At 63.6% G+C, this 57,671-nt stretch carries 45 protein-coding genes (2 of these 45 only partly in view); 25 read left to right on the forward strand and 20 right to left on the reverse strand.

Translation table 11 applies throughout. The annotated features are described in order from the left end of the window. Positions 1–508, reverse strand: the 5' portion of a protein-coding gene (gene gap, locus PSEMO_RS30960; protein WP_075806661.1) for a type I glyceraldehyde-3-phosphate dehydrogenase. The gene continues 494 nt to the left of window position 1, outside the view; only the first 508 of its 1,002 coding nucleotides appear in the window; its start codon is at positions 506–508; its stop codon lies beyond the left edge, outside the window. A gap of 221 nt (positions 509–729) precedes the next feature. Between gap and edd the strand changes: the two genes are divergently transcribed. The 9 genes from edd (at position 730) to PSEMO_RS31005 (ending at position 11,482) form a co-directional block, all read left to right on the forward strand. Beyond that, complete coding sequence (gene edd, locus PSEMO_RS30965) at positions 730–2,556, forward strand: phosphogluconate dehydratase (protein WP_075806662.1); 1,827 nt, start codon at positions 730–732, stop codon at positions 2,554–2,556. Beyond that, positions 2,553–3,524 (forward strand): glucokinase, encoded by a 972-nt coding sequence (locus PSEMO_RS30970; RefSeq protein WP_075806663.1) that lies wholly within the window; start codon positions 2,553–2,555, stop codon positions 3,522–3,524. Before edd ends, PSEMO_RS30970 begins: the two co-directional genes overlap by 4 nt. Before the next feature lie 27 nt (positions 3,525–3,551). Continuing rightward, on the forward strand, positions 3,552–4,262 hold the full coding sequence (locus PSEMO_RS30975; RefSeq protein WP_075806664.1) for a response regulator: 711 nt from the start codon (positions 3,552–3,554) through the stop codon (positions 4,260–4,262). Between the two features lie 19 nt (positions 4,263–4,281). Then, positions 4,282–5,697: an ATP-binding protein gene (locus PSEMO_RS30980; RefSeq protein WP_178392089.1), complete on the forward strand. Its 1,416-nt coding sequence runs from the start codon at positions 4,282–4,284 to the stop codon at positions 5,695–5,697. A gap of 222 nt (positions 5,698–5,919) precedes the next feature. After that, positions 5,920–7,185 (forward strand): ABC transporter substrate-binding protein, encoded by a 1,266-nt coding sequence (locus PSEMO_RS30985; RefSeq protein WP_075806666.1) that lies wholly within the window; start codon positions 5,920–5,922, stop codon positions 7,183–7,185. A gap of 100 nt (positions 7,186–7,285) precedes the next feature. Further along, entirely contained in the window at positions 7,286–8,194 is a 909-nt protein-coding gene (locus tag PSEMO_RS30990; protein ID WP_075806667.1) for a carbohydrate ABC transporter permease, read from the forward strand. Beyond that, positions 8,187–9,008, forward strand: a complete 822-nt coding sequence (locus PSEMO_RS30995; protein WP_075806668.1) for a carbohydrate ABC transporter permease — start codon at positions 8,187–8,189, stop codon at positions 9,006–9,008. Before PSEMO_RS30990 ends, PSEMO_RS30995 begins: the two co-directional genes overlap by 8 nt. 3 nt (positions 9,009–9,011) lie before the next feature. Continuing rightward, the gene (locus tag PSEMO_RS31000; RefSeq protein WP_075806669.1) at positions 9,012–10,205 is read left to right on the forward strand and encodes an ABC transporter ATP-binding protein; all 1,194 of its coding nucleotides are present in this window, start codon (positions 9,012–9,014) and stop codon (positions 10,203–10,205) included. Next, a complete protein-coding gene (locus PSEMO_RS31005; protein ID WP_075806670.1) occupies positions 10,175–11,482 on the forward strand; it encodes a carbohydrate porin in 1,308 nt (435 codons plus the stop codon). Before PSEMO_RS31000 ends, PSEMO_RS31005 begins: the two co-directional genes overlap by 31 nt. Positions 11,483–11,621: 139 nt before the next feature. Here the strand turns inward: PSEMO_RS31005 and PSEMO_RS31010 are convergent, their stop codons facing one another. Next, positions 11,622–12,482 carry a MurR/RpiR family transcriptional regulator gene (locus PSEMO_RS31010; RefSeq protein WP_178392090.1) on the reverse strand — a complete coding sequence of 287 codons (861 nt, stop codon included), beginning with the start codon at positions 12,480–12,482 and terminating at the stop codon, positions 11,622–11,624. Between the two features lie 210 nt (positions 12,483–12,692). On the opposite strand from PSEMO_RS31010, the gene zwf reads away from it, so the two are divergent. From zwf to PSEMO_RS31025, 3 genes are read left to right on the forward strand one after another with little or no spacing between them, the layout of a single operon-like run. Continuing rightward, positions 12,693–14,165, forward strand: a complete 1,473-nt coding sequence (gene zwf / locus PSEMO_RS31015; RefSeq protein WP_075806672.1) for a glucose-6-phosphate dehydrogenase — start codon at positions 12,693–12,695, stop codon at positions 14,163–14,165. After that, the gene (gene pgl, locus PSEMO_RS31020; RefSeq protein WP_075806673.1) at positions 14,152–14,865 is read left to right on the forward strand and encodes a 6-phosphogluconolactonase; all 714 of its coding nucleotides are present in this window, start codon (positions 14,152–14,154) and stop codon (positions 14,863–14,865) included. The genes zwf and pgl overlap by 14 nt, the downstream gene beginning before the upstream one ends. Before the next feature lie 16 nt (positions 14,866–14,881). Further along, complete coding sequence (locus tag PSEMO_RS31025; protein ID WP_075806674.1) at positions 14,882–15,559, forward strand: bifunctional 4-hydroxy-2-oxoglutarate aldolase/2-dehydro-3-deoxy-phosphogluconate aldolase; 678 nt, start codon at positions 14,882–14,884, stop codon at positions 15,557–15,559. 145 nt (positions 15,560–15,704) lie between these two features. Here the strand turns inward: PSEMO_RS31025 and PSEMO_RS31030 are convergent, their stop codons facing one another. From PSEMO_RS31030 to PSEMO_RS31065, 8 genes are all read right to left on the reverse strand, one after another. Continuing rightward, entirely contained in the window at positions 15,705–16,733 is a 1,029-nt protein-coding gene (locus PSEMO_RS31030; protein ID WP_144443655.1) for a DUF6384 family protein, read from the reverse strand. Then, the gene (locus tag PSEMO_RS31035; protein ID WP_075806676.1) at positions 16,730–17,872 is read right to left on the reverse strand and encodes a merozoite surface protein 3b; all 1,143 of its coding nucleotides are present in this window, start codon (positions 17,870–17,872) and stop codon (positions 16,730–16,732) included. Before PSEMO_RS31035 ends, PSEMO_RS31030 begins: the two co-directional genes overlap by 4 nt. 8 nt (positions 17,873–17,880) lie before the next feature. Further along, positions 17,881–19,275 carry a hypothetical protein gene (locus PSEMO_RS31040; protein ID WP_144443656.1) on the reverse strand — a complete coding sequence of 465 codons (1,395 nt, stop codon included), beginning with the start codon at positions 19,273–19,275 and terminating at the stop codon, positions 17,881–17,883. A 144-nt stretch (positions 19,276–19,419) separates the two neighbouring features. Then, positions 19,420–21,372 carry a methyl-accepting chemotaxis protein gene (locus PSEMO_RS34505; protein WP_075806678.1) on the reverse strand — a complete coding sequence of 651 codons (1,953 nt, stop codon included), beginning with the start codon at positions 21,370–21,372 and terminating at the stop codon, positions 19,420–19,422. Positions 21,373–21,629: 257 nt separating this feature from the next. Continuing rightward, positions 21,630–23,306, reverse strand: coding sequence for a 2-isopropylmalate synthase (gene leuA, locus PSEMO_RS31050; RefSeq protein WP_075806679.1), 1,677 nt, complete (start codon positions 23,304–23,306; stop codon positions 21,630–21,632). A gap of 323 nt (positions 23,307–23,629) precedes the next feature. Beyond that, positions 23,630–24,454 (reverse strand): peptidoglycan DD-metalloendopeptidase family protein, encoded by an 825-nt coding sequence (locus tag PSEMO_RS31055; RefSeq protein ID WP_075806680.1) that lies wholly within the window; start codon positions 24,452–24,454, stop codon positions 23,630–23,632. Between the two features lie 4 nt (positions 24,455–24,458). Beyond that, positions 24,459–25,838 (reverse strand): exodeoxyribonuclease VII large subunit, encoded by a 1,380-nt coding sequence (xseA, locus tag PSEMO_RS31060; RefSeq protein ID WP_075806681.1) that lies wholly within the window; start codon positions 25,836–25,838, stop codon positions 24,459–24,461. A 540-nt stretch (positions 25,839–26,378) separates the two neighbouring features. After that, positions 26,379–27,263, reverse strand: a complete 885-nt coding sequence (locus PSEMO_RS31065) for a LysR family transcriptional regulator (protein WP_075806682.1) — start codon at positions 27,261–27,263, stop codon at positions 26,379–26,381. 115 nt (positions 27,264–27,378) lie between these two features. Here PSEMO_RS31065 and PSEMO_RS31070 point away from each other — a divergent pair, with 115 nt between their 5' ends. From PSEMO_RS31070 to guaA, 4 genes are all read left to right on the forward strand, one after another. Continuing rightward, on the forward strand, positions 27,379–28,143 hold the full coding sequence (locus PSEMO_RS31070) for a sulfite exporter TauE/SafE family protein (RefSeq protein ID WP_075806724.1): 765 nt from the start codon (positions 27,379–27,381) through the stop codon (positions 28,141–28,143). 24 nt (positions 28,144–28,167) lie between these two features. Then, entirely contained in the window at positions 28,168–28,725 is a 558-nt protein-coding gene (locus PSEMO_RS31075; RefSeq protein ID WP_075806683.1) for a sugar ABC transporter ATPase, read from the forward strand. Between the two features lie 85 nt (positions 28,726–28,810). Beyond that, positions 28,811–30,280: an IMP dehydrogenase gene (gene guaB / locus PSEMO_RS31080; protein WP_075806684.1), complete on the forward strand. Its 1,470-nt coding sequence runs from the start codon at positions 28,811–28,813 to the stop codon at positions 30,278–30,280. 80 nt (positions 30,281–30,360) lie between these two features. After that, positions 30,361–31,938 carry a glutamine-hydrolyzing GMP synthase gene (gene guaA, locus PSEMO_RS31085; protein ID WP_075806685.1) on the forward strand — a complete coding sequence of 526 codons (1,578 nt, stop codon included), beginning with the start codon at positions 30,361–30,363 and terminating at the stop codon, positions 31,936–31,938. Positions 31,939–31,998: 60 nt separating this feature from the next. On the opposite strand, the gene PSEMO_RS31090 is transcribed toward guaA, so the two are convergent. From PSEMO_RS31090 to PSEMO_RS31105, 4 genes are read right to left on the reverse strand one after another with little or no spacing between them, the layout of a single operon-like run. Continuing rightward, on the reverse strand, positions 31,999–33,459 hold the full coding sequence (locus PSEMO_RS31090) for a hypothetical protein (protein WP_144443657.1): 1,461 nt from the start codon (positions 33,457–33,459) through the stop codon (positions 31,999–32,001). Between the two features lie 45 nt (positions 33,460–33,504). After that, positions 33,505–34,548 carry a peptidoglycan-binding domain-containing protein gene (locus PSEMO_RS31095; RefSeq protein WP_075806687.1) on the reverse strand — a complete coding sequence of 348 codons (1,044 nt, stop codon included), beginning with the start codon at positions 34,546–34,548 and terminating at the stop codon, positions 33,505–33,507. Further along, entirely contained in the window at positions 34,538–35,113 is a 576-nt protein-coding gene (locus PSEMO_RS33655) for a hypothetical protein (protein WP_075806688.1), read from the reverse strand. The genes PSEMO_RS31095 and PSEMO_RS33655 overlap by 11 nt, the downstream gene beginning before the upstream one ends. A 1-nt stretch (position 35,114) precedes the next feature. Continuing rightward, positions 35,115–37,334 (reverse strand): GNAT family N-acetyltransferase, encoded by a 2,220-nt coding sequence (locus PSEMO_RS31105; protein WP_075806689.1) that lies wholly within the window; start codon positions 37,332–37,334, stop codon positions 35,115–35,117. Between the two features lie 216 nt (positions 37,335–37,550). Between PSEMO_RS31105 and PSEMO_RS31110 the strand changes: the two genes are divergently transcribed. After that, positions 37,551–39,401, forward strand: a complete 1,851-nt coding sequence (locus tag PSEMO_RS31110; protein ID WP_075806690.1) for an amidohydrolase — start codon at positions 37,551–37,553, stop codon at positions 39,399–39,401. Positions 39,402–39,638: 237 nt separating this feature from the next. Here PSEMO_RS31110 and PSEMO_RS31115 read toward each other — a convergent pair whose 3' ends face one another. From PSEMO_RS31115 to PSEMO_RS31130, 4 genes are all read right to left on the reverse strand, one after another. Beyond that, positions 39,639–40,529, reverse strand: coding sequence for a LysR family transcriptional regulator (locus PSEMO_RS31115; RefSeq protein ID WP_075806691.1), 891 nt, complete (start codon positions 40,527–40,529; stop codon positions 39,639–39,641). Positions 40,530–40,633: 104 nt separating this feature from the next. Continuing rightward, positions 40,634–41,098 carry a nuclear transport factor 2 family protein gene (locus PSEMO_RS31120; protein ID WP_075806692.1) on the reverse strand — a complete coding sequence of 155 codons (465 nt, stop codon included), beginning with the start codon at positions 41,096–41,098 and terminating at the stop codon, positions 40,634–40,636. 15 nt (positions 41,099–41,113) lie between these two features. Next, positions 41,114–43,147 (reverse strand): 2Fe-2S iron-sulfur cluster-binding protein, encoded by a 2,034-nt coding sequence (locus PSEMO_RS31125; RefSeq protein WP_075806693.1) that lies wholly within the window; start codon positions 43,145–43,147, stop codon positions 41,114–41,116. Positions 43,148–43,180: 33 nt separating this feature from the next. Next, a complete protein-coding gene (locus tag PSEMO_RS31130) occupies positions 43,181–43,792 on the reverse strand; it encodes a glutathione S-transferase family protein (RefSeq protein WP_075806694.1) in 612 nt (203 codons plus the stop codon). 481 nt (positions 43,793–44,273) lie between these two features. On the opposite strand from PSEMO_RS31130, the gene PSEMO_RS31135 reads away from it, so the two are divergent. The 6 genes from PSEMO_RS31135 to tadA all read left to right on the forward strand — a co-directional run bounded on the left by PSEMO_RS31135 (position 44,274) and on the right by tadA (position 51,591). Then, positions 44,274–44,957, forward strand: coding sequence for a response regulator transcription factor (locus PSEMO_RS31135; RefSeq protein WP_075806725.1), 684 nt, complete (start codon positions 44,274–44,276; stop codon positions 44,955–44,957). Continuing rightward, complete coding sequence (locus PSEMO_RS31140) at positions 44,957–46,303, forward strand: HAMP domain-containing sensor histidine kinase (protein WP_075806695.1); 1,347 nt, start codon at positions 44,957–44,959, stop codon at positions 46,301–46,303. Before PSEMO_RS31135 ends, PSEMO_RS31140 begins: the two co-directional genes overlap by 1 nt. A 74-nt stretch (positions 46,304–46,377) precedes the next feature. Then, complete coding sequence (locus PSEMO_RS31145) at positions 46,378–48,606, forward strand: TonB-dependent siderophore receptor (protein ID WP_075806696.1); 2,229 nt, start codon at positions 46,378–46,380, stop codon at positions 48,604–48,606. Then, positions 48,606–49,493: an alpha/beta hydrolase gene (locus PSEMO_RS31150; protein WP_075806697.1), complete on the forward strand. Its 888-nt coding sequence runs from the start codon at positions 48,606–48,608 to the stop codon at positions 49,491–49,493. Before PSEMO_RS31145 ends, PSEMO_RS31150 begins: the two co-directional genes overlap by 1 nt. A gap of 236 nt (positions 49,494–49,729) precedes the next feature. Then, entirely contained in the window at positions 49,730–51,112 is a 1,383-nt protein-coding gene (locus PSEMO_RS31155) for a multicopper oxidase family protein (RefSeq protein WP_075806698.1), read from the forward strand. Next, positions 51,112–51,591 carry a tRNA adenosine(34) deaminase TadA gene (gene tadA / locus PSEMO_RS31160; protein ID WP_075806699.1) on the forward strand — a complete coding sequence of 160 codons (480 nt, stop codon included), beginning with the start codon at positions 51,112–51,114 and terminating at the stop codon, positions 51,589–51,591. Before PSEMO_RS31155 ends, tadA begins: the two co-directional genes overlap by 1 nt. On the opposite strand, the gene mltF is transcribed toward tadA, so the two are convergent. Then, positions 51,592–53,049, reverse strand: a complete 1,458-nt coding sequence (mltF, locus tag PSEMO_RS31165; protein ID WP_075806700.1) for a membrane-bound lytic murein transglycosylase MltF — start codon at positions 53,047–53,049, stop codon at positions 51,592–51,594. It abuts the gene before it with no gap. 247 nt (positions 53,050–53,296) lie between these two features. On the opposite strand from mltF, the gene purL reads away from it, so the two are divergent. Together purL and PSEMO_RS31175 are read left to right on the forward strand one after the other, a co-directional pair. Then, a complete protein-coding gene (purL, locus tag PSEMO_RS31170) occupies positions 53,297–57,193 on the forward strand; it encodes a phosphoribosylformylglycinamidine synthase (RefSeq protein ID WP_075806701.1) in 3,897 nt (1,298 codons plus the stop codon). 2 nt (positions 57,194–57,195) lie between these two features. Continuing rightward, entirely contained in the window at positions 57,196–57,507 is a 312-nt protein-coding gene (locus PSEMO_RS31175; protein WP_075806702.1) for a Nif3-like dinuclear metal center hexameric protein, read from the forward strand. A 93-nt stretch (positions 57,508–57,600) separates the two neighbouring features. Here PSEMO_RS31175 and PSEMO_RS31180 read toward each other — a convergent pair whose 3' ends face one another. Next, positions 57,601–57,671, reverse strand: partial view of a hemagglutinin repeat-containing protein gene (locus tag PSEMO_RS31180; protein ID WP_075806703.1) — the 3' end only. 4,474 nt of this gene lie beyond the right edge of the window; the window shows 71 of its 4,545 coding nt (coding positions 4,475–4,545); its start codon lies beyond the right edge, outside the window — the gene reads right to left on this strand; the stop codon is at positions 57,601–57,603.

The raw sequence follows: 57,671 nt of genomic DNA on the forward strand, positions 1-57,671 counted from the left end.
GTTCGCGGTGCAGCACCTGGGCCACCGGGGCCAGGCAGTTGGTGGTGCAGGAAGCGTTGGAAATGATCTGGTGCGAAGCACGCAGGATGTCGTGATTGACGCCATGCACTACAGTGGCATCCGCGCCCTTGGCCGGTGCCGAGATGATCACCTTGCGTGCCCCGGCCGCCAGATGCGCCGCCGCCTTGGAACGATCGGTAAACAGCCCGGTGCATTCGAACACCACGTCGACACCTTCGGCCTGCCAGGGCAGGTCAGCCGGATTGCGGATGGCGCTGACGGCAATGCGGTCACCGTTGACGGTCAGGCTCTCCTGGTCGAAGGACACCTCTGCCGCAAAATGGCCGTGGACGCTGTCGAATTGCAGCAGATGGGCGTTGATCGCGCTGTCGCCCAGGTCATTGATCGCGACGACCTGCAGGTCTTGCCGGTAGCCTTGGGTATAGAGTGCGCGCAGCAGGTTGCGGCCGATGCGGCCGAAGCCGTTGATTGCGATACGGATAGTCATGGAGCCACCTCGCGTACTGTCCTGACTTTTGTTGTTTTAATGACAAGATTAATCGGAAATACATAGAAAACAAGCTTCTCTGCTGGCAGTATTTTGTTCGAATTACCACGTAGAGCGATCGAGACCTTTCTGCCATTGCCTGTCCTTCAGCCTAGGCGCAATCGTTTGGAAGGGGAAACCGCCAGAGAGTCGCAACCACCGTTTAGCCTGGAGTCGAGTTCATGCATCCGCGTATTGTCGAGGTCACCGAACGGTTGATCGCCCGCAGCCGTCCCACCCGTGAACGCTACCTGCAACTGATCCGCGGCGCTGCCAGCGACGGCCCGATGCGCGCCCGCCTGCAATGCGCCAACTTCGCCCACGCCGTGGCCGGATGCGGCGCCGACGACAAGCAGACCCTGCGCCTGAGCAACTCGGCCAACGTCGCCATCGTCTCCGCCTACAACGACCTGCTTTCGGCGCACCAGCCCTACGAGCACTACCCCGAGCAGATCAAGCAGGCCCTGCGCGAGATCGGCTCGGTCGGCCAGTTCGCCGGCGGTGTGCCGGCCATGTGCGACGGCGTGACCCAGGGCGAGCCGGGCATGGAGATCGGCATCGCCAGCCGCGAGGTGATCGCCATGTCCACCGCCGTGGCGCTGTCGCACAACCTGTTCGATGCGGCGCTGATGCTCGGCATCTGCGACAAGATCGTCCCCGGCCTGATGATGGGCGCGCTGCGCTTCGGTCATCTACCGATGCTGTTCGTCCCTGGGGGGCCGATGCCCTCGGGGATTTCCAACAAGGAAAAGGCCGAGGTACGCCAGCTCTACGCCGAGGGCAAGGCCACGCGCGAACAACTGCTGGAGTCGGAGATGAAGTCCTACCACAGCCCCGGCACCTGCACCTTCTACGGCACCGCCAACACCAACCAGTTGCTGATGGAAGTGATGGGCCTGCACCTGCCGGGCGCCTCCTTCGTCAATCCGTACACGCCGCTGCGTGATGCCCTGACCGTGGCGGCGGCGCAGCAGGTCACCCGCCTGACCAAGGCCAATGGCGCGTTCATGCCGATCGGCGAAATCGTCGACGAGAAGGTCATCGTCAACTCGGTGGTGGCCCTGCATGCCACCGGCGGCTCCACCAACCACACCCTGCATATCCCGGCCATCGCCCAGGCCGCCGGCATCCAGCTGACCTGGCAGGACATGGCCGAGCTGTCCGAGGTGGTGCCGACCCTGTGCCACGTCTATCCGAACGGCAAGGCCGATATCAACCACTTCCAGGCGGCGGGGGGCATGGCCTTCCTGATTCGCGAACTGCTGGATGCCGGGTTGCTGCATGAGGATGTGAATACCGTCGCCGGCCATGGCCTGCGCCGCTATGTCGAGGAGCCGTTCCTCGATGGCGACAGGCTGGTCTGGCGTGACGGTCCGCAACAGAGCCTCGATGAATCCATCCTGCGTCCCGTGGCCCGGCCATTCTCGCCGGAAGGCGGGCTGCGGGTGATGGAAGGCAATCTCGGCCGTGGTGTGATGAAGGTCTCCGCCGTCGCGCCCGAACATCAGGTGGTGGAGGCCCCGGCTCGGGTCTTCCACGACCAGCAGGCCCTGGCCGATGCGTTCAAGGCCGGCGAGCTGGAGTGCGACTTCGTCGCCGTGATGCGCTTCCAGGGCCCGCGCTGCAACGGCATGCCCGAGCTGCACAAGATGACCCCGTTCCTCGGCGTGCTGCAGGACCGTGGCTTCAAGGTCGCGCTGGTTACCGACGGGCGCATGTCCGGCGCCTCGGGCAAGATCCCGGCGGCCATCCATGTCTGCCCGGAAGCCTATGACGGCGGACCGCTGGCGCGGGTGCGCGATGGCGATATCGTGCGTGTCGATGGCGTCACCGGCAGCCTGCTGGTGCGGGTTTCGGACGAAGAGCTGGCCTCCCGCGAGATCCCGCCCGCCCCCCTGGGCAACGACCTCGGCTGTGGTCGCGAACTCTTCGGTTTCATGCGTCAGGCCTTCAGCCCGGCGGAGAAGGGCGCGAGCGCCTTCACCCAGGCACTGGAGGGCCTGAAATGAAGGTTGCGCTGGTCGGTGATCTCGGTGGTACCAACGCCCGTTTCGCCCTCTGGCGCGACGATGCCCTGCATGATGTGCAGGTTTTTCCGACGGCGGACTACAGCAGCCCGGAACAGGCCATCGGTGTGTATCTGCAGGCCCATGGCATAGCCAAGGGGGAACTGGAAGCGGTGTGCCTGGCGGTGGCCGGGCCGGTCTCCGGTGACGAGTTTCGTTTCACCAACAGCCACTGGCGGATCAACCGCACGACTTTCTGCGCCAACCTGCAGATCGAGCACCTGCTGCTGATCAACGACTTCTCGGCCATGGCCCTGGGCATGACCCGGCTGCGTCCGGAGGAGCGGGTCAGCGTGTGTGCCGGCGAGGCCGACCTGACCCGCCCGGCATTGATCATCGGGCCAGGCACCGGCCTGGGTGTCGCCAGTCTGCTGCGTCTGGAAGAGGGCCGCTGGCTGGCCATGCCGGGGGAGGGCGGGCATGTCGATCTGCCGGTGAACGATGCTCGGGAGGCGGCGATCCGCCAGGCCATTTCCGAACATACCGGGCATGTCAGTGCCGAGACCGTATTGAGTGGTGGCGGCCTGCTGCGCCTGTATCAGGCGATCTGCACCCTCGACGCCCATGCGCCGACCCTGACGACCCCCGCCGCCATCACCGACGCCGCGCTGTCCGGCGATCCCCTGGCGCTGGCAGTGATCGAGCAGTTCTGTCGCTTCCTCGGCCGGGTCGCCGGCAACGATGTGCTGACCCTCGGCGGCCGTGGCGGCGTGTATATCGTCGGCGGCGTGGTACCGCGTTTCAGCCGCCTGTTCCTGCGCAGCGGCTTTGCCGAAAGCTTCGCCGAAAAGGGCTGCATGAGCGGCTATTTCAAGGACATCCCGGTGTGGCTGGTGACCGCCGAATTCTCCGGTCTGCTCGGCGCCGGCGTGGCCTTGCAGCAGGCGCTGGCGGGAACGTCTAAGGTGTGACCCACGGGCAAGACAAGGACCGCTGTAGTGAGCAAGTCGATTCTGCTGGTGGATGACGACCAGGACATCCGTGAACTGCTGGACGCCTACCTGAGCCGTTGCGGTTTTCAGGTGCGCGCCGTGGCCGACGGCCAGGCCTTTCGCCAGGCGCTGGATGCCGAGGGCAGCGACCTGGTGATCCTCGATGTGATGCTACCCGACGAGGACGGTTTCAGCCTGTGCCGCTGGGTGCGCCAGCACCCGCGCCAGGCGCAGGTGCCGATCATCATGCTGACGGCCAGCTCGGACGAAGCCGACCGGGTGATCGGCCTGGAGCTGGGCGCCGACGACTACCTCGGCAAGCCCTTCAGCCCCCGCGAGCTGCAGGCGCGGATCAAGGCGCTGCTGCGCCGGGCCGGGTTCCAGGCCCCGGGCGGCGAGGTGCTGGCGTTCGATGACTGGCGCCTGGATACCATCAGCCATCGCCTGTTCCACCGCGATGGCGAGGAAGTGATTCTCTCCGGGGCCGACTTCGCCCTGCTCAAGCTGTTTCTCGATCATCCGCAACAGATCCTCGATCGCGACACCATCGGCAATGCCACCCGTGGTCGCGAGCCGATGCCGCTGGACCGCATCGTCGACATGGCGGTCAGCCGCCTGCGCCAGCGCCTGCGCGACACCGACAAGCCGCCGCGGCTGATCCGTACCGTGCGTGGCAGTGGTTACCTGCTGGCGGCCAGTGTTGCTGCGTCGCACTGAGCGCCGCTGGCGCCTGCCGCTGCCGCGTTCGCTGCTGGGGCGGATGCTGCTGCTGACCTTGCTGGTGGTGCTGCTCGCCCAGGGCCTGTCGAGCCTGATATGGCTCTCGCAACTGCGCGCCAGCCAGCGCGAGGGCCTGGTGGCCAGCGCCCGCAGCCTGGCCCATTCGATGAGCGCCAGCGTCAGCTATTTCCGCTCGCTGCCCCTGGCCTACCGGCCGCTGGTGCTGGACCAGTTGCGCAGCATGGGCGGCACGCGCTTCTTCGTGTCATTGAACGATCGCCCGCTGGACATGCAGGTGCTGCCCAGCACGCCGCGCAAGGAGGCGGTGATTGCGGCGGTGGACGAGGTGTTGCGCCAGCGCCTGGGCGAAATGCGCATCTCGGTGGAGTTCGTCAGTCCGCAGGACCTGCGGATCTTCAACAGCGGCCTCAAGCTCGATGAATTGCCGCGCTCCTGGGCCCACTACGCGTTGACCCTGGAGCCGGTGGAGCCGCCGGTGCTGGTGACCCAGATCCGCCTGGCCGAAGGTGAATGGCTGTATATCGCCTCGCTGCTGCCGGAGCCCTACACCACCCTCGAAGACGAAGGCTTGCCGCGCCAGCAGATCCTCTTCATCGGCCTGACCAGTTTCTTCCTGCTGCTGTTCATCGGCCTGCTGGTGCACTGGCAGAGCCGGCCGCTCAAGCGCCTGGCCCTGGCGGCGCGGGAGATGTCCCTCGGCGCGGATGTGGCGCCGGTGGTGGAGGGCGGCGGCAGTGAGGTGGAGGAAGTGGGGCGGGCGTTCAATGCCATGCATGAGCGCATCAGCCGTTATCTCACCGAGCGCAGCCAATTGTTCAGCGCGATTTCCCATGACCTGCGTACGCCCATCACCCGTTTGCGCCTGCGGGTCGAGCTGCTGGAGGACGAGCAGGTCCAGGCGAAATTCGGGCGGGATCTGGATGAGCTGGAGATGCTGGTGAAGGGCGCGCTGCAATGCGTGAAGGACACGGATATCCACGAGAACATCGAAGCCATCGATCTGAACCAGGTGCTGGAATGCCTGGTCGAGCCGTACCTTGCCAGTGGCCGGGTGACCGTCCGCGGGCGTGCCGAGACGGCCTATCCGGGCAAGCCGCTGGCGTTGCGCCGTTGTATCGGCAACCTGATCGACAACGCCCTGAAGTACGGTGAGCGTGCGCACTTGCGGATCATCGATGGCGAGGACAGCTTCGTGCTGCACGTCGATGACGAAGGGCCGGGGGTGCCGGCGCAGCAACTGGAGCAGGTGTTCGAGCCGCATTTCCGCCTGGCCGGGAAACAGCAGGGGTATGGGCTGGGGTTGGGGATTGCCAGGAATATTGCCCATAGCCATGGCGGAGAGGTGAGCCTGAGGAATCTGCGGGAGGGTGGGTTGAGAGTGAGCCTGAGCCTGCCTAGATATCTTGATTGATCTTCCGGGCCCTATCGCTGGCAAGCCAGCTCCCACAGGGTTCTGGGCCAGCCAGAAAATTTGTGAGCGACGCGGAACCTGTGGGAGCTGGCTTGCCAGCGATGAGGCCTGAAGGATCACAGCCAATGTCACTGCCTGGTGACATTCCCGCATCCCTTCGTTACCTCCACCCTCAGATCCCCTGTTTAGACTCCAGGCAAAACAACAAAAAGGCTTTTCCCGATGAATGCGATCACCCGTCTCGCCGCCGTCGTTTCCCTCGCCTCGCTGTTCCCCCTTTCTGCCCTGGCCGCCGACAATCCCGGCACCGTGGACGTTCTCCACTGGTGGACCTCCGGCGGCGAAGCCAAGGCCGTCGAGACCCTCAAGCAGCAGATCCAGAAAGATGGTTTCATCTGGAAGGACAACGCCGTCGCCGGTGGCGGCGGTGCCGCGGCCATGACCGTGCTGAAGACCCGCGCCATCTCCGGCAACCCGCCTTCCGCCGCCCAGATCAAGGGCCCGGATATCCAGGAATGGGGCGCCCTCGGCCTGCTCACCGAACTGGACGACGTGGCCGCCGCCAACCAGTGGGACGACCTGCTGCCGAAGCAGGTCGCCGACATCATGAAGTACGACGGCCACTACGTCGCCGTGCCGGTGAACATCCACCGGGTCAACTGGCTGTGGATCAACCCGCAGGTGTTCGACAAGGCCGGGGCCAAGGTGCCCACTACCCTCGATGAACTCTTCGCCGCTGCCGACAAGCTCAAGGCCGCCGGCTTCATTCCCCTGGCCCATGGCGGCCAGCCGTGGCAGGACAGCACGGTGTTCGAGGACCTGGTCCTGAGCATCCTCGGGCCCAAGGGCTATCACGCCGCCTTCGTCGAGCTGGACGAGAAGACCCTGACCGGGCCACAGATGACCGAGGCCTTCGCCACCCTCAAGCGCCTCGGCACCTACATGGACCCCAACCGCGCCGGGCGTGACTGGAACATCGCCGCTGCCGAGGTGATCAACGGCAAGGCCGGCATGCAGATCATGGGCGACTGGGCCAAGAGCGAATGGAGCGCCGCCGGCAAGGTGGCGGGCAAGGACTACCAGTGCGTGGCCTTCCCCGGCACCCAGGGCAGCTTCGCCTACAACATCGATTCGCTGGCGATGTTCAAGCTCAAGGATGCCAACGACATCAAGGCGCAGAACGACCTGGCCAAGGTCGCCCTGGAGCCGCAGTTCCAGACCGTGTTCAACCAGAACAAGGGCTCGCTGCCGGTGCGCCAGGACATGGACATGAGCCCGTTCGACGCCTGCACCCGGAAGTCGGCGGCGGACTTCAAGGAAGCAGCCAAGGGCGACGGCCTGCAACCGAGCATGGCGCACAACATGGCCACGACCCTGGCGGTGCAGGGGGCGATCTTCGATGTAGTGACCAACTTCCTCAACGATCCCCAGGCCGAGCCGGCGACGGCGGTGAAGCAGCTTAACGCGGCGATCAAGGCGGCCAGGTAGCCCCAATCGCTGGCAAGCCAGCTCCCACAATGTACCGCTGAACCTGTGGGAGCTGGCTTGCCAGCGATGAGGCCCTCCCAAACACCGGAGATCCCCGATCATGACCACTGCAATCGCCCAGCGGCGAGCCTCCCCCCTGGACGCTCTCCAGCGCTGGCTACCGAAACTGGTCCTGGCCCCGAGCATGCTCATCGTGCTGGTGGGCTTCTACGGCTATATCCTCTGGACCTTCATCCTGTCCTTCACCAACTCCAGCTTCATGCCCAGCTACAAGTGGGTCGGCCTGGCCCAGTACGCACGGCTGATGGACAACGACCGCTGGTGGGTGGCAAGCAAGAACCTGCTGGTGTTCGGCGGCCTGTTCATCGCCATCAGCCTGGTGGTCGGAGTGCTTCTGGCCGTGCTGCTGGACCAGCGCATCCGCCGCGAAGGCTTTATCCGCACGATCTACCTGTACCCCATGGCGCTGTCGATGATCGTCACCGGCACTGCCTGGAAATGGCTGCTCAACCCCGGCCTGGGCCTGGACAAGCTGCTGCGCGACTGGGGCTGGGAGGGTTTTCGCTTCGACTGGCTGGTGGACCCGGACCGGGCCGTCTACTGCCTGGTGATCGCCGCCGTGTGGCAGGCCTCGGGCTTCGTCATGGCGCTGTTCCTCGCCGGCCTGCGTGGCGTTGATTCGTCCGTCGTGCGCGCCGCCCAGGTCGATGGCGCAAGCCTGCCGGTGATCTACCTGCGCATCGTCCTGCCGAGCCTGCGCCCGGTGTTCTTCAGCGCGCTGATGATCCTCGCCCATATCGCGATCAAGAGCTTCGACCTGGTGGCGGCCATGACCGCCGGCGGCCCGGGCTACTCCTCCGACCTGCCGGCGATGTTCATGTATTCCTTCACCTTCAGCCGTGGCCAGATGGGCATGGGCTCGGCCAGCGCGATCCTGATGCTGGGGGCGATCCTGTCGATCCTGGTGCCGTACCTGTACTCGGAGCTGCGAGGCAAGCGCCATGACTAGAGCTTCCCGCATTGCCATCTACGCGACCTTGCTGGCGGCCTGCGCGGTGTACCTGATCCCGCTGCTGGTGATGCTCCTGACCAGCTTCAAGAGCCCCGAGGACATCCGCACCGGCAACCTGCTCAGTTGGCCCGAAGTGGTCACCGGGATCGGCTGGATCAAGGCCTGGGACACCGTGGGCGGCTACTTCTGGAACTCGGTGAAGATCACCGTGCCGGCCGTGCTGATCTCGACCCTGCTCGGCGCGCTCAACGGCTACGTCCTGTCGATGTGGCGCTTCCGCGGTTCGCAGCTGTTCTTCGGCCTGCTCCTGTTCGGCTGCTTCCTGCCGTTCCAGACCGTACTGCTGCCGGCCTCCTTCACCCTCGGCAAGCTCGGCCTGGCCAGCACCACCACCGGCCTGGTGCTGGTGCATATCGTCTATGGCCTGGCCTTCACCACGCTGTTCTTCCGCAACTACTACTGCAGTGTGCCGGAGGCCCTGGTGCGCGCGGCGCGGCTGGACGGGGCGGGGTTCTTCATGATCTTCGGGCGGATCCTTTTGCCCATGTCGGTGCCGATCATCATGGTCTGCCTGATCTGGCAGTTCACCCAGATCTGGAACGACTTCCTCTTCGGCGTGGTGTTCGCCAGCGGCGACGCCCAACCGATCACCGTGGCCCTGAACAACCTGGTCAACACCAGCACCGGGGTCAAGGAATACAACGTCGACATGGCCGCGGCGATGATCGCCGGCCTGCCGACCCTGCTGGTCTATGTCCTTGCGGGCAAATACTTCCTGCGCGGGCTCACGGCCGGCGCGGTCAAGGGGTGAAGCATGGCAACGCTGGAACTGCGCAACGTCAACAAGAGCTACGGCAGCGGGCTGCCGGACACCTTGAAAAACATCGAGCTGAAGATCGATTCCGGGGAGTTCCTGATCCTCGTCGGCCCGTCCGGCTGCGGTAAATCCACGCTGATGAACTGCATCGCCGGGCTGGAGCAGATCAGCGGCGGGGCGATCCTGGTGGACGACGCCGATATCAGCGGCATGAGCCCCAAGGACCGGGACATCGCCATGGTCTTCCAGTCCTACGCGCTGTACCCGACCATGAACGTACGCGACAACATCGCCTTCGGCCTGAAGATCCGCAAGATGCCGGCGGCGGCCATCGACGAGGAAGTGGCGCGGGTCTCGCGGCTGCTGCAGATCGAGCATCTGCTGTCGCGAAAACCCGGCCAGCTTTCCGGCGGCCAGCAGCAGCGCGTGGCCATGGGCCGGGCGCTGGCGCGGCGGCCGAAGATCTACCTGTTCGACGAGCCACTGTCGAACCTCGACGCCAAGCTGCGGGTGGAGATGCGCACCGAGATCAAGCTGATGCACCAGCGCCTGAAAACCACCACGGTGTACGTCACCCACGACCAGATCGAGGCCATGACCCTGGGCGACAAGGTAGCGGTGATGAAGGACGGGCTGATCCAGCAATTCGGCACGCCGCAGCAGATCTACAACGATCCGGCCAACCTGTTCGTCGCCAGCTTCATCGGCTCGCCACCGATGAACTTCATTCCGCTGCGCCTGCAACGCCGCGAAGGGCGCCTGCAGGCGCTGCTCGACAGCGGCCAGGCGCGCTGCGAGCTGCCGTTGGGACTGAGCGAGGCGGGGCTGGAGGATCGTGACGTGATCCTGGGTATCCGCCCGGAGCAGATCAGCCTGGCGCCCGGCGAAGGCAACGGCCTGCCGAGCATCCGTGCCGAAGTGCAGATCACCGAGCCCACCGGCCCGGACCTGCTGGTGTTCGTCACCCTCAACCAGACCAAGGTCTGCTGCCGCCTGCCGCCGGATGTCCCGGCACGGGTCGGCGACAGCCTGACCCTGCAATTCGATCCCGCCCGGGTGCTGCTGTTCGACGCTGCCAGCGGCGAACGCCTGGGCGCGATCGGTGCTTCGCCCGCTGTACACGAATCCCCATCGATAACAAGAAACCGAGGAAATAACGGATGGAGTACTTCAAGCGCACTTCAGGAGTGATCCCGCTGGCCGTGCTGGTGGCGGTGGCGAGCAACCCGGCGCTGGCCGCCGGGGCCTTCGAGTCGTCGTCGAAATGGATGACCGGCGACTGGGGCGGGACCCGTACCGAATTGCTGGAAAAGGGCTACGACTTTACCCTCGACTATGTCGGCGAGGCGGCCACCAACCTGCACGGCGGCTACAACGACGACCGTACCGCGCGCTACAGCGACCAGTTCGCCCTGGGCATGAAGCTCGACCTGCAGAAGATCCTTGGCTGGCAGGACGCCGAGTTCAAGCTGGCGATCACCGAGCGCAGCGGGCGCAACCTGTCCAACGACCGCATCAGCGACCCGCGTGCCGGGCAGTTCAGCTCGGTGCAGGAGGTCTGGGGCCGCGGCCAGACCTGGCGGCTGACGCAGATGTGGGTCAAGCAGAAGTACTTTGATGGCGCCCTCGATGTGAAGGTCGGGCGCTTTGGCGAGGGCGAGGATTTCAACAGCTTCCCCTGCGACTTCCAGAACCTGGCGTTCTGTGGCTCCCAGGTCGGCAACTGGGTCGGCGGCATCTGGTACAACTGGCCGGTCAGCCAGTGGGCGATGCGGGTCAAGTACAACCTCACCCCGGAGTTCTTCGCCCAGGTCGGGGTGTTCGAGCAGAATCCGTCGAATCTGGAAACCGGCAACGGCTTCAAGCTCAGCGGCAGCGGGACCAAGGGCATGATCCTGCCGGTGGAGCTGGTCTGGTCGCCCCGGGTCGGCGGGCTGCCGGGTGAGTACCGGCTGGGGTACTACTACAGCACGGCCAAGGCTGACGACATTCGCGACCCGTCGCAAAGCCATTCGAGCAAGCACGGCTGGTGGGTGGTGGCGCAGCAGCAGGTTACCGCGCACGAGGGCGACGCCAATCGCGGGTTGAGCCTGTTCGCCAACTTTACCGTGCACGACAAGGACACCAACGTGGTGGACAACTACCAGCAGGTGGGGATGGTGTACAAAGGCGCGTTCGACGGGCGGCCCAAGGACGATATCGGCGTCGGCGTGGCGCGGATCCACGTCAACGATGACGTGAAGAAACGGGCGGAGCTGATCAATGCCGGCAATGGCATCGACGACTACGACAACCCGGCCTTCGTGCCGATCCAGCGCAGCGAGTACAACGCCGAGCTGTACTACGGCTTCCACGTCACCGGCTGGCTGACCGTGCGGCCGAACCTGCAGTACATCAAGAGCCCGGGCGGGGTGGACGAGGTGGACAATGCACTGGTGGCGGGGATCAAGGTGCAGAGCTCGTTCTGAGGCAACCTTGTAGTAAGTTTACAAACCTTCAGGGCCTCATCGCTGGCAAGCCAGCTCCCACAGGGTTCGCGGTGCACACGGAACCTGTGGGAGCTGGCTTGCCAGCGATAGGGCCCTCAAGAACACTGCAAATTCCGGATCAGCCCAACTCATCATCCAGCGGATACCGACTGGCATTCAGGCTTTCCTTGATCTTCCTCAGATGCGGCTGGAAATCCGCTCCGCGGCGCAAGGTCATGCCCGTCGCCAGCACATCCAGCACCGTCAGCTGGATGATCCGCGAAGTCATCGGCATATAGATATCGGTATCTTCCGGCAACGGGATATTCAGGCTCAGGCTGCTGGCCCGGGCCAGTGGCGAGTTGGCGGCGGTCAGGGCCAGCACCGAGGCGCCGTTGTCCCGGGCCAGTTGCGCCACTTCCACCAGCTCACGGGTACGCCCGGTGTAGGAAATGATCACGAACAGATCCCCGGTATGCGCCACCGACGCCAGCATGCGCTGCATCAGCACATCGGCATGCGCCGACACCGCGAGGTTGAAGCGGAAGAACTTGTGCTGGGCATCCAGCGCCACCGGCGCCGAGGCCCCGAGGCCAAAGAAATGAATCTGCCGGGCCTGGATCAGCATGTCCACGGCGCGGCTGATCAGCACCGGGTCGAGCTGCTGCCAGGCACTGTCGAGGGACGCGATGGTGCTGCCGAAGATCTTTTGCGTGAACGCCGCCGGATCATCGTTGGGCTCCACCGCCCGACTGACGTAGGCTGCACCGCTGGCCAGGCTCTGTGCCAGTTGCAGCTTGAGTTCCGGGTAGCCACTGACGCCGAAGGAGCGGCAGAAGCGGTTGACCGTCGGTTCGCTGACCTTGGCCGCCTGGGCCAGTGCGGCGATGCTGAAGCGGGTGGCCTGTTGAGGGGCGGCGAGGATGACTTCGGCGACTTTGCGTTCAGCCTTGTTCAGCTCGTCGAGACGGCCCTGAATCTGCTCCAGGAGGTTGCGCACGCGGTCCATTCGGGTTCCTTCGGTCGGGGAGTCGGCCAATTCGTGCAAGCACGGGCCGGGTTCACAAGGTCGTATCCTACTAATGGCAGGGTAGACCCACCACTGGTATCTGTACTGCAGGTCAAATGTTGTTGTTCTTACTACATTTAACCTTGCTAACTGTGATGGAAAGCGGTATTTCTACAACCACTTGGTAAAAGAACCTACATCATGTCTTCGATCAGTGTTGAGCCCTGCACCTTTGCCCTGTTCGGCGCCCTTGGCGACCTGGCCTTGCGCAAGCTGTTCCCGGCGCTCTACCAGCTCGACCGCGCCGGGCTGCTGCATGAGCGCACGCGCCTGCTGGCCCTGGCCCGCGAGGCCGGCAGCGTGCAGGAGCACCTGGCGTCGATCGAAGCGCACCTGCATGAGTTCGTCGCTTCCGAGGCCATCGAAGTCACGGCTCTCCAGCGTTTTCTCGCGCGCCTGAGCTACCTGCACATGGATTTCCTCGATGCCGGGGCCTATCCGCTGCTGGCCGAACAGGTCGCGCCCGACGCGCCACTGATCGCGTATTTCGCCACGCCGGCGGCAGTCTATGGCGGAATCTGCGAGAACCTGGCGAAAATCGGCCTGGTCGAGCGCACCCGGGTGGTACTGGAAAAGCCCATCGGCCATGACCTGGAGTCGTCGCGCCGGGTCAACGACGCGGTGGCGCAGTTCTTCCCGGAAAACCGCATCTATCGCATCGACCATTACCTGGGCAAGGAAACGGTGCAGAACCTGATCGCCCTGCGCTTTGCCAACAGCCTGTTCGAGACCCAGTGGAACCAGACCTCCATTTCCCATGTGGAAATCAGCGTCGCCGAGAAGGTCGGCATCGAGGGGCGCTGGGGCTATTTCGACAAGGCCGGGCAACTGCGCGACATGATCCAGAACCACCTGCTGCAACTGCTCTGCCTGATCGCCATGGACCCGCCCAGCGACCTCTCCGCCGACAGCATCCGCGACGAGAAGGTCAAGGTGCTCAAGGCCCTGGCGCCGATCACCGGCGAGGGCCTCGGCACCCGGGTGGTGCGCGGCCAGTACATTGCCGGGCACAGTGACGGCCGGGCGCTGCCGGGCTACCTCGACGAAGACAATGCCAACACCCACAGCGACACCGAAACCTTCGTCGCCCTGCGCGCCGATATCCGCAACTGGCGCTGGGCCGGGGTGCCGTTCTACCTGCGCACCGGCAAGCGCATGCCGCAGAAGCTGTCGCAGATCGTCATCCACTTCAAGGAACCGCAGCACTATATCTTCGCGGCGGAACAGCGTTTGCAGATCGGCAACAAGCTGATCATCCGCCTGCAGCCCGACGAGGGCATCTCGCTGCGGGTGATGACCAAGGAGCAGGGCCTGGACAAGGGCATGCAACTGCGCAGCAGCCCGCTGCAACTGAATTTCTCCGACGGCACCTTTCGCAGCGCACGGATCCCCGATGCCTATGAGCGGCTGCTGCTGGAGGTGATGCGCGGCAATCAGAACCTGTTTGTGCGCAAGGATGAAATCGAATACGCGTGGAAATGGTGCGACCAGCTGATCGCCGGCTGGAAACAATCCGGCGAACCGCCCCGACCCTATGCTGCGGGAACCTGGGGGCCGGTGGCGGCGGTGGCACTGATTACCCGCGATGGGAGGTCCTGGTATGGCGATATCTGAAGTGCAGTGGCCGGCAACGGTCACGCTCCATGAATTGAAGAGTGCCGAGCAACTTGCTTGGCAGTTGGCCACGGACGTTGCCGGGCGCCTGCGCACGGCGATTGCCGGGCAGGGCAGGGCGACCCTGGTGGTCTCCGGCGGACGCAGCCCGGTGGCGTTCTTCCAGGCCCTCGCGCAAGAGGCGCTGGACTGGTCGAAAGTCACCGTCAGCCTTGCCGACGAGCGCTGGGTGCCGGTGGAACATGCCGACAGCAACGAGGGTCTGCTGCGCCGTCATCTGCTGACGGGCAATGCGGCCAAGGCGCGCTTCGTTGGCCTCTATCGCAGTGCGGCGAGCCTCGACGCCGCCGCCGAGGCCGCCGAACAGGCCCTGGCCGAGCTGCCGCCGATCGATGTGCTGGTGCTGGGCATGGGGGATGACGGCCATACCGCCTCGCTGTTCCCCGCGAGCCCCAATCTTGCTGACGGCCTGAGTCTGCTGAGCAAGCGTCGCTGCCTGCCGATGCTGGCGCCGAGTGTGCCGCACCAGCGCATCAGCTTGACCCGGCGGCTATTGGCCACGGCCGGCTTCACCGTCTTGTCCGTGCAAGGTGCGGGCAAACTCGCTACCCTGCGCGCCGCGCTGGCGGGCAACGAGCTGGCGCAGATGCCGATTCGCGCCTTTCTTCACGACCCTTTGAGCATCTACTGGTGCCCATGAGCCAAGGACCCCTGTCATGACCACGCTCGAACGCCCAACGCCATTGCTGACCATGGCCGAAAAGATCGCCCGGATCGACGCGATCTGCGACCAGGCGCGCATCCTGCCGGTGATCACCATCGCCCGCGAGGCCGACATCCTGCCCCTGGCCGATGCCCTGGCCGCCGGCGGCATCCGCACCCTGGAAGTGACCCTGCGCTCCGAGCACGGCCTCAAGGCCATCAAGGTGTTGCGCGAGCAACGTCCTGAGCTGTGTGTCGGTGCCGGTACGGTACTGGATCGCTCGCAGTTCGATGCGGTGGAGGAGGCGGGGGCGCAGTTCGTGGTGACGCCGGGAGTGACCCGGGAAATCCTGCAAGCGGGCGTCGAGAGTGACATCCCGCTGCTGCCGGGGATCAGCACGCCGTCGGAAATCATGATGGGCTACGCCCTCGGCTACCGGCGCTTCAAGCTGTTCCCGGCGGAAATCAGCGGCGGTATTGCGGCGATCAAGGCCTATGCCGGGCCCTTTGCCGATGTGCGCTTCTGCCCGACGGGCGGGGTGCGGCCGGATAACCTGCTTAGCTACATGAACCTGCCGAACGTGATGTGCGTGGGCGGGACCTGGATGCTGGACAGTAGCTGGATCCGCAATGGCGACTGGGCTGCGGTGGAGAAGTGCAGTGCCGAGGCGATGGCGCTGCTCGCTGGATAATTTTTGCAACTGGTCGGGATTTGTGGCGATCTCTAGGGCCTCATCGCTGGCAAGCCAGCTCCCACAGGGTCCGAGTGCGCCGCAGAACCCTGTGGGAGCTGGCTTGCCAGCGATGAGGCCAGTCCAAACAGCACAAACCTGGCGGTCAGAACGAATCCAGCACCTTCACCGTCGCCAGCCGCTCCTGGGTAATGGTCCGGTACTTGTCCAGCGCCCGGTCGCCAAACTCCATCCGCGAGCTGAACGCCGGGCTGCTGCCCATGCGTTCCCGGTCGATCCGCACATTGTCGAGCTTTGCCTGCTTGATCCGCTGATACTGCGCTTCGCTGACCTCGACCCCGGCGACTACCGCTGGCGTCGGCCCGCTGTAGCGGCTGGTCGGGGTGATGAAGTCGACGCTGCGGCCCTGTGCATCGAAGGCCTTGAGGAAGATGAACCAACCCTTGCCTTCACAGGAGTTCGGTTCCGGACAGACTTCGACCCCGGTGGGCAGCCCGGGGACATTGGCCACGTACAGTTGCAGCTCGGGCTCGATGAAGGCGAGCATGGCCTGGAGCTTGGCGAAGGCCTGTTCCAGTGGCTGGCCGCCACGGGGCAGGTACATCGACTGGGTGGCGAACTCCAGTTGCCCGCGCTGCAGGTCACCCTCGGACAGGGGCATCGCCAGCATGCGGCTGCGCAGTTGCTCGAAGCGGGCTTCGTTCTTTTCCGCCTGGGCACCTGTCACCACGGCCGGGACATTGCCGCCAGCCGGCGGCGCCACTACCACCACGGGCTGCGCGGCTGGCGCGACGGCCTGGGCGAAGCCCCGCTTGAAACCGTGATAGAACGACACGCCGAATGACATCCCGAACATCACCGCGAACGCCAGCATGAACAGCATCCAGCAGCGGAACGCGGTGCTGCTGATCAGGCGCCCGAGAAAGCGCTGCCACAGGGTCATGGCTGGCGCCTCGAACACCAGGCGATGCCTGAAGAACTCGCGTACCCCTTGTGCGACCAGGGCATCGTCGCAGTCGATGCCCTGGCCTTTGTAGTACGCGCGAATCCGCTCCGCCACTTCCGCTTCGCGCCGGGGCAGGTCGAGGTGCTCCTCGACCTCCATGCGGCGGTGGCGCAGCTCGTCGACGAGCGCCATGGCGCCCATCTGTTCGGAGAGAAGTCCCTTGCTCATTCCGCGGCCTTGGTCAGCAGTGCGGCGAAGGCGCGTTTGGCGTCCTCGACGGCGATCGCGATGTCCCGCGAGGCGTTGCTGGCCTCGGTGCGGTAGTTGTCGGTGAGGGTCTTCATGTCGCTCTGGAAGGCCAGGGTGGCCTGGGCCAGGGCGCGCACCGAGTCGACCCGCAGGGTCGAGCCGTAGCTGGCCTTGAGGGCATCGTTGAGCTGCTGCTGGGAGCTGGCGCCCAGGGCTTCCAGGCCCTTGCTGATGCCTTCGGTAGTGGCGTTGAGGGTGTGGGTGGCCTCGGCCATGCCCTGGTTGGCGGTGAAGGACACGGCCAGGCTGGTCAGGACGATTTCGTTGGTGGAGAAGAACGAGACCATGCGCTGGTACTGACGCTCCTTGACCATGTGCACCTGGCTGATGCGGGCGAAGACCATTTCTGCGGTGTTGTAGCCGACCCGCAGGTCATCGGCGATGTCCTTGATGATCTGGAAACGCTTGTCTTCGTTCTGCAGTTCGCGCACCGCCAGGTCGCGCTTGAGCTCCAGCGCCGCACGTTCGGCGGCGGGGACTTCTTCCGTGGTAGCCACGGCCTGGTTGGCGGCGTCCAGTTCCTCGCTGCGCCGGGCCATGGACTGGTGGGCCACGGCCAGCACTTCCTGGGCGTTGACCTCGGCATTCTTCATCGCCAGGCGGAAGTCCATGTACGCCTCGAGGATCGCGTTCTCCCGGGCGATCTGCTGGTTGGCCGCCTTGCACGCTTCCAGGTAGTGCTTGCGGATGTCCTCGAAGCGGCTGGGGATCGAACCGCGGCGCATGTTCATCCAGGTCAGCTTGAGGCGTTCCATGGTGTCCAGGCGGCCATCCTCCATCCACGAGGCCATGGACGCGGCATCCTCGCGAATCGAGGTGAAGCTGTTGGTGATGTCCATGAAGCGGGTGGACACGTCCATGCCCTCGATCTGCTCGCGGACCATGCTGTTGAAACTGGTGGACTGCTGCAGCACCACTGCGATGCCGGTGACCTTGTCGTTGTCGTAGTGCGCGACCTTGTCCAGCAGGGCCAGGACCGGGGCGTCCTGGACCGGTTTGCCGAGGTCCACGCCGATGGTGCGCAGGCCGGTGATGGCGCGTTCGAGGTATTGGCTCATGGGTGTCCTTACGAGGTGAGGCTTTGATCGGTGATCCGCTGCGCGTCAGGCGCGGCGAGGCTGGCGGGTTGCGCCTGCTCGGTGTCGGTGAACCACTGGCGCTGCTTGTCGAAGACTTCGATCAGGTCGACGGCGCTCAGGTTGCGCTTCATGTAGCTGGCGATCAGGTCGGGATAGTCGAGGCTGGCGGGGTAGCTGTAGAAGCGCTCGGTGTTGTACAGGCAGGGGCACTGTGCTTCGAAGTCTTCGTCCTCTTCATCGTCATGCACGATGTGGTGACAAGCGCAGTTGCACGAGGCATCGCAGGTATTGTCCGTCTTGCGCAGGTCGCGCAAGGCCCATTCCAGCTCCTTGGCGTGCACGTAGTCGTCCATCGCCTGCCCGGTGCGCTCGTTGCTGTTGTCCAGCGTTTCGTTGACCGCATTCAGCGCCTCCCAGTGCCGGTCGAAAGGCTGGCGGTCATCGGGGTGGCGTTCGATGAGGATTTCCATGACCTGGTAGAGGTCTTCTGCGGCGATCTGCTCATCCACCCACTGGGTGATCTCGTTGCCCAGTTCGTCCCGTTCGTCATCGTTGAAGGCGTCGAGCTCGTCGTAGGCATCGTTGGCGCGCCGCTTGGCGGCAATGATCTGCTTGACCAGCAGGGTGAAACGCAAGCCGTCGGGGCCGCTTTTCAGCTTGTCGAGGCCGCTGAGCCAGGAGCTCGCATTGCCGTGCTCCAGGGCCTGGATGCGCTTGGCGCATTCACTGACCAGGTCATTCACGGCGTCGGGCATGGAGCGCAGGATCAGCTCGTTGCGGCGGTTCTCGCGATAGTTGACCTTGCTCGCCAGCCAGTCGTCGAACGTCCGCCACAGCCCGCTGCGGGCGTAATCGTCGGTGCCATAGCGGCGCTTGCGCAGGTAGACGTAGAAGCCGTTGCGCTCGTACGCCGGCATCTTTTCGTCCCGCTCCCTGGCGAGGCGGGCCAGAGACTCGCCAAGGCGTGCGTGTTCGGCAGACAGGTTATCGATACGTTGCTGGTAGCCGGCGAAGTCGGGATTTTCCAGGTACTGGCGCCAGAGTTGCAGTTGCTGCTGTTCGCGCTGGGCGAGCAGCAGGCGAAATTCTCCGACCAGCCGGGTGATGTCCTGTTCTATCGCCTTCAGGGCCTGGCTTGCCTTGGCCACCAGCGCCGCGCGTTGTCCGAGGGCGTGACGGACTTCGCTTTCAAGATGGGCATTGTGCAGCGGTACGTCCGGCTGCTGGCGCAGGTCGGCGATGATGTCCTGGACCGTACTTGTGTGGCGGTGCCAGGCATCGAGCTGCGCCGATTCATGCCCGCCAAGAATGACTTCGTAGTGGCGGACATTGTCTTCCACCAAGGCCAGCAAGGCCCCTGGTGTCAGGTTTTCAGTGCTCACGTCGTCCATGACCTCGATACGGTGAGGGGTAAATAGAGTGGCGGCAGTATACCCAGTGGTGGCGGCAAATTAATGGCGTTTTCCTTCGGCGGGGAAATTAAAAACCGCCGGCAAGCGGCGGTTGTAATGATCGCGCGACCTGGATCACGCCACCTTGAAGCGGCTCACCAACTGCTGCTGGTGTTCCGCCAGGCGTGCCAGTTCCTGGCTGGTCACCGCCGTCTGCTGGGCCCCGGCACTGACCTGGATGACCAGGTCGTTGATCTCGTTGACGTTGCGGTTGATGTCCTCGGACACCGCGCTCTGCTCCTCGACGGCCGAGGCGATCTGCAGGGTACGGTCGCTGATGTTGGCCACGCCTTCGGTGATCCGCTCCAGCAGCTCGCCGGCTCGGCCGATGCGCTGGGCGCCTTCCTGGGCCTTGCCGAGGGTGTCGAGCATCGAGGCGTTGGCGCGGTCGGAGCCGGCCTGCAGGTTGCTGATCATCTGCTGGATGCTGCCGGTGGATTCCTGGGTGCGCTGGGCCAGGGTGCGCACCTCGGTGGCGACCACGGCGAAGCCACGACCGTGGTCACCGGCCCGGGCCGCCTCGATGGCTGCGTTGAGCGCCAGCAGGTTGGTCTGGTCGGCGATATCGCGGATCACGTCGAGCACCGAGGTGATGGCGTCGCTTTCCTGCTTGAGGTTGTCGATGATGTCCGCCGTCTGCTCGGCCTGGCCGGAGAGTTCGCGGATCAGCTGGATGGTGCCTTCGATTTCTTCGCGGCCCTGGGTGGTGCTGGCGTGGATCTGCTTCGACAGGTCCGCCGCGTCGCTGGTGCTGTGGGCGACATCGCGCACCGTGGCGCTCATTTCGTTGATCGCGGTGGCGACCGACTCGGTGCTCATGCGCTGTTGCTCGACGCTGCGGCTGGTCTGCAGGGTGACCGCCGAGGATTCTTCGGCCGCCGTGGCAACCTGGGTGGTGGCGCTGCCGATTTCCTCGATGACGCTGGTCATCCCCCGGGCCATGCGGTCGAGGTTGTCGGCGATCTGGCCGAATTCGTCCCGGCTGCGGTAGTGGGTGCGCACGGTGAGGTCGCGGTTGGACAGGCCGTTCAGGGTGGCATTGATATCGACCACGGCGTTGCCGATGGCGCGGATGATGATCCACGACAGCAAGGCCACCACCAGCAGCGCCAACAGCGCGCCGAGGACGGTCAGCCACAGCGCCTGGCTGGCGCGGTCCAGCGCTTCCTGGGCGAGGGCACCGACATTCTGTGCAAGGCTCTTCTCCACTTCGCTCATCTGGTCGATGCGCTGGGTCGAGGTTTCGAACCAGGCTTCCGGGGTGATCGCCAGGGACTGCCCCAGCGGAACCTCGAAGGCCATGCGTTGCAGCCGGCTGACATCGCTGGCGGCACTGGTGCGCAGGCGGGCGTCATATTGGTCGAGGAGGGTGGCCGGGACCTTGAGACGGAAGCCTTCGGAATAGGCGGAATACTCGCCGAGGTTGCGACTGAAGCGCGACAGCAGGTTGGCGTCGAAATGGTCCTGGCTGAAGACCAGGCCCAATAACACCCGCTCGCGGCCGGCACGTTCCTTGAGTTCGATGAATTGATTGAGTGCGCCCAGTGCGCGAATGACGCCGGGGTCGCTTACATGGCCTTCGAGTTCATGGGTAAAACCGATCAGGCGTTGAATGAGTGCGGTATAGCGCTCACCGGAAACTGTGCTGGTGATCGCCAGCTTGTCGACGTGCGCACGTAATTGCCCCAGTTCTTCCAGACTGCCCAGCAGTTTCTTCGTCTCGCTGTTCTGCAGGGCGGAAAGTGCCCTTACGCCTGTGTCGCTGTCCTGGCGCATCTGGCTTAGGCGATCGCCCATGCTCTTGCCCGAACTGCCGATGAACACGCCGCTGGCGCCGCGCTCACGCTGCAGGGTGGTGATCAGCTGGCTGAGGGTTTGTGCCGCAGAACTGGCGTCAACCGTGGCCTGCATGTCGCTGTGGGTCTTGAAGTTGCTGGAGATGAAGAGGGTGGAAAGTATAAGGAATCCACTTAAGGGTAATATCAGGATCAATAACAATTTATAGCGAAGTGGCAGGTTGGTGAGCATGTTTCTATTCCCGAAAAAGTTCTGCAAGGGTTGGCATACACGAGCGCGCTGATATTGTTGTTTGAGTGATAGCGCATAGCCATTATGGTACGGCCGTGCAGAAAGTGATGGAAGTCAGGAAGTAGGGATAATGTGATTGGGTTTGTATTAAGTGTTGTAAATGAATAAAACAGCTGATCCAGATCATTACTTTATCGCGGGCAAAAAAAATGCCCGCCTGGATGGGCGGGCATTGGTTCGCGCGGTGACTCAGCGCATCACGCGGCCTTGTTGGCGGCCTGCTGGCTCAGGGAACGGTTCAGCGCGCTGAACAGGGCCTTGAAGCTGGCGGTGGTAATGTTTTCATCGATGCCCACGCCGTGGACCGGACGGCCACCGGCAACGCGCAGTTCAATGTACGCCGCGGCCTTGGCATTGGTGCCGGCGCCGATGGCGTGCTCGTTGTAGTCCATGATCTCCACGGCAACCGGCAGGCCGGCGACCAGGGCTTCCAGGGCGCCATTGCCCTTGCCGCGCCAGTGCAGGGTGGTTTCGCCTTCGCCGGCGACTTCCACTTCCACGGCGCTGTGGCCGTTCTCTTCCTGCAGGCGGTGGCTGACCAGTGCGTACGGCGCGTTGGCTTGCAGGTATTCGCGGTGCAGCAGGTTGTAGATCTGCTGGGCGGTCATTTCCAGGCCGAGACGGTCGGTTTCACCCTGGACCACCTGGCTGAACTCGATTTGCATGCGACGCGGCAGGCTGATGCCGTATTCCTGTTCCAGCAGGTAGGTGATACCGCCCTTGCCGGACTGGCTGTTGACGCGGATCACCGCCTCGTAGCTGCGGCCGATGTCGGCCGGGTCGATCGGCAGGTACGGCACTTCCCACAGGGTGTCTTCTTTCTGCTGGGCGAAGCCCTTGCGGATGGCATCCTGGTGCGAGCCGGAGAACGCGGTGTGGACCAGGTCGCCGACATACGGGTGACGCGGGTGCACCGGCAACTGGTTGCACTCCTCGACGACCTTGCGCACGCCGTCGATATCGGAGAAGTCCAGCTCAGGGTCGATGCCCTGGGTGTAGAGGTTCAGGGCCAGGGTCACCAGATCGACGTTGCCGGTACGCTCGCCGTTGCCGAACAGGCAGCCTTCGGCGCGGTCGGCGCCGGCCATCAGGCCCAGCTCGGTGGCGGCGATGCCGGTGCCGCGGTCGTTGTGGCAGTGCAGGCTGATCAGCACGCTGTCACGACGGTTGACGTTGCGGCAGAACCACTCGATCTGGTCGGCGTAGACGTTCGGCGTCGAGACTTCGACGGTGGCCGGCAGGTTGAGGATGATCTTGTGTTCCGGGGTCGGGTTCCACACCTCGATCACTGCGTCACAGACTTCCTTGGCGAATTCCATTTCAGTGGCGCTGAAGGTTTCCGGCGAGTACTGGAAGGTCCACTGGGTTTCCGGCTGCTGGGCAGCGTACTTGACGAACAGCTTGGCCGCGTTCACCGCGATGTCCTTCACGCCTTGCTTGTCCTGGTTGAAGACGATGCGGCGGAACGACGGGCTGGTGGCGTTGTACAGGTGGACGATGGCCTTCTTCGCCCCGCGCAGGGATTCGAAGGTGCGCGAGATCAGGTCTTCGCGGGCCTGGGTCAGCACCTGGATGGTGGTGTCGTCAGGGATGTGGCCGTCTTCGATCAGGGTGCGGACGAAGTCGAAGTCGGTCTGCGAGGCGGACGGGAACGATGCTTCGATTTCCTTCACGCCCACGCTGACCAGGGTCTTCCAGAAGCGCAGTTTCTTTTCCGAGTCCATCGGCTCGATCAGCGACTGGTTGCCGTCGCGCAGGTCGGAGCTGCACCAGATCGGCGCCTGGGTGATGGTCTTCGACGGCCAGGTACGGTCAGGCAGGTCGATGGTCGGGAAGGCGCGGTATTTCTTCGAAGGGTCTTTGAGCATGGACATGAGAGCAATCCTTTAAATGCGGCCTGGAACGGGCCTGCCGAAAATAGAAATTCTGGAATGGGCGAGGCGACGCGATTCAGCTTGGTAGTCGTGCACTGACCAGGCAAAGGCTGCGGTGTTGGCGAAGGAGGATAAGCGTTTCAAAGGTTTTCATGCCTTCAACCCTACCCAGTGAGGTGAAAGATGGCAAGCACCTCGAAAAAATTGATAGAAATGTGCGAGATCTGACTTTTATCGGCATTTAATCGCGCTCCGCAACGAAAAAGACCGCGTCGGTTGCGCGGTCTTTTTGATTGGCGCAACCGCGCCGTCGGGCTTGTTGCTCAGGGCTGGAAGGCACCGATGAAAATCGCCGGGTCAACCCGCGCATCGTTGAGGCTGATGTTCCAGTGCATGTGCGGCCCGGTGGCCCGGCCGGTGGAGCCGACTTTGCCGACCACCGCACCACGGGTCAGCACCTGGCCCGATTTCACATCGATCTTCGACAGGTGGCAGAACATGCTGATGAAGCCCTGGCCGTGATCGACGAACACCGTGTTGCCATTGAAGAAGTAGTTGCCGGTGAGGATCACCTTGCCGTTGGCCGGGGTCTTGATCGGCGTGCCGGCGGGCACGGCGAAGTCCAGGCCCGAGTGCGGGTTGCGTTCTTCGCCATTGAAGAAGCGGCGCACGCCGAAACGGCTGGACAGCGGGCCGCTGACCGGCTTGTCGAGGATCAGGTTGCTCGGGGTGCCCGGGCTGAAGCTGCGGTAGGCCTTGATCTGCTCGGCCAGTTCGGCGTCGATGCGCTTGAGGTCGGCGGGGTTCGGGTTGACCTGGCGCTGGTTCTTCAGGGTGATGTGCTGTTCCTGGTACTTCTTGCTGCCAACGGTGAAGTTCAGGGTGCGGTTGCCCTGGATGAGGCTGGCGCTGCCGGGCTTCTGGGTCAGGGGGATACCGACGATGGCCAGCCAGTTGTTCTGTTCCTTCACTACCAGCACCGGCTTGCCATCGAAGCGGGCGGTCAGTGGCTGGGCCGAGGGGCCGAGGTCGACCACCGCGACGCCGCCGGGCACCGGCTTGTTCAACTGGCGGGTGATGTAGCTGGCCTGGGCGCTGCTGGCGAAGGCCAGGCACAGCAGGAAAAATGCAGAAAGCAGTCGTGGCATGGGTTCAGTCCAGAAGGGAAAGCGTGACCGGAGTCTGGTGGTTGTCCTCGACCCGCACCAGCAGTTCGCCTTCGCCGAGGCGGGCTTTCAGGCGCTGGCCGTTCTGCGTTTGCGCGGCGCTGCGAATCGCCTGGCCGCGCTCGTCGAGGAGGATGCTGTAGCCGCGGCCGAGGGTCGCCAGCGGGCTGACCACTTCGAGCATCTGCACCTGGGCCTGGAGTTGCTGGCGGCGGTCCTTGAGGGTTTCGCGCATGGCCCGGGGCAGGCGTTCGGAAAGGTTGTCCAGGCGCTGCTTGAGCAGGGCCAGGGCGCGTCCCGGATGCTGCGCGGCGAGGCGGGTGTCGAGACGGGCCAGGCGCTCGCGGCGCTGATCGAGGTGACGCTCGAAGGCACGGCGCAGGCGCATGTCCAGGTCATCAAGGCGTTGGGCCTGCTGGCGCAGCCGCTCGCCCGGATGACGCAGGCGTCGGCTCAGGCCATCGAGGCGCAGGCGGTCGTGCATCAGGCGGTTCTGCATGCGCAGCAGCAGGCGCCGTTGCAGGCTTTCCAGGCGGCGTTGCAGATCGCTGCTGTCCGGCGCCAGCAGTTCGGCTGCGGCGGACGGGGTCGGGGCGCGGACGTCGGCGACGAAGTCACTGATCGACACATCGGTTTCATGGCCCACGGCGCTGACGATCGGCGTCACGCAGGCGGCGATGGCGCGGGCCACGGCCTCTTCGTTGAAGCACCAGAGGTCTTCCAGCGAGCCGCCGCCGCGGGCCAGGATCAGCGCGTCGAAGCCCTGGGCATCGGCCTTCTGGATGGCGCGGACGATCTGCCCGATGGCTTCGCGGCCCTGCACGGCGGTGGGCAGCAGGTTCAGTTCGACCTGTGGGGCGCGACGGCGGAACACGCTGATGATGTCGCGGATCACGGCGCCGGTGGGCGAACTGATGATGCCGATGCGCTGCGGGTGGGCGGGCAACGGGCGCTTGCGTTCGGCGGCGAACAGGCCCTCGGCGCTGAGCTTTTCCTTCAGCGCCTCGAAGGCCAGGCGCAGGGCGCCATCACCGGCGGGCTCGACGGTGTCGAGGATCAGCTGGTAGTCGCCGCGTCCTTCGAACAGCGAGACCTTGCCGCGTACCTTGACCGCCAGGCCGTCACGCAGGGCCTGGCGGACCCGCGCGGCGTTGTTGCGGAACAGCGCACAGCGCACCTGGGCACCGCTGTCCTTCAGGGTGAAATAGACATGGCCGGAAGCCGGGCGGGCGAGGTTGGATATCTCGCCCTCGACCCAGATGCTGCTGAAAACATCTTCCAGCAGCACGCGGGCGCGGCCGTTGAGTTGGCTGACGGTGAGCACTTCACGGTCGAGGCCGAGGCGTTCGAAAGGGTCTCTGATCATGGGGTGGGACTATAAAGGATCGTGGGGGGCATGTCTGTCGGGCTGTGTGTCGGGGCTGGTTGTCTGAGCGCTGAATGGCTATTTACCTATTTTCGGGATGATGATGGCCGCAAGTCGCTTGTCGAGAGACTGCATGATGGCCACCAGGCGCAAGCCGACAGATCTTCAGCGTTCTCCAGATCGAGCGCCGCCCGCGCGGCGCATCGCTGGCAAGCCAGCTCCCACATTTGTTGCAACGTGCCATGGCCTGTGTGATCTCCGTTGCCTGCCTTGGGTGTTCGGCGAACTATCGCGAGGAGGCTTTTCGACTTGGCGCGATACGGCGTCGTACAAACAAAGCGGTCAACCATGGCCTTACAGACATAGGTACGTTGCAACAAATGTGGGAGCTGGCTTGCCAGCGATGCGCCGCGCGGGCGGCGCTCGATCTCAAGGGCGCTAGAGAAGTCATGACAAACACCTGTCAGCCCTAATCCGATAGACCGACGAACCCTCTCAAGTCACAAGATGTGTAGATACCCATATCCATCGCGGGCGGCATCAATCCTCCTGCATATGGCTGAGGAATTGCCTGACCAGCAAACCGGCATCCCGGCGGTAGGCAATGGCGACCGTACTGACACAGCCCGGGTCGGCTAGCTCGATGAAGCGCAGCGTCGACGGCGCAATGTCCTGCATGCAGCGCGGCAGCAGGGCCACACCAAATCCGGCCTGGATCAACTGCAACTGGGTAGTCTTGCGCGACACCACCCGTGCTGGCCGAGGAAAGAAGCCGGCAGCCATGCACAACTCCGCCGACAGATAACTCAGGCCACCACGCTGACGATGCGGAATGGAGATGAACGGCTCCCCGGCCAACTCCGTCAGCCGAACATTCTCACGGCCTGCCAGTTCATGCTCCTCGGCCACCGCCAGCAGCAGCGGCTCCTCGAACAGCGGTTCGACACACAACCCTTCATGCTGGCGCAGCACCGGCAACCTCAGCAGCCCGATATCCAGGCGCCCGTCGGCCAGCTCCTCAAGCTGGCCTTCCGAGGAAAGCTGGGCTATTTCCATGGAGATCCCGGCATTCTCGTGCAGGTAACCGCTGACCCGCTGCAACAGGGCGCCGGTCAGCGGCACCGTGCTGGAATGGCTCAGGCGCAGGCTGCCGCGCAGGCCCTGGCCGACGGCGCGGGCCAGGTCACTGGCCTTGTCCAGATCCAGCAACAGGTTGCGCGCCCGCGGCAGGAAGGCCGCGCCGGCAGCGGTGAGACGGGGGAGGCGGGCAGTGCGTTCGAACAGCGCGGTGTCGAGTTGCTGTTCCAGTTCGCGGATCTGTCGGCTCAACGCCGACTGGGCGATATACAGGCGCTCGGCCGCAGCACTGAAGCTGCCGCTCTCGGCGATTTCAACGAAGTAGCGCAATTGGCGGGTGGAGATCATGAGCTATGCCGTTTCGAGATGGCTGATGGCGATATTGCATATTAGTCGGCATGGCTGCCCGCTGGTTAAGGTGCGCTGAAAACATATTCAAGGTGTTGCCCGGATGCTCGCTGACCTGTTTGCCCAACTGCCGTTTTCCCTGCTCGACTGGCTGCCGATCCTGTTAGGCGTGGCCGCTGCCTATGTGGTGTTCGGCATCGCCGGCTTCGGCACCGCCCTGGTGGCCGGGCCGATCCTGATCAACTTCATGCCGCTGTCGCGGATCATCCCGTTGCTGGTGCTGCTGGATTTCGTCGCTGCCTTCGGCAACTGGCTGCCGGCGCGCAAGGCGGTGAACAAGGGCGAATTGCTGCGCCTGCTGCCGTTCATGGCCCTGGGCTGCACCCTGGGCGTGGTGTTCCTGCTCAACCTGCATGCCGATGTACTGATGTTGCTGATGGGCCTGTTCATCAGCGCCTACGCGCTCTATAGCCTGGCGGTGAAGGTCAAACCGGCCAACCTGGCGGCGGGCTGGTCGGTGCCGGCGGGGACGGTGGGCGGGCTGTTCGGTGCATTGTTCGGCAGCGGCGGCTTTCTCTACGCGCTGTACCTCAATGCCCGGCTGGACTCGACCGAGCAGGCGCGGGCGACCCAGAGCGCGCTGATCAGTTGCAGCACCGTGGTGCGCCTGAGCCTGTTCCTGATCGCCGGGGTGTATGCCGACCTGCCGCTGTTGCTGCTGGCGGCGTGCCTGCTGCCGATGATGTGCCTCGGCCTATGGGTGGGCCGACGCCTGACCCTGAACATGTCCCGCGAGGCCTTCGTGCGCCTGGTGACCTGGCTGGTGCTGGCCAGTGGCGTGGCACTGATCGGTCGCTGGCTGAGTCAGGTAAACTGGTGACTTTGAACCGACCCGACCGCTGTCATGATCACCCAGAGCATCATCGTTCCGAAAATGTCCTCCATTCCCGTGCACGAAGCCCGTGCACGGGCCATCCTGCGCTGGCTGGTGCGCGAGAAGATCGTCGAGGAAGCCCTGAGCACCTGCGGCGGCACCGGCAACCGCATGGGCCATGCCATCGCCGAGGGCGCGCGCAAGGTGGTCGAACGGCCCGAGCTGCTGCCGTTCGGCAAGCGCATCAACGGCCTGGAGATCATCACCAAGCGCTGCATCTATACGCCGTCGCAGGATTTCCTCGAGGAAGCCGGCTGTCCGGAGTGCCGCCGGGAGATCGGCGAGGCGCTGTTCGAAAGCCTGGAAGAGTGGATGCCGGCGCAGACCGACAACTTCACCTGCCCCGAATGCGGCCATGAAGACGACATCAACGGCTTCCTTTTCCTCCAGCCGTGTGCCTTTTCCAACCTGGGCTTCATCTTCAATGGGTGGGCCGATGCCGGTTTCAAACCTGCCTTCCTCGACGCCTTCGCCGACTGGCTGGACCAGCCCGTGGCGGTAGTGCGCGGGACGCTTGGCGGCAACTGACCGAAGGCCCATCTTTGCATTGAGCGAAACGGCGCGCATGAGTATAATGGCGCGCTTCCATTTTTCCCGCCCGGGAGCCCCCGCGATGCTGCGTATCAGCCAAGAAGCCCTGACCTTCGACGACATTCTCCTTGTACCTGGCTATTCCGAGGTACTGCCCAACGAAGTCAGTCTCAAGACCCGTTTGACCCGTGGCATCGAGCTGAACATTCCGTTGGTCTCCGCCGCCATGGATACCGTGACCGAAGCCCGCCTGGCCATTGCCATGGCGCAGGAAGGCGGCATCGGCATCATCCACAAGAACATGACCATCGAGCAGCAGGCCGGCGAAGTCCGCAAGGTCAAGAAGTTCGAGGCCGGCGTGGTCAAGGACCCGATCACCATCGATGCCGACGCCACCGTGCGTGACCTCTTCGAGCTGACCCGCCTGAACAACATCTCCGGCGTACCGGTGCTGTACAACGGCGACCTGGTCGGCATCGTTACCTCCCGCGACGTGCGTTTCGAAACCCGCCTGGACGTCGCCGTGCGTGACGTGATGACTCCGAAAGAGCGCCTGGTCACCGTCCGCGAAGGTGCGAACAAGAACGAAGTCCGCGAGCTGCTGCACAAGCACCGCCTGGAAAAAGTCCTGATCGTCGATGCCGAGTTCAACCTCAAGGGCATGATGACCGTCAAGGACATCGAGAAGGCCAAGGCCTACCCGCTGGCCAGCAAGGACGACCAGGGTCGCCTGCGCGTCGGCGCTGCGGTCGGCACCGGCAAGGACACCGGCGAGCGCGTAGCCGCCCTGGTTGCCGCCGGCGTTGACGTGGTCGTCGTGGACACCGCTCACGGCCACTCCAAAGGCGTGATCGATCGCGTTCGCTGGGTCAAGGAAACCTACCCGCAAGTGCAGGTGATCGGCGGCAATATCGCCACCGGCGCTGCGGCCAAGGCCCTGGCTGAAGCCGGCGCCGACGCGGTCAAGGTCGGTATCGGCCCTGGCTCGATCTGCACCACCCGTATCGTTGCCGGTGTCGGCGTGCCGCAGATCAGCGCCATCGCCAACGTCGCCGCAGCCCTTGAAGGCACCGGCGTTCCGCTGATCGCCGACGGTGGCATCCGCTTCTCCGGTGACCTGTCCAAGGCCATCGTTGCCGGCGCCTCGTGCGTGATGATGGGTTCGATGTTCGCCGGTACCGAAGAAGCCCCGGGTGAAGTCGAACTGTTCCAGGGCCGTTCCTACAAGGCCTACCGCGGCATGGGTTCGCTGGGTGCAATGGCCCAGGCCCAGGGTTCCTCGGACCGTTACTTCCAGGACTCCTCGGCCGGCGCCGAGAAGCTGGTACCGGAAGGCATCGAAGGCCGCGTTCCTTACAAGGGTGCACTGGCCGCGATCATCCACCAGTTGATGGGCGGCCTGCGCTCCTCGATGGGCTACACCGGCAGCGCCACCATCGAAGAGATGCGCACCAAGCCAGAGTTCGTGCGCATCACCGGTGCCGGCATGGCCGAGTCCCACGTGCATGACGTACAGATCACCAAGGAAGCGCCAAACTACCGCGTAGGTTGATGCTCCTGGCAACACCGTTCAGCGGGGCTGTTATCGAACAGCCCCGCGTCGTTTCCGATTACCACTGACGAGATTGAGTCATGGCCCTCGACATTCACGCTCACCGCATCCTGATTCTCGACTTCGGTTCCCAGTACACCCAGCTGATCGCCCGCCGCGTGCGCGAAATCGGCGTGTACTGCGAGCTGCACCCGTTCGACATGGACGATGAAGCGATTCGTGCCTTCAACCCGCGCGGGATCATCCTCGCCGGCGGTCCTGAGTCGGTCCACGAAGCCAACAGCCCGCGTGCACCGCAGGCCGTGTTCGACCTGAACGTACCGGTCCTGGGCATCTGCTACGGCATGCAGACCATGGCCGAGCAGATGGGCGGCAAGGTCGAAGGTTCCGAGCTGCGCGAATTCGGCTACGCCCGTGTCGACGTGGTCGGCAAGAGCCGCCTGCTGGATGGCATCGAAGACCACGTCGATGACGACGGCGTCCTCGGCCTGGACGTGTGGATGAGCCACGGTGACAAGGTCACCCGCATGCCGGAAGACTTCCACGTGCTGGCCAGCACCCCGAGCTGCCCGATCGCCGGCATGTTCGACGATGCCCGCGGCTACTACGGCGTGCAGTTCCACCCGGAAGTGACCCACACCAAGCAGGGCGGTCGCATCCTGTCCCGCTTCATCCTCGACATCTGCGGCTGCGAAGCCCTGTGGACCGCCTCGAACATCGTCGAGGACGCGATTGCCCAGGTGCGCGAGCAGGTGGGTTCGGCCAACGTCCTGCTGGGCCTGTCCGGCGGCGTCGACTCCTCGGTGGTTGCCGCGCTGCTGCACCGCGCCATCGGCGACCAGCTGACCTGCGTCTTCGTCGACAACGGCCTGCTGCGCCTGCACGAAGGTGACCAGGTCATGGCCATGTTCAAGGAGAACATGGGCGTCAAGGTCATCCGTGCCGACGCCGAAGCGCAGTTCCTCGGCAACCTGGAAGGCGAAGCCGACCCGGAGAAGAAGCGCAAGATCATCGGTCGCACCTTCATCGACATCTTCGATGCTGAAGCCAGCAAGCTGGAAAACATCCAGTTCCTTGCCCAGGGCACCATCTACCCGGACGTCATCGAGTCGGCTGGCGCGAAGAGCGGCAAGGCTCACGTGATCAAGTCGCACCACAACGTCGGTGGCCTGCCTGAGGAAATGAACCTCAAGCTGGTCGAGCCGCTGCGCGAATTGTTCAAGGACGAAGTACGCAAGATCGGTCTCGAGCTGGGCCTGCCGTACGACATGGTCTACCGTCACCCGTTCCCGGGCCCGGGCCTGGGCGTGCGCATCCTCGGCGAAGTGAAGAAGGAATACGCCGACCTGCTGCGTCGTGCCGACCACATCTTCATCGAAGAACTGCGCAAGGCCGACTGGTACCACAAGACCAGCCAGGCCTTCGTGGTGTTCCAGCCGGTCAAATCGGTGGGCGTGGTCGGTGATGGCCGTCGCTACGCCTGGGTCGTCGCCCTGCGCGCCGTCGAGACCGTGGACTTCATGACCGCACGCTGGGCGCACCTGCCGTACGAGCTGCTGGAGACCGTCAGTGGGCGGATTATCAACGAGATCGAGGGGATTTCGCGGGTGACCTACGATGTGTCGAGCAAGCCGCCGGCGACGATCGAGTGGGAGTGAGGGTAGCCCACCTCCGCTGCTGAAGACCGAAAGCCCGCCTTATGGCGGGCTTTCGTTTGGCTAATCAACGATATCCTGAGCAGGGGATGTGCTGGTTGCTTCAGTTTTTACTTTTTTCGTCGTATCAGTGCCTATAAAGATGTTGTTGTCCTCCTCAGTCTCGATGTCTGTTTTATCGGGAGGCGGTACGAACCGTCTGGTTTTTCTGGGTTTGTAGACTTCTTCGGTTTCTTTTTTTTCTTTCTTACGTTTTTTTTTCAGTTGCGCCTGTAACCTTTTCATCAGCATTTTTTCATGGATGGCACAGGTGATAAGGTCATTGGAATCCTCGCTCACCGGTACCCTTTTTGCGGGTTCTCCGCACTCTATACAGCTCAGTGCATCGACTTTATGTACCACCTCTTTTCTGCCGTAGAGCCTGTCGTTTGGGCAGCCCAAGATGTTTCGGGTACTAGCGAGCAATGTGTACATTTTTTCGTCTAGTTGGGAGCTTAATGTTGCGGGTACAAATGCTTGAGCGTCGTTGTTGCTGAGTAGATGTTTTTCGATGTTGGTATTTATCAGTATTTTTTGATTCTTGAATAATGAAAATCCTATATCTCCCCATTTTGCAGCGGCACGACCTACATGAAGCCGTTTGTATTTGAGGAAATCGTCGTCGAAATGATGCTGCGTCATGAATATCCACGGGTTCTTTTCTTCGACGGACTCCAGAAGCGCATCCCCTGGATGGTCATAGCTATGCCCGGCACCCATGATGACCCAATAAAGTGCGTTTTCAAGTGCGTTGGTATTCGCGTTGGTGTGGTCCTTTGTCGAACCGTGATGGTCGAGCTTGACGATAGTTGCAGTCAACGGCCCGACTTGAGAGTCGCCGCCGGTATAGTAAGTCGTAGAGGTTCGATTCTCGCTGTCGCTGAGTATCCATTGCAAACTTGAACCGTTGTTTTCATCGCAAGCGGTAGGGGAGCGTTGAGTCGTTAAACTCATGAGTTCGAGCTGCATGCCCCCTGTGAACTCCAAGGTCTCAGGCGCTTTGAAGTGTATTTTTACATCGCTCTTTGAGGCTCTTTTGCGGAGATCATTACAGAGGCCGAATACTCTGCTTCCTTTTTCCCACTGGTTTGGAGGCGCGGGGGTTTTCGTGTTGACTATCGTGGCGTCGGCGGGCGACATCACGATGAAACTCTTAAGGCTGCTGTGATGTTCGCTAAGAGTACCTATTGCCTGGAACAGCCCGTAATAGTGGTCAAGGTCGAAGTGACTCACGATGAACGCGAGTGGCTTCAAACCCTGTTGTATCAGGAGATTCAGCAGTGAGGTCAATCGCTTTCCGGTGTTGCCCTTGCCGCCGTCGATCACCACGAATTGAGTGGCGGTGTAGAGCACCGTGCAATCGCCTCCTGTCCCACAGTCAAGATGGATGATATTGATCAGTGGCTTTTCAACATCCATGACAGTGGATTTTTCTCCCAGCGGTGCGGAAAGCTGGGGGCTGGATGAATCGCTGGCTGGCTGCATGGTTTCAGTCCGTTGTGGTTTGCCGATTGTCGCTCAATGATCGGTTCATGACAGGGCGCTGCCCAACAGCGCTGTTCGAGTCGCTTCATCCATCACGCCGGTATCGGCAAGCTGTCGGGATTGCTGGAACAGACGAATGGCCATTTCCGTTTTCTCTCCCAGTTCATTGTCTTCCTCGCCGCAGTTGTAGCCGAGGTTGTTCAATCGCGCCTGCCAGCCTGATACGGTATCGATCGGGTTGACATAGCCAATATTGAATACATGAGTCTCGGCATCCGGGCCCGGATGCAACACGATGGTGGCCTGGGTCACACTGGGAGGGACCGACTGGCTGACAAATCCCTGGTCGTCTGTGGTACTCGATATTTCATTCAGCGGATTGCCCTGTCTCGTTGCCAGACTGAGCAGATAGGGCACTCCGGCTTTCGGGGTTTCATCACTGTTCAAGAAACGAATGTGCAACGATTCGGGCACACCCTTGCGCTCTATGGTCAGTTGCTTGCCCGTTTCGACGGTTACCGTTTTCTGACGTTTTTCCGGGATCACGACCTTGTCGTTTTCCAGAAGCACGTACATGTTGTCGTGCCGACGCTCTTTCAGCGTGGCATTCGCTGAGTGATTCCACAGCGTTGCAGGGAAAAAGCCATAGTACTCGGCGATCTTTCCGATGCATTCACCTTGCGTGATCACATGGGTCTGCTCGCCGGCCACTGCAGCTTCAGGTGCGGTTCGCCAGGTCGCGGGCGTGGTGGAGTTGGCCTGGGCCAGGTCAAGGGTGGTTTTCACTTGCCAAGCCTCCTCATCCAGGTCGGGTAGGCTCAACCCATAGGTGCCTGGCGACAGCCCTTTGAAACCATGGATTCCGTCGGGGCTGGTCTTGCCGGTGAGTACCTGGCCGTCATCCCGGGTCATCACCAGGGTGATGCCATCGAGTCCTTCTCCATCCTCACCAACGACCTGCACTTCTATGACCTTGGTCGGCTCTTGCTCCGGTGCCGGACAGCTGCTGGTGGTTGCACCTACCGGCTGCGTATCGCTTTGCTCCTGGGCCGCGCTTTCCGCCTGGGCCAGTGGGGAATCAGTCGTCAAGGAGGAACTCCTCAGCGCTTGAGAGCGCATGGCTGAAACGATGGTCCGATGGGTTATCCACCAGCCTTTCGTCGGTATCCAGACGTTTGGGTGGAGTGTTGGTATAGCTGTAGAGCCCTGAGAAATCCGTGGCTTCCTGTGGCTTGAGCGCCATCGACACATCGTTGGGTATCAGGCCAAGGGCCCGACGTTGCGCCAGATTGCGTTGTTCGACGCGCTGTCGGTGCAGGCAGCTTTTCATCAGTCGATCCAGACGTTCCCCCGGTAGGGCCAGAACGGTATCGGTGAGGATGTCGCGCATCCATGATCGTTCCGGATCGCTGTCGAATGCCCAGCCGTAGGTCGCCGCCAGGTTGATGAAGCGGCAGACCTGTTGTCGGCTGGTCAACTGGTAGCTGGCTGCACGGTCGACCAGTTCGCTGATCTGGTCGCGTAGTTCATCCCGGGTCAATAACCAGGCCTGTGCAGGGAAGTGGGTGTAGAGGTGGCTCAGCATGTTCTCTATAAACCGTGCACGGGGCATCTGGGCCAGGGCCTGGAGCTGCGTGTCCCGGATCAGCAGCATCTCAACCGGGCTCCTGTTCGCTTGGAAAACGGCTGATGACCAGGAGCGCCTTGTCATCACTCTCGGCGTTCCCACGATAGTAATTGCGGTAGCCGGGAACGGTACTGGTCGGGGGCAGGGCGCGGTAGCCAAGCTTGGCGAGTACACGCGATGAGCTGGCGTTCGACCGTTCCACGCTACCGAACAGATGCTGGATGTCGAGGTCATGTGCCAGTTGGTGCAGGAGCGTCATGGCTTGAAGTCCATAACCCTGATTCTGATGATCCTGACCGATCCAGTAATAGAAACGCGCGCTACGACCACTTCCGGCGACCGGGGCTTGTGCTCGGTACTCCAACGCGGCGACACCGATCAAGCCCAACCCTGGGTGCAGGATCCCCAGCACATGACTGTGTGCGGATTGATGTCGCTGCAGCCAATCCCTGGCCTGTGCCACGCTTTGCAGGCGTTCTACGCCTGCCAGCCGGCACAGTTCCGGGTTGCGTTGCAGGCGATAAAGGGCGCGTGCCTGGTGAGGGCCGAGCAGGCTGGCGTACACGGCTTGCGAGTCAGCGGAGAAGGTGGCGGGCAGTTGCAGGGTCTGGGCGCCCAGCAGGCGTTGACAGCGGGCTTGCCATGCCGAGAGCTCAGCCAGTTGTCGACGGACATCGAAATTTTCCTGGTAATCCTCCGGCTCGTCATCGCTCGTCATTTCCAGGGCTTTTAGCAGACAGCGTTCGGCCTGGCTGTGGTTCGCCAGTTGCCAGTGGGCAATACCCAGGTTGAACCAGATGGCACTCGGATCGTGGCCCTCCCTCGGTGTCGCCTCCAGGCAGACGAGTGACTGGTTGAACCAGTCGATGCTGGCTGTCCAGCGATTGAGCTCGGGCGCCAGGCAAGCCAGATCGAAGGCCAGATCGTAATCTTCGCCAATCGGCAGATGAAAGCGCCAGACTTCAACCAGCACCTGGTACCACTCCTGTTGTGCCTCGCCCGACAGGCGGGACATGACGGCTTTCACACCGGGGAGCAGCAGATAGAAAAGCCTGGTGTCCCAGTGACCAAGGCGCAAGTACGCCAGCATCTGTTCCGGACTCAGGGAGAGCTCGTCGCTCTCCAGTGTCTGTTTGATCCGGTAGAAATCGTTGGGGTCGAAGACTTCCAGCGTGTGACGCGCCGCCAACCCCGTTTCGCGCCAGGTGCCGGCAGGAGAGGCGTGCCAAAAGGCGGCGAGGATGCTCAGGCCATTCGCGGCTTGATTGCTCCAGCATGTGCCGCTCTGGCTCTGAACGATGTCAGCCAGGACCGGATAATTGACGGGCAGGGTGAAACTGCCGTGGCAGGCGAATTCAGGCGTCTGCTGCCAACCGATCTCCTGGAGCGTCTGACTGCCCCGGTCCGCGCTGAGCAGCAGCAGGTTATCCTGCTGCAAGCGGCTCAGTCGCTCCAGCACATTCAAGGCCCTGGCAGGAAAGAGCAGGGCGCAAGGCGGCAGACGCCGGGCATAGTCCTCGATCAAGCGATTCCAGGCCTGATTGGAATACCCGGGCTCGGTGATCCTGCGTTTCTGATAATCGGGCGTCATCCCGGCGAAAGGTTGGTCGGGATCATTTTCAGCGCCCGGCTCGACCTTCATCCAGCCTTCGTACAGACGCTCCTTGTCCAGAAAGAACAAGTCCTGACGAATGCTACCGAATACATAATTGGCAATAACCACCGGCGGCAGTTTCAGGCTGCCCGCCGTCAGGGTAATGCCCTGATTCTGCAACACCACCTCGCTGTCGCTTTCCACATCGTACAAGGCAAAGTCCAGACGCCCCTCCTGAACGAACGGATCAAGCCTGCCCAGCAGCCGCTCGCGCCAGTGCTCCAGGGTCCTGGCACTGAAATCGGTCATCACATAGCAGACCCGATCATCCGGCCCGCGAATCGCATCGAATGCCTCGAAGAACTGCAGGAGGAAGTGATACGCGAAACGCCCGCAGCCGCTGCCCAGTTCGATGATGTACAGCGGCTGGTCGCCGGTCAGGCCCTGGGCCTTGAGGTCGCGCCAGAAGCCCAGGACGATCTGCGCATAGGCATTGGCCATCACCGGGTGGCTGGTCACATAGTGCGGCACCTGCGCCTCGGCCCAGGCATCCAGCCCTTTTTCGCTGTAGTACTGGCGCTGCAGATCCCAGAGCGGGGATCTGGCGAAGGCGAGATAGTCCGCCATCTGTGAGGTAAGGCCGGTGTCAGACATCGATGAGCGTCCTGCTGCGACAGTGACCAAGAGCGGATCAGTCTAACCAGAACGTGTCCTTGGGCAAGCGAAATATGGCCATTTGATATGCCTGGCTGGATTGCTAAGTTCACTGACCAAATTGTGACTACACGTACATTTTGTAGTGATACGTTTGCCTGGCGATCACGTACGGAAACATTCCACAGACCCCCTCAGACACTGAAAGGAATCACCATGTCGCAAAGTCCGCAATTCGGCTGTGCCTGCTGTACCCCCAACATGCTGCCGCGCTTCGAGCACGCTGCCGACGCCTGGAAGGCCCTGCTCGCCGAGGCCGGGACACTGGCCCCCCATGGCGGTCAGCAAGCGGTGATTTTCTTCGGCGGCACTATCTATCCTGATCCCGAGCGGCCGGGGCAGCAGGTCGAGGCCATCGGTATCGCTCAGGGTGAGGTCAAGGCGAGTGGCGCGCTGGACGATGTGCGCAAGGCGATGCAGCCATACAAACCGGTAGATCACCCGCTGAAGCCGGAAGAAACCTTGCTGCCCGGCTTGATCGATGCCCATGCGCACCTGATGTCCACCGCGCTGATCACCGGATGGACCGATCTGTCGCCCATTCAGGACCAGAGCCTGAACAGGGAGTACAGCATCGCTTACGTCAAGGCCGGGATCGTGAAGGCCGCCGAGGCGGTGAAAGGCAAGCCCGAAAAGGAGCAATGGGTGACCGGCTTCGGTGTCGATCCTTCGTTGATGACGGAGTGGCAGGACATCGACGCGACCATCCTTGATGGCCTCTACCCTGAATTGCCCGAGCTGAAGATCTTCCTGCTCAATGCGTCCGGTCATATCAGCTATGCGAACACCAAGGCCCTGGAGCTGGCCGGTCTCGACAAGGATTACAAGGATGGCGTCCTTACCGAAACCCAATCGGCCTTGATGATCCCAAAGCTGCCTAAACCGGGACCGTTCCAGTTTTTCCGCAACCTGCTGCAGGTCTTCAGTGACGCGAACAAGCGGGGAATCACCACGGTGTTCGATGCGAGCGTCGGATTGGTCGGCAAGGAATATGAAATCGGCCTGATGCGGCTGCTGGCCAAGACCCATGTCTTGACGCTGCGGGTAGGCGGAGCCTTGTATGGCAGCGACGCCGACGATCTGAAGACTTGGCTGAAGTCCTACAGTCCCGAGCTGGACAGCAAGGGCAACGAGCTGTTCACGCTGCGCGCAATGAAACTCATCGCCGACGGCTCGAACCAGGGTCTGACCGGGCTGCAGAGCGCGCCCTACAAATGCTGTCACGAACACCAGGTCCCGGGCGTGGGCGCCTATGGCCTGTTCAACTACAACCCGGTACGCGAGCTGGCCAATGTCATGGCTGATGTCTCTGCCAAGGGCTGGCCGATCCTGACCCACGCCAACGGCGACGAAGCGATCGACAACGTGCTTTCCGCCTACCAGCTGGCCCTGTCCAATCCGCCGACCGACAAGGTCCCGCTGCCGGAGCCGCCTTTCAACAGCGTGCCGGCCTGGGCCGGGCAGCGCCACCGTATCGAACACTGCTCGCTGTTGCACGACAACGCCATTGCGCTGATGAAGCGTATGGCAATTTCGCCGAGCTTCCTGATCGGTCATGTCGGCTACTGGGGCCGGGCATTCCAGCACACCATCCTCGGCAAGGACCGGGCGAACATGCTCGACCGCTGCGCCTCGGCGTTGAAAGGTGGCCTGCGCATCAGCCTGCACAGCGACCGTTTCGTCACCCCGTTCGGTCCGCTGCGCTACATGGAGCAGGCGATTGGCCGGGTGATGGAAGCCGTGGTGGATGAGCCGGATGAGGACAAGCGGATTCTCAACAAGCACGAGCGTCTTGACGTGCACCAGGCCCTGCGTGCCGTGACCATCGATTCGGCCTGGCAATGCCATCTCGACCATCAGGTCGGTTCGCTGCTGCCGGGCAAGCAGGCCGACCTAGTCATCCTGGCCAAGGACCCGTTGCAATGGACCGCTCCCGATGCCGCCGGCATGCGCGGGATCGAGGTGAAGCAGACCTGGGTGAGTGGGCGCAAGGTGTATGAGAGCTGATTGGTAACCAGACCGCTGAGAGGGTCTCTGTAGGAGCTGGCTTGCCTGCGATGGACCGCAGAGCGGTCCCAAAACCATCCCGCACGAGCTCCGTGCCATGTCCGGTTTCATATTCGGCGCGTAGGGTAGATCGTGTTAATCCAGAAGGTCGGGTGTGGCAGGTTTTGGGACCGCTCTGCGGTCCTTCGCAGGCAAGCCAGCTCCTACAGGGTTTGGGGGCGGACGCAGGAAAGAGGCTCAACCAAACACCGGATCCCCCCGCAACCGCTCCACCGCCATATCCACGAACGCCCGCACCTTCGCCGGCGCCTGCCGCCCCTCCGGATACACCAGGTGAATGGGCAACGGCGGTTCCTCGAAATCCTCCAGCACCACCTGCAACTCTCCCTCCTGCAACGCCGGCCCGATCTGGTAATGCAGCACCCGGGTCAAACCCCAGCCCGAACGCGCCGCATCGATTACCGCCTGGTTGGTATTGCACATCAACACCGGGTCGATACTGATCCGCTGTCCTCCGGCAAAGCGCCATTCCGGCGAAGCCCAGGAACTGTTGGAGGCGACGATGCGGTGGTCCTTCAAGTCGACGGGGGTTTGCGGTGTACCACGTTTCTCCAGGTAGCCCGGCGCGGCACAGATCACATGCCGTACCGCCCCGACCCGCACCGCAGTGAACCCCGAATCCGGCAGATGCCCGATGCGCACGGCCACATCGAGACCTTCCTCGACGATATTCACCTGGCGGTCGATGAACAGCGTGCGCGCGTGCATGCCCGGGTAGGCGTCGAGGTATTCGGTGATGATCGGCAGCACATGCAACTGCCCGAAAAGGATTGGCGCGGTGATCGCGAGGGTGCCGGACGGCTCGCGGTAATGCCCGGCCGCTGCCGCCTCGGCTTCGGCGATATCGCCAAGGATGCGCCGGCAATCGGCCAGATAGCGCGCCCCGGCCTCGGTGGTCTTGACCGAGCGGGTGGTGCGCACCAGCAGGCGTGCACCCACCAAGTCTTCCAGCGCGGCGATGATCCGCGTCACCGCCGGCGCGCTCATATGCACCGCCCGGGCGGTCTTGGCGAAGCTCTCGGTTTCCGCCACCTTGACGAACACCCGCATTGCCAGCCAACGATCCATTGCGCTGTGTTTCCTTCGGTTCAGTCGCGTGTCTTGAGTGTCTCCGGTGAGGCCCGGGACACCGTCGGGGTGCCCGGGATTATGTGCCATTTCCTGCTCCAGTGTCAGAAACCGAAGTGGCTCAGGCCCGGATGATCGTCCGGACGACGGCCCAGCGGCCAATGGAAGCGGCGCTCTTCTTCACGGATCGGCTGTTCGTTGATGCTCGCGTGGCGGGCGCGCATCAGGCCGTCCTCGGCGAATTCCCAGTTCTCGTTGCCATAGGCACGGAACCACTGGCCGCTGTCGTCGCGGTATTCATAGGCATAGCGCACGGCGATGCGGTTGCCGGTGAAGGCCCAGAGTTCCTTGATCAGGCGGTACTCCAGTTCGCGGTTCCATTTGCGGGTGAGGAAGGCCTCGGCGTCGGCGCGGTTGTTGACGAACTCGACTCGATTGCGCCAGCGGGTATCCAGGGTGTAGGCCAGGGCGACCTTGGCGGCATCGCGGCTGTTCCAGCCATCCTCGGCCAGGCGGACTTTCTCGATGGCGCTCTGTTCGGTGAACGGGGGCAGTGGTGGACGGGACATGGCAGATCTCCTGGGTCACAGTGAAAGTTGAATCGGGTCCTGGCCGGCGGGGACCGCGCAGCAGATCAGGACTTCGTCGTCGCCAACCCTGGCGGCGGGTTCCTTGAGGTAGCTGACCGCACCCTTGAGCAGGCGGGTCTTGCAGGTGCCGCAATGGCCTTCACGGCAGCTGAATTCGGGGTCCAGACCGCGGGCCTCGGCCAGCTCCAGCAAGGTGCCGGAGCCGGGTTCCCAGCGGGCCTCTTTCAATGAATCGATGAAGGTCACCGGTATCGACGTGGTGGCGGGCGGCGGGCCGGCCGGTGCGCTTGGCTGCTCACCACCGGAACGCTTCAGCGATGCCGGCCCGAAGGCTTCGGCATGGATCCTCTCGTCCGCCACGCCATAACTGCGCAACCCGTCGTAAAGCCCCTGGCTGAAAGACGGCGAACCGCACAGGTAGAACTCGTAATCACCGAACGGCAGGTGACGACCCAGCAGCGGCATGTCGATCCGGCCTGCCGCGTCGTAATCGGTGCTTTCCTCGGCATCGCGGGTGTCGCTGAGTACCCGCACAACCTTGATACCCAACTCGCCCAGTTCGCGGTCGAAGGCCCGCTCCTGTTTCGAACGCACAGCGTAGAACAGCGTGACCGGCCGCATCCGCTGGATACGCCGGCCCTCGAAGGCCAGGTGTCGGGCCATCGCCAGCATCGGGGTAATGCCGACACCGCCGGCCAGCAGGACCACCGGGCGACTGCTTGTAGCATCAAGGGTGAAGTCACCTGCCGGTGCACGGGCTTCCAGCGTGTCGCCCTCGCGCAGGTTTTCATGCAGCCAGGTGGACACCAACCCATCGCGCTTCACGCTGATGCGGTAATACCCATCGGAGGGTGCGGTGGACAGGGTGTAGGTGCGGATCAACGGCTTGTCCGCGCCTGCAATCCTCACGCGGATCGGCAAGTGCTGTCCGGCCAGATGAGGCAGCACGCCCGCGCCATCCTCCGGTTCCAGATGGAAGGAGTGGATGGCCGCGCTCTCGCGCACCACCCGTGCCACCTTGAAGCGCCGCCATTGCGTAGCCAGTTCGGCAGCGCGCAGGCGTTCCCCGGCCTGCTGCCAGTCGCCGGTCATCAGCGCGCTTTCTGCCTCGCCGTCCTGCTGGAACGCCCAGCGCAAGGCGAGCCCGCCGGGCCGGCGCACGATGCGCCGGGCACGGAAGGTCCACAGCCGCTCGGCACCCTGGAAGGCGGCAATTTCCGGCGAATCGAAAACCACATCGGCATCGCCGGTCATCTGCAGCACGTCGCCGCTTTGGTAGTCGACGAACAGCAGCCCGGCCTTGCCGTTGAGATGGATATTGCCCAGGGTCGAGAAGAACAGGTTGCCGTTGAAATCCGGGATGGTCAGCAGACCGTCTTCGCCCACGCGGACGAAGCCCGGCTTGCCGCCACGATGGGACACATCGACTTGCCGGCGCTCCTCGCGGTCGACGTAGGTGGCGACGTAGAACGCGTCGGCACCTACGATCAGGTTCCGGGCTGACGCATCTAGTTGCTCGAGCTCCTCAAGCTGCCCGGAGACAGCAACCTGCGGATCCCGGGCAAAGGAAAAGTCGCGCAACTGGATATAGCGCGGGCAGTTGCCAAAGCTCTGGTCCACCTCGACGCGAAAACCCTTGTCGAGCGGCGAGAGTACGCCGTTCATGCGGTTGCGCCGCCGGGTATGCAGTTCGATCCCGAGCAGCCCGACCGGCGCACCCTCGAACATCCCGCGAGCGGCCGGATCCACAGGGTCCGGACGCGCTGCAATATCGAGGGTGGTGGCCGAGGGCGATTGCATGAAGCCGGGTTGGCCTTCAAGGAACGTCGCCCAGGCATCGCCTTCGGCATCCACGCTGCCCAGCGCCATGAACGGCAACTGGGCGTAGAACTCACGATGCTGGTCGGGCATGAAATCCCGGACCACGCGCTGGCCGACACCTTCCATGCGTTCGGCGACGCCGACTTTCTCCTGGATGAATTTCTCGCCTTCATGCCAGGTGGAGAGTTTGCTCAGGTGTGCGGCCATGTTCGTGGCTCCCGCGGAATGCTTCAGTGGATATCAGGCCCTCAGGCCGGCGCGGCTCTGGGTGAAGGGCACGAAGCCCTGCAGCGCTTCGAAGCGGCGCAGGAAGGCGTTGACGGCGGGGTAGTCGGACAGGTCGACATTGCCTTCCGGCGCCTGGGCCACGTAGCTGTAGATCGCCACGTCGGCCAGGGTCGGATGGTCGGCGGCGAGCCATTGGCGATCGGCCAGGTGCTGTTCCAGATGCCCGAGCATGACGTGGGCACGGGCAATCACTTCCTCGGCGTTGAAGCGGGCGTTGAACACGGTGATCAGGCGAGCGGCGCAGGCGCCGTAGGCCAGTTCACCGGCAGCTACCGACAACCAGCGCTGCACTCGCGCAGCACCGAGGGCATCTTCCGGCAGCCAATCGGTGCGGCCCGCTTTCTTGGCGAGGTAGACGAGGATCGCGTTGGAGTCGGCGATCACGGTCTCGCCATCTTCCAGGACCGGGATCTGCCCGAAGGGGTTCAGGGCAAGGAAAGCTGGCGATTTGTGCGCCCCGGCGGCCAGGTCCACTTCGACCAGCTCATGGGGCACGCCCAGCAGCGAAGCGAACAGCACGGCGCGATGGGCATGGCCCGAGAGGGGGTGGTGATGAATCTTCATGGTCCGGCTCCTGACTGTAGTGAGCGGGGCGGGGTGAGTCCCGATCCGTGTGCACAGTGTGGAACTGGATGGATTTCGGCGGAATACGCTTTCTGGGCAGTTCTTTATTGCTTCAGGTGGAATAATCGATGGACGAGCTCGTCATTCTTTTGTAATGACCAGGCAATGTAAGGGAACCCTGTGGGAGCGGGTTCACCGGATCGCCGCGATTACGATGTTGGATTCACCACCGCAATCGCTGGCAAGCCAGCTCCCACAGGGTTCACTGCCAGCCATCAATCTTGGGCACGACACGGTCACTGTGGGAGCTGGCTTGCCAGCGATTACGGTGGTGGGCTCACTACCCTATCGCGGGTGAACCCGCTCCCACAGGGTACGCGTCGCTCGCTGGCTCTCACGCATATGACAGGAGCCGTTGCTCAGCTCCCCAATGAAGTGGGATGATTCGCAATTGCAATCACTTCCCACCCCGAGCCCACCCGTGCCTCCCAGACTTCTCCTCGCCGAAGACGACCTCAACCTGCGCCAGGACCTCCAGCAGCATTTCCAGCGCCGCGGCTTCAGCGTGCACGCCTGCGAGAACGGCAGCGAGGCGCAGGCGGTGCTGGCGCAGGACACCTTCGACCTGATCCTCCTGGACATCATGCTCCCGGGCATCGACGGCCTGACCCTGCTCGACCAGTTGCGCCGCGAGCAGACGGTGCCGGTGATGCTGATGTCCGCCCTCGGCGCCGAACAGGACCGCATCAGCGGCTTTACCCGCGGCGCCGACGATTACCTGCCCAAGCCCTTCAGCCTGGCCGAGCTGGATGCCCGGGTCGATGCCTTGCTGCGCCGCGTGGCGCTGGACCAGCGGCGCATCGACAAGCCCACGACCACCCTCGACGACGACGGCCAGGACGTGCTGCACCAAGGCCGCCATGCCGGCCTGACCGGCTCTGAATACCGCCTGCTGGCGACCCTGCGTGCCCATCCCGGCGAGGCGCTGAGCAAGGCCTTCCTCTACCAGACCGTGCTGCACCGCGCCTACACCCGCCTCGACCGTGGCCTCGACGTGCACGTGTGCAACCTGCGGCGCAAACTGGCGGCCATCGGTGCGCTGCATCTGCAGATCCAGTCGGTGCGCAGCCAGGGCTATATCCTGGTGGAATCGGAGCCGTCCTGATGCGCCGTCATCCCTTGCTGTGGAAGCTGGCGCTGCTGCTGGTCGGCTTCTGCCTGCTGCTGACCTGGCTGATCTGGACCTGGGGCCTGTCGGTGGAGCGCAGCACCTACTTCCTCAGTCCGGCGGATCAGGACTACCTGGCCCATTACGCCGGGGAAGCCGAACAGGCCTGGCGCGAAGGCGGGGCAGAGGGCGCCGAGGCCTACCGGCAGAAACTGGCGAGCGAGGAGGACACCTGGGTGGCGCTGGTCGGGCCCTGGCTGCAAAGCCTCGGCACCACGCCGTTCAGCGCCGAGGAGGCCAGCCACCTGACCTTCATGCGCAAGCTCGACTGGCCCATGAGCAAGCGCCTGCAGGATGAACTGCCCTACGTCAGCATCGAGTTCCCCGAGCATCCCGAGAGCGGGCGCCTGGTCATACAGTTGCCGGAACGCCTGCTACCCACCGGCCTGACCCCCTGGACCCACGTGGTCACCCATGGTGTGGCACCCGCCATTCTCGCCTTGCTCCTCGGCTTGCTGCTGTACCGCCATCTGGTAGTGCCGCTCAACCGCCTGCGCGACCGCGCTGATGCCCTGCGGGCCGATGATCTGGACAGTCCCGGATTGCCGCTGCAAAACCGCCGCGACGAACTTGGCGAACTGGCCCAGGCTTTCGAACATATGGCCGGACGCCTGCGCCGCAGCCTGGAACAACAGCGCCTGTTGCTGCGCACCTTGTCCCACGAGTTGCGCACCCCGCTGGCACGCCTGCGTATCGCCCATGACAGTGGCCTGCCGCCCGAGCAGTTACGCCAGCGCCTGGACCGGGAAGTGGACGATATGCAGCGCCTTCTGGAAGACACCCTCGACCTGGCCTGGATGGACACGGAAAAGCCGCAACTGCCCAGCGCACCGGTGCAGATGCTCTCGGTCTGGGAAGCCTTGTGCGAGGACTGCTGCTTCGAGAGCGGCTGGGAACGTTCCCGCCTGCCCAGCGACCTGAGCACCGATTGCTGGATCCACGGCCATCTGGACAGCGTGGCCCAGGCCCTGGAAAACCTGCTGCGCAACGCCATCCGCCATTCGCCACCTGGCGCAACGGTGACCTTCAGCGGACAGCGCGAAGGCGAGTTCTGGCATTTCCAGCTGTGCGACCAGGGACCGGGCGTGCCCGATGAAGATCTGCAAAGGATCTTCGAACCCTACCAGCGCCTGGCCGGTAGCGGCGCCGGTTTCGGCCTGGGCCTGGCCATCGCCCGCCGCGCCATCGAACTGCAAGGCGGCCAGCTCTGGGCCAGCAACGGCCAACCTGGGCTGATCCTGCACCTGCGACTGCCCGTCGACGAGGAATGTTTAGAAAGTTAATGAGCTTTACTCTCAATTAGCAGTCATTATCATTCGTGATCTCTTGCATTCAGCGTCCGTCCCGGAGATCGATGATGTCGCCCCGCGCTTTCCCTCGCATTCCCTTCCTGCTGCTGTCCAGTTGCCTGTTGTCCACCGCCGTGCAGGCCGCCAACGAGTCCGACGTGGTCGAGCTGGCGCCGCAGAACGTGGTCGCCACCGCACTGGAAGAAACCAAGCAGGCCCCCGGGGTTTCGGTGATCACTGCCGAAGACATCAAGAAGCGTCCGCCGGCCACCGACCTGTCGCAGATCATCCGCACCATGCCGGGAGTCAACCTGACCGGCAACTCCACCAGCGGCCAGCGCGGTAACAACCGGCAGATCGATATCCGTGGCATGGGCCCGGAAAACACCCTGATCCTGGTCGATGGCAAGCCGGTCAGCAGCCGCAGCTCGGTGCGCTACGGCTGGCGTGGCGAGCGGGATTCCCGTGGCGATACCAACTGGGTGCCGGCCGACCAGGTCGAGCGCATCGAAGTCATCCGTGGTCCGGCGGCCGCGCGCTACGGTTCCGGGGCCATGGGCGGGGTGGTGAACATCATCACCAAGCAGGCCGGGGCCGAGACCCACGGCAACATGACCGTGTACCAGAACTTCCCGACCCACAGCGACGAAGGCACCAGCAAGCGCATGACCTTCGGCCTCAACGGCCCGCTGACCGACACCCTGAGCTACCGGGTCTACGGCAATGTGGCCAAGACCGATGCTGACGACTGGGACATCAACGCCGGGCATGAATCCACCCGCAGCGGCAACCAGGTCGGCACCCTGCCGGCAGGTCGCGAGGGCGTGCGCAACAAGGACGTCAACGGCCAGCTGAGCTGGCACCTGACCCCGGAACAGACCCTTGAACTGGAAGCGGGCTTCAGCCGCCAGGGCAACATCTATACCGGCGACACCCAGAACACCAACTCCAATGCCAACGTGAAGAGCATGCTCGGTCACGAGACCAACATCCTCTACCGCGAGAACTATGCGCTGACCCATCGCGGCGACTGGGACTTCGGCAGCACCATGGCCTACCTGCAATACGAGAAGACCCGCAACCAGCGGATCAACGAGGGTCTGGCCGGCGGCACCGAAGGTATCTTCAGCAACAGCGACTTCTACACCTCGACCCTGCGCGACCTGACCGCCCACGGCGAAGTCAACCTGCCGCTGCATGCCCTGCGCGACCAGACCCTGACCCTGGGCAGCGAGTGGAGCCAGCAGAAACTCGACGACCCGAGCGCCAACACCCAGACCACCACCGAAGGCGGTGCGGTCAGCGGGCTGAGTGGTACGGGTCGGGACACCGGTTCCCAGGCGCAGATCTTCTCGCTGTTCGCCGAGGACAATATCGAACTGATGCCGGGCACCATGCTGACCCCGGCGCTGCGCTTCGACCATCACAGCGTGGTCGGCGATAACTGGAGTCCGTCGCTCAACCTGTCCCACGCGCTGACCGACACCATCACCCTGAAAGCCGGTATCGCCCGGGCCTACAAGGCGCCGAACCTGTACCAGCTGAATTCCGACTACCTGCTATATAGCCGCGGCCAGGGCTGCTATGGCCAGAGCACCAGCTGCTACCTGCAAGGCAACGACGACCTCAAGGCCGAGACCAGCGTCAACAAGGAACTGGGGATCGAGTTCCAGCAGGATGGCTGGGTCGCGGGTCTGACCTACTTCCGCAACGACTACAAGAACAAGATCGAGTCCGGCATGAGCCCGATCGGTCGCGCCACCGGTGGCAGCGGCAGCTACGCCAATGCGGCGATCTACCAGTGGGAGAACGTGCCGAAGGCGCTGGTCGAGGGTCTGGAAGGCACCCTGACCATCCCGCTGACCGAGCAACTGAAGTGGAACAACAACTTCACCTGGATGCTGCAATCGAAGAACAAGGAAACCGGCGAGACCCTCTCGGTGACGCCGAAGTACACCCTCAACTCGATGCTCGACTGGCAGGCCACCCAGGACCTGTCGCTGCAGGCCAGCGTCGCCTGGTACGGCAAGCAGACGCCGAAGAAATATGACTATCACGGTGACCGGGTGACCGGGAGCGCCAACAACCAGTTGTCGCCGTATGCGCTGGTCGGCCTGAGCGGGACCTACGCCTTTACCAAGAACCTGAGCCTGACCACCGGGGTCGACAACCTGTTCGACAAGCGCCTGTTCCGCGAGGGCAATGCCCAGGGCGTGAACAATATCGACGGCGCGGGTGCGGCCACCTACAACGAGCCGGGCCGGACCTTCTACACCAGCCTGACTGCGTCGTTCTGATGAAGCTGTCGCCGTTGTTTCTGGGTTTGCTGCTGGTGACCGGCTGTGCGCTGGCACAGCCGGAGCCGGAGCAGAAGATGCAGGCTGCGGTGTTGCAGGCGCAGGACGCGGCCTACGGCTTCAGCACCCTGGATCTGGACTCTGTGGATGGCCAGCGGCATTACCGGTTGTGGGTCGGCAAGCCGGCCCGGCCGGCGCCTGCGGCCGGGTATCCGGTGTTGTGGATGCTCGATGGCAATGCCGCGCTGAGTGCGCTGGAGCCTGCCGAGCTGGAGAAGCTGGCAGGTGGGCAGGCCCCGTTGCTGGTGGCGGTGGGGTACCGGACTGAACAGCGTATCGACCGTAATGGCCGGACCCGGGACTACACGCCGGTGGTGCCGGGGCTGGAGGCCCAGGTCGATCCGCTGACCGGGCAGCCCAGTGGCGGGGTGGATGCGTTTCTCGATCTGCTGATCGGGCGCATGCAGCCGATGGTGGCGCAGGTCGCGCCCATCGACGGCAACCGCCAGACCCTATGGGGGCATTCCTATGGTGGGGTGGCGGTGTTGCATGCGCTGTTTACCCGGCCGGGGGCGTTCAGTGACTACGCGGCGGCGAGTCCGTCGTTGTGGTGGCGGGACGGGGCCATCGTGGCCGAGGCTGAGGGTTTGGCGGGGCGTCTGGGTGAGGCCCGGCCACGGTTGTTGCTGATGCGCGGGACTGCCGAGCCGGCGCAGCCGCGGGGGCCGAGTGGTGGCGATAACGAAGGGCCGGCGCGGGCACTGGTGGCGCAGTTGCAGCAGGTGCCGGGGCTGGAGGTGAGTTATCAGCGCTTCGAAGGGCTGAACCATGGGCCGATGCTGCCGGCGTCGTTGCATCGGGTGATCGAGGGGATGTCTCACAGATAGCCTTGTGGTGTTGCTGATGGCCTCATCGCTGGCAAGCCAGCTCCCACAGGGTTTTGCTAGCGCCGCAGACCCTGTGGGAGCTGGCTTGCCAGCGATAGGGCCCTGAAGAGCGACACACCTTCCTGCGACAAGTCTTCACTTAAATTTTCGCAAATGCGGGTGTATCGTATTCGCCCTTCACACTGGCCCTCTGATGGCCAGTTGCTGTTTTCGCGAAAGATGAGGTGCCTGTTCCGATGTCCTTTACCCGTCGACAAATGCTCAAGGGCCTGACCGGCCTGGTGGTGGTTGGTCTTGGTGCCGGTGGTGCGGCCCGTTACTGGCTGGGCAAGGTCGAGGACGAGAACGCCGGGCACGACTACGAGCTGATCGCCGCCCCCCTCGATGTGGAACTGGTCCCCGGCTTCAAGACCGAGGCCTGGGCCTTCGGCCCGTCCGCCCCCGGCACCGAGCTGCGGGTCCGCCAGGGCACCTGGCTGCGGGTGCGTTTCATCAACCACCTGCCGGTGGAAACCACCATCCACTGGCACGGCATTCGCCTGCCCCTGGAGATGGACGGCGTGCCCTACGTTTCGCAACTGCCGGTCAAGCCGGGCGAATTCTTCGACTACAAGTTCCGCGTCCACGATGCCGGCAGCTTCTGGTATCACCCCCACGTCAGCAGCAGCGAGGAACTGGGCCGCGGCCTGGTCGGCCCGCTGATCGTCGAGGAACGCGAGCCCACCGGCTTCAAGCACGAGCGCACCCTGAGCCTGAAGACCTGGCACGTGGACGAGCAGGGCGCCTTCCTGCCCTTCAGCATTCCCCGCGAGGCGGCGCGCAACGGCACAGCCGGGCGCCTGATCACCATCAACGGCCAGGCCAACCAGGTCACCGAGCTGCCGGTCGGCCAGGTGGTGCGGGTGCGCCTGCTCAACCTCGACAACACCTGGACCTACCGCCTCAACCTTAAAGGCAACTGCGAGGCGATGATCTACGCCCTCGACGGCAACCCGGTCACGCCTCGGCCGTTGGATGAGGACTATTGGCTCGGCCCTGGCATGCGCATCTGCCTGGCGATCCGTATCCCGGAGGCCGGTGAAGAGATTTCCCTGCGCGACGGCTTCGTCCGCCTCGGCACCCTGCGTTCCGTGGCCAGCGCCGACAAACCGGGCGACTGGCCGCCAGCCCTGCCGGCCAACCCGATTGCCGAGCCGGACCTGGAGAAAGCCGAGAAGCTCAACTTCAATTTCGAGTGGGCCGGCAAGGTCTCGGTGGATACCGAGAATGGCCGGCCGCCCAGCCTCTGGCAGATCAACGGCCAGGCCTGGGACATCACCGACAAGACCTGCGCCGACCGCCCCATCGCCACGTTGCAGAAGGGCAAGAGCTATATCTTCGAGCTGAAGAACATGACCCAGTACCAGCACCCGATCCACCTGCACGGCATGAGCTTCAAGGTGATCGCCTCGAACCGCCGGGAGATCGTCGAACCCTGGTTCACCGACACCTACCTGCTGGGCAAGAACGAACGCGCCCAGGTGGCGCTGGTGGCGGATAACCCGGGCACCTGGATGTTCCACTGCCACGTCATCGACCATATGGAAACCGGCCTGATGGCCGCGATCGCGGTGGTCTGATGCGCCCGCAGATCATCGATCGCAGCCGCGATCAGGAATTCATGCGCCTGGCCCTGGAACTGGCGGCGCAAGGCGCGGCCCTGGGCGAAGTGCCGGTGGGCGCGGTGCTGGTGCAGCACGGCCAGGTCCTGGGCCAGGGCTTCAACCGGCCGATCACCGACAGCGACCCCAGCGCCCACGCGGAAATGGTCGCCATTCGTGCCGCCGCCAAGGCCGCGAGCAACTACCGCCTGCCGGGCAGCACCCTGTACGTCACCCTCGAACCCTGCAGCATGTGCGCCGGGCTGATCGTCCATTCGCGGGTCAACCGCGTGGTCTACGGCGCGCTGGAGCCGAAGGCGGGGATCGTGCAGAGCCAGGGACAGTTCTTCACCCAGGGTTTTCTCAACCATCGGGTGATCTATGAAGGCGGGGTGCTGGCGGAGGAGTGCGGGGCGATCCTCAGCGAGTTCTTCAAGGCGCGCCGGGCGAAGGTCTGACTATGGCTGGGGTGCCTGGTCGGCTGGCTTGTCCTTGTTGACCCCCGGTACATGCAGGTTGCCCTCGGCGACCTGGCCTTCCAGCTGAGGCTGGGTCACCCAGGTGAGGATGTCGTAGTAGCGGCGGATGTTGGCGACGAAATGCACCGGCTCGCCGCCGCGGGCGTAGCCGTACTTGGTCTTGCTGTACCACTTCTTCTGCGCCAGGCGCGGCAGCATCTTCTTCACGTCCAGCCACTTGTTCGGGTTCAGGCCCTCGCGTTCGGCCAGCTTGCGCGCGTCGTCCAGGTGTCCGCCGCCGACGTTATAGGCGGCCAGGGCGAACCAGGTGCGGTCCGGCTCCTTGATCGAGTCGTCCAGCTGCTCCTTCACGTACATGAAGTACTTGGCGCCGCCGCGGATGCTCTGCACCGGGTCAAGCCGGTTGGATACACCCATGGCCTGGGCGGTGCGCTGGGTCAGCATCATCAGGCCGCGCACGCCGGTCTTGGAGGTGACTTCCGGTTGCCACATGGATTCCTGGTAACCGATAGCGGCCAGCAGGCGCCAGTCCACCTGTTCCTGCTTGGCGTAGGTGCGGAAGTGCTTCTCGAAGCGTGGCAGGCGTTCCTGCAGGTGCTGGGCGAAGGTATAGGCGCCGACGTAGCCGAGTACGTCGACATGCCCGTAGTAGCGGTCCTTCAGGCGTTGCAGGGTGCCGTTCTTCTCGACCTTGTCGAGGAAGGCGTTGATCTCGTTGAGCAGGCTGTTGTCTTCGCCGGCGGCCACGGCCCAGCGCTGGTCGCGGGCATCGCCGAGGTCGAAGGCGACGCGCACGTTGGGGAAGTACACCTGGTTCATCGCCAGTTCGTTGGAGTCCACCAGGGTCAGGTCGATCTGGCCTTCGTCGACCATGCGCAGCAGGTCGACCACTTCCACTTGGTCGGATTCTTCGTATTCCAGGCCGGGATACTGCTTCTTCAGCTCGGCCAGCTGCTCGGCGTGGCTGCTGCCCTTGAGCACCAGGATGCGCTTGCCGACCAGACCGGCGGCATTGGTCGGCCGGGTCTTGCCGTTGCGATAGATGATCTGCGGGGTGACTTCCAGATACGGATGGGAGAAGCGCGCCTGGGCCTTGCGCTGCTCGCTGCTGACCAGGCCGGCGGCGGCCAGTACCGGGCCGTTGGGCTGGCCAAGCTGGCTGAAGATATCGTCGAGGTTGTCGGCGGTCTCGATCTGCAGCTTGACCCCGAGATCGTCAGCGAAACGCTTGACCAGCTCGTATTCGAAGCCGGTTTCGCCGTTGCGGTCCTGGAAGTAGGTGGCCGGACTGTTGCGGGTTATCACCCGCAATACGCCATCCTCCTTGATGCGTTCAAGGGTGCTGGGTTTTTCAACGCAGGCACCGAGCATCAGGAAGAGTCCTAGTGCGATGAGCCATTGGGCGCACCGCTGGCGCAGAACAGAGTGGGCAGACATAAGGTGCAGTATACGCAAAGGGCTTGCCGTGCCATATCTCGACAACTGCTGGCTTGTCTGCTATCGCGGCGTTGTGCTTGCGACTTTTCAGCGCACTTTGACCCTTATATGAAAGCTCCGACACCCCTGGAATGCACCTGCCGACATGCGGACGGCTGCCGATGCAGCGTTTCGGGTGCCTCGCGCAACGGTTTAGGCTAGAATGCACGGCCTCCAAGCACACCCCCTTCTTGAGGCTGTCCCGACGATGTTGATCCTGCGCGGCGCTCCTGCCCTTTCTGCCTTTCGCCACGGTAAATTACTCGAGCAACTGAGCCAGAAAGTCCCCGCTGTTAATGGTTTGTACGCTGAATTCGCTCATTTCGCCGAAGTTGATGGCGATCTGACCGCCGAGCAACAGCAAGTGCTCGCGCGCCTGCTCAAGTACGGCCCGAGCGTCCCGGTGCAGGAGCCAACTGGTCGCCTGTTCCTGGTCATGCCGCGTTTCGGCACCATCTCGCCCTGGTCGAGCAAGGCCAGCGACATCGCCCACAACTGCGGCCTGGAAGTCGTTCGTCGCCTGGAGCGCGGCATCGCCTACTACGTCGCCGGTGAACTGAGCGACGCCGACGCCGCCAGCGTCGCCGAGCTGCTGCACGACCGCATGACCCAGATCGTGCTGGGCAAGCTGGAAGAGGCCGCCGGCCTGTTCAGCCACGCCGAGCCCAAGCCGCTGACCGCCGTGGACATCCTCGGTGGCGGTCGCGCCGCGCTGGAAACGGCCAACGTCGAGCTGGGCCTGGCCCTGGCCGAAGACGAGATCGACTACCTGGTCAACGCCTTCCAGGGCCTCAAGCGCAACCCCCACGACATCGAACTGATGATGTTCGCCCAGGCCAACTCCGAGCACTGCCGCCACAAGATCTTCAACGCCAGTTGGGATATCGACGGCCAGAGCCAGGAAAAAAGCCTGTTTGGCATGATCAAGAACACCTACCAGATGCACAGCGAAGGCGTCCTGTCCGCGTACAAGGACAACGCCTCGGTGATCGTCGGTTCCGTGGCCGGGCGCTTCTTCCCGAACCCTGATACCCGCCAGTACGGCGCGGTGCAGGAGCCGGTGCACATCCTGATGAAGGTCGAGACCCACAACCACCCGACCGCCATCGCGCCATTCCCGGGGGCCTCCACCGGCTCCGGCGGCGAGATCCGCGACGAAGGCGCCACCGGTCGCGGCGCCAAGCCGAAAGCCGGCCTGACCGGCTTCACCGTGTCCAACCTGCGTATCCCGGGCTTCGAACAGCCGTGGGAGAAACCGTACGGCAAGCCCGAGCGCATCGTCGACGCGCTGGACATCATGATCGAAGGCCCGCTGGGCGGCGCCGCGTTCAACAACGAATTCGGCCGTCCGGCCCTGACCGGCTACTTCCGTACCTTCGAACAGTCCATCAGCACCCCTCACGGCGACGAAGTGCGCGGCTACCACAAGCCGATCATGCTCGCCGGCGGCATGGGCAACATCCGCGAAGAGCACGTGCAGAAAGGTGAAATCACCGTCGGCGCCAAGCTGATCGTCCTCGGCGGCCCGGCCATGCTGATCGGCCTGGGCGGCGGCGCAGCCTCGTCCATGGCCACCGGCGCCAGCTCCGCCGACCTGGACTTCGCTTCCGTACAGCGGGAAAACCCGGAAATGGAACGCCGCTGCCAGGAGGTCATCGACCGCTGCTGGCAACTGGGCGACAAGAACCCGATCGCCTTCATCCATGACGTCGGCGCCGGCGGTATCTCCAACGCCTTCCCGGAACTGGTCAACGACGGCGGCCGTGGCGGTCGCTTCGAACTGCGCAACGTGCCGAACGACGAGCCGGGCATGGCCCCGCACGAAATCTGGAGCAACGAGTCCCAGGAGCGTTACGTGCTGGCCGTCAGCGCGGTCGACTTCGAGCGCTTCCAGGCCATCTGCGAGCGCGAGCGCTGCCCGTTCGCGGTGGTCGGCGAAGCCACCGCAGAGCCGCAACTGACCGTGACCGACAGCCACTTCGGCAACACCCCGGTGGACATGCCGCTGGAAGTGCTGCTGGGCAAGCCGCCGCGCATGCACCGTTCGGTCACCCGCGAAGCCGAGCAGGGCGATGATTTCGACCCGTCGAAGCTGGAACTGGCCGACTCCATCGAGCGCGTCCTGCGTCACCCGGCCGTGGCCAGCAAGAGCTTCCTGATCACCATCGGCGACCGCACCATCACCGGCCTGGTCGCCCGTGACCAGATGGTCGGCCCATGGCAGGTCCCGGTCGCCGACTGCGCCGTCACCGCCACCAGCTTCGACGTCTACACCGGCGAATCCATGGCGATGGGCGAGCGCACCCCGCTGGCCCTGCTGGACGCCCCGGCCTCCGGCCGCATGGCGATCGGCGAGACCCTGACCAACATGGCCGCCTCGCGCATCGAGAAGCTGTCCGACATCAAGCTGTCGGCCAACTGGATGTCCGCTGCCGGCCACCCGGGTGAAGACGCCCGCCTGTACGACACCGTCAAGGCCGTGGGCATGGAACTCTGCCCTGAGCTGGGCCTGACCATTCCGGTGGGCAAGGACTCCATGTCCATGAAGACCCGCTGGAGCGACGAAGGCGCGGAGAAGACCGTTACCTCGCCGCTGTCGCTGATCGTCACCGGCTTCGCCCCGGTCACCGACATCCGCAAGACCCTGACTCCAGAGCTGCGCATGGACAAGGGCGAGACCGACCTGATCCTGATCGACCTGGGTCGCGGACAGAACCGCATGGGCGCCTCGATCCTCGCCCAGACCCACGGCAAGCTGGGCGCCCAGGCCCCGGACGTCGACGACGCCGAAGACCTGAAAGCCTTCTTCGCAGTGATCCAGGGCCTCAACGCCGACGGTCACCTGCTGGCCTACCACGACCGTTCCGACGGCGGCCTGCTGGTCAGCGCCCTGGAAATGGCCTTCGCCGGCCACTGCGGTCTGAACCTGACCCTCGACACCCTGGCTGACAGCCGTGAGGAAGTCGCTGCCGTGCTGTTCAACGAAGAGCTGGGCGCGGTGATCCAGGTTCGCCAGGACGCTACTCCGGACGTGCTGGCGCAGTTCAGCGCCGCCGGCCTGGGCGACTGCGTCGCGGTGATCGGCAAGCCGGTCAATAACGGCGAAGTGGCCATCAGCCTCAACGGCGAGATGCTCTTCGACGGCGACCGCCGCCTGCTGCAACGCGTCTGGGCCGAGACCAGCTACCAGATCCAGCGCCTGCGCGACAACGCCCAGTGTGCCGACCAGGAATTCGACCTGCTGCTGGAAGAGGACAACCCGGGCCTGAGCGTCAAGCTGGGCTTCGACGTCAACCAGGACATCGCCGCGCCTTACATCAAGAAGGGCGTGCGTCCACAGGTTGCCGTACTGCGCGAGCAGGGCGTCAACGGCCAGGTGGAAATGGCGGCAGCCTTCGACCGTGCCGGCTTCAACGCCATCGACGTGCACATGAGCGATATCCTCGCCGGCCGCGTCGACCTCAACGAGTTCAAGGGCCTGGTGGCCTGCGGTGGCTTCTCCTACGGTGACGTCCTTGGCGCAGGTGAAGGCTGGGCCAAGTCGGCGTTGTTCAACGCCCGTGCCCGCGACGCCTTCCAGGGCTTCTTCGAGCGTGCCGACAGCTTCGCCCTCGGCGTGTGCAACGGTTGCCAGATGATGTCTAACCTGCACGAGCTGATCCCGGGTACCGAGTACTGGCCGCACTTCGTGCGCAACCGCTCCGAGCAGTTCGAGGCGCGGGTGGCGATGGTCCAGGTCCAGGAGTCCAACTCGATCTTCCTGCAGGGCATGGCCGGTTCGCGCATGCCGATCGCCATCGCCCACGGCGAAGGCCATGCCGAGTTCTCCAGCGAGGAAGCCCTGCTCGAAGCCGACCTGTCCGGCTGCGTGGCCCTGCGCTTCGTCGACAACCACGGCAAGGTCACCGAGAGCTACCCGGCCAACCCGAACGGCTCGCCGCGCGGGATCACCGGCCTCACCAGCCGCGACGGTCGCGTCACCATCATGATGCCGCACCCTGAGCGGGTCTTCCGTGCCGTGCAGAACTCCTGGCGTCCGGATGACTGGAACGAAGATGCTGGCTGGATGCGCATGTTCCGCAACGCGCGGGCCTGGGTGAACTGAGTTTGTACAAACTCGCGTTCTTCGTTCCGCCGAGCCACCTCGACACGGTCAAGCAGGCCGTGTTCGAGGCGGGCGGCGGGCGGATCGGCGACTACGATTCCTGTGCCTGGCAAGTGCTGGGCCAGGGCCAGTTCCGCCCGCTGGACGGCGCAACGCCGTTTATCGGGCAGAGCGGAGTGGTCGAGTCGGTGGAGGAGTGGCGGGTGGAGCTGGTGGTGGCGGACGAACTGATTCATCAGGTCGTTGCGGCGCTGAAGCAGAGCCATCCCTATGAAACCCCGGCCTATGAGGCTTGGAAGCTCGCCGATATCTAGAACCTGAACACCGAACCTGTGGGAGCTGGCTTGCCAGCGATAGCTTTAGTGAATTCACCATAGCTATCGCTGGCAAGCCAGCTCCCACAGGGTTTAGTGTTGTCCCTTCTGGCTGGTTACATTCGAACCTACGCTAACCTCCCGATCATGCCCCCCGGTCCTGA

This window comes from Pseudomonas putida (assembly GCF_001941965.1).
Taxonomy (GTDB): Bacteria; Pseudomonadota; Gammaproteobacteria; order Pseudomonadales; family Pseudomonadaceae; genus Aquipseudomonas; species Aquipseudomonas putida_L.

Bases quoted from the DNA above. Each gene is read 5' to 3' on its own strand.
- edd (WP_075806662.1), top strand. From the start codon at position 730: ATGCATCCGCGTATTGTCGAGGTCACCGAACGGTTGATCGCCCGCAGC.
- PSEMO_RS30970 (WP_075806663.1), top strand. From the start codon at position 2,553: ATGAAGGTTGCGCTGGTCGGTGATCTCGGTGGTACCAACGCCCGTTTC.
- PSEMO_RS30985 (WP_075806666.1), top strand. From the start codon at position 5,920: ATGAATGCGATCACCCGTCTCGCCGCCGTCGTTTCCCTCGCCTCGCTG.
- PSEMO_RS30990 (WP_075806667.1), top strand. From the start codon at position 7,286: ATGACCACTGCAATCGCCCAGCGGCGAGCCTCCCCCCTGGACGCTCTC.
- PSEMO_RS30995 (WP_075806668.1), top strand. From the start codon at position 8,187: ATGACTAGAGCTTCCCGCATTGCCATCTACGCGACCTTGCTGGCGGCC.
- PSEMO_RS31000 (WP_075806669.1), top strand. From the start codon at position 9,012: ATGGCAACGCTGGAACTGCGCAACGTCAACAAGAGCTACGGCAGCGGG.
- PSEMO_RS31005 (WP_075806670.1), top strand. From the start codon at position 10,175: ATGGAGTACTTCAAGCGCACTTCAGGAGTGATCCCGCTGGCCGTGCTG.
- zwf (WP_075806672.1), top strand. From the start codon at position 12,693: ATGTCTTCGATCAGTGTTGAGCCCTGCACCTTTGCCCTGTTCGGCGCC.
- pgl (WP_075806673.1), top strand. From the start codon at position 14,152: ATGGCGATATCTGAAGTGCAGTGGCCGGCAACGGTCACGCTCCATGAA.
- PSEMO_RS31025 (WP_075806674.1), top strand. From the start codon at position 14,882: ATGACCACGCTCGAACGCCCAACGCCATTGCTGACCATGGCCGAAAAG.
- PSEMO_RS31030 (WP_144443655.1), bottom strand. From the start codon at position 16,733: ATGAGCAAGGGACTTCTCTCCGAACAGATGGGCGCCATGGCGCTCGTC.
- PSEMO_RS31035 (WP_075806676.1), bottom strand. From the start codon at position 17,872: ATGAGCCAATACCTCGAACGCGCCATCACCGGCCTGCGCACCATCGGC.
- PSEMO_RS34505 (WP_075806678.1), bottom strand. From the start codon at position 21,372: ATGCTCACCAACCTGCCACTTCGCTATAAATTGTTATTGATCCTGATA.
- leuA (WP_075806679.1), bottom strand. From the start codon at position 23,306: ATGTCCATGCTCAAAGACCCTTCGAAGAAATACCGCGCCTTCCCGACC.
- PSEMO_RS31055 (WP_075806680.1), bottom strand. From the start codon at position 24,454: ATGCCACGACTGCTTTCTGCATTTTTCCTGCTGTGCCTGGCCTTCGCC.
- xseA (WP_075806681.1), bottom strand. From the start codon at position 25,838: ATGATCAGAGACCCTTTCGAACGCCTCGGCCTCGACCGTGAAGTGCTC.
- PSEMO_RS31065 (WP_075806682.1), bottom strand. From the start codon at position 27,263: ATGATCTCCACCCGCCAATTGCGCTACTTCGTTGAAATCGCCGAGAGC.
- PSEMO_RS31075 (WP_075806683.1), top strand. From the start codon at position 28,168: ATGATCACCCAGAGCATCATCGTTCCGAAAATGTCCTCCATTCCCGTG.
- guaB (WP_075806684.1), top strand. From the start codon at position 28,811: ATGCTGCGTATCAGCCAAGAAGCCCTGACCTTCGACGACATTCTCCTT.
- guaA (WP_075806685.1), top strand. From the start codon at position 30,361: ATGGCCCTCGACATTCACGCTCACCGCATCCTGATTCTCGACTTCGGT.
- PSEMO_RS31090 (WP_144443657.1), bottom strand. From the start codon at position 33,459: ATGCAGCCAGCCAGCGATTCATCCAGCCCCCAGCTTTCCGCACCGCTG.
- PSEMO_RS33655 (WP_075806688.1), bottom strand. From the start codon at position 35,113: ATGCTGCTGATCCGGGACACGCAGCTCCAGGCCCTGGCCCAGATGCCC.
- PSEMO_RS31105 (WP_075806689.1), bottom strand. From the start codon at position 37,334: ATGTCTGACACCGGCCTTACCTCACAGATGGCGGACTATCTCGCCTTC.
- PSEMO_RS31110 (WP_075806690.1), top strand. From the start codon at position 37,551: ATGTCGCAAAGTCCGCAATTCGGCTGTGCCTGCTGTACCCCCAACATG.
- PSEMO_RS31115 (WP_075806691.1), bottom strand. From the start codon at position 40,529: ATGGATCGTTGGCTGGCAATGCGGGTGTTCGTCAAGGTGGCGGAAACC.
- PSEMO_RS31120 (WP_075806692.1), bottom strand. From the start codon at position 41,098: ATGTCCCGTCCACCACTGCCCCCGTTCACCGAACAGAGCGCCATCGAG.
- PSEMO_RS31125 (WP_075806693.1), bottom strand. From the start codon at position 43,147: ATGGCCGCACACCTGAGCAAACTCTCCACCTGGCATGAAGGCGAGAAA.
- PSEMO_RS31130 (WP_075806694.1), bottom strand. From the start codon at position 43,792: ATGAAGATTCATCACCACCCCCTCTCGGGCCATGCCCATCGCGCCGTG.
- PSEMO_RS31140 (WP_075806695.1), top strand. From the start codon at position 44,957: ATGCGCCGTCATCCCTTGCTGTGGAAGCTGGCGCTGCTGCTGGTCGGC.
- PSEMO_RS31145 (WP_075806696.1), top strand. From the start codon at position 46,378: ATGTCGCCCCGCGCTTTCCCTCGCATTCCCTTCCTGCTGCTGTCCAGT.
- PSEMO_RS31150 (WP_075806697.1), top strand. From the start codon at position 48,606: ATGAAGCTGTCGCCGTTGTTTCTGGGTTTGCTGCTGGTGACCGGCTGT.
- PSEMO_RS31155 (WP_075806698.1), top strand. From the start codon at position 49,730: ATGTCCTTTACCCGTCGACAAATGCTCAAGGGCCTGACCGGCCTGGTG.
- tadA (WP_075806699.1), top strand. From the start codon at position 51,112: ATGCGCCCGCAGATCATCGATCGCAGCCGCGATCAGGAATTCATGCGC.
- mltF (WP_075806700.1), bottom strand. From the start codon at position 53,049: ATGTCTGCCCACTCTGTTCTGCGCCAGCGGTGCGCCCAATGGCTCATC.
- purL (WP_075806701.1), top strand. From the start codon at position 53,297: ATGTTGATCCTGCGCGGCGCTCCTGCCCTTTCTGCCTTTCGCCACGGT.